The organism is Pseudomonas sp. MD330_10 (genome assembly GCF_042610415.1).
GTDB classification, from domain to species: Bacteria; Pseudomonadota; Gammaproteobacteria; order Pseudomonadales; family Pseudomonadaceae; genus Aquipseudomonas; species Aquipseudomonas rhodesiae.
The window spans coordinates 1-55,671 of the sequence record NZ_JBHGZU010000018.1; the positions used below are offsets into that span (position 1 = coordinate 1).

51 protein-coding genes and 1 pseudogene (1 of these 52 only partly in view) are annotated in these 55,671 nt (G+C 61.2%); 30 read left to right on the top strand and 22 right to left on the bottom strand.

Features of this window, described 5'->3' with window-relative positions; translation table 11 throughout:
• The first annotated feature begins 165 nt into the window (after positions 1-165).
• The 6 genes from recC to ACFZPT_RS21925 all read left to right on the top strand — a co-directional run bounded on the left by recC (position 166) and on the right by ACFZPT_RS21925 (position 11,829).
• A complete protein-coding gene (gene recC / locus ACFZPT_RS21900) occupies positions 166-3,618 on the top strand; it encodes an exodeoxyribonuclease V subunit gamma (RefSeq protein WP_034115086.1) in 3,453 nt (1,150 codons plus the stop codon).
• Positions 3,615-7,289 (top strand): exodeoxyribonuclease V subunit beta, encoded by a 3,675-nt coding sequence (gene recB / locus ACFZPT_RS21905; RefSeq protein WP_034115085.1) that lies wholly within the window; start codon positions 3,615-3,617, stop codon positions 7,287-7,289. The genes recC and recB overlap by 4 nt, the downstream gene beginning before the upstream one ends.
• Complete coding sequence (gene recD / locus ACFZPT_RS21910; RefSeq protein ID WP_034115084.1) at positions 7,286-9,343, top strand: exodeoxyribonuclease V subunit alpha; 2,058 nt, start codon at positions 7,286-7,288, stop codon at positions 9,341-9,343. The genes recB and recD overlap by 4 nt, the downstream gene beginning before the upstream one ends.
• Before the next feature lie 155 nt (positions 9,344-9,498).
• The gene (locus ACFZPT_RS21915; protein ID WP_034115083.1) at positions 9,499-10,074 is read left to right on the top strand and encodes a YfiR family protein; all 576 of its coding nucleotides are present in this window, start codon (positions 9,499-9,501) and stop codon (positions 10,072-10,074) included.
• A complete protein-coding gene (locus ACFZPT_RS21920) occupies positions 10,071-11,333 on the top strand; it encodes a diguanylate cyclase domain-containing protein (protein ID WP_034115082.1) in 1,263 nt (420 codons plus the stop codon). The genes ACFZPT_RS21915 and ACFZPT_RS21920 overlap by 4 nt, the downstream gene beginning before the upstream one ends.
• Positions 11,334-11,337: 4 nt before the next feature.
• On the top strand, positions 11,338-11,829 hold the full coding sequence (locus tag ACFZPT_RS21925) for an OmpA family protein (protein WP_034115081.1): 492 nt from the start codon (positions 11,338-11,340) through the stop codon (positions 11,827-11,829).
• Positions 11,830-12,077: 248 nt separating this feature from the next.
• On the opposite strand, the gene ACFZPT_RS21930 is transcribed toward ACFZPT_RS21925, so the two are convergent.
• Positions 12,078-13,025, bottom strand: coding sequence for a LysR family transcriptional regulator (locus tag ACFZPT_RS21930; protein WP_034115080.1), 948 nt, complete (start codon positions 13,023-13,025; stop codon positions 12,078-12,080).
• A 132-nt stretch (positions 13,026-13,157) separates the two neighbouring features.
• Between ACFZPT_RS21930 and ACFZPT_RS21935 the strand changes: the two genes are divergently transcribed.
• Entirely contained in the window at positions 13,158-14,675 is a 1,518-nt protein-coding gene (locus tag ACFZPT_RS21935; protein ID WP_034100588.1) for a CoA-acylating methylmalonate-semialdehyde dehydrogenase, read from the top strand.
• A gap of 15 nt (positions 14,676-14,690) precedes the next feature.
• On the top strand, positions 14,691-15,578 hold the full coding sequence (gene mmsB / locus ACFZPT_RS21940; protein ID WP_034100586.1) for a 3-hydroxyisobutyrate dehydrogenase: 888 nt from the start codon (positions 14,691-14,693) through the stop codon (positions 15,576-15,578).
• An 85-nt stretch (positions 15,579-15,663) separates the two neighbouring features.
• Here mmsB and ACFZPT_RS21945 read toward each other — a convergent pair whose 3' ends face one another.
• On the bottom strand, positions 15,664-16,008 hold the full coding sequence (locus ACFZPT_RS21945) for a cupin domain-containing protein (protein WP_003230905.1): 345 nt from the start codon (positions 16,006-16,008) through the stop codon (positions 15,664-15,666).
• A 356-nt stretch (positions 16,009-16,364) separates the two neighbouring features.
• Between ACFZPT_RS21945 and kynB the strand changes: the two genes are divergently transcribed.
• Positions 16,365-17,015: an arylformamidase gene (gene kynB / locus ACFZPT_RS21950; RefSeq protein ID WP_034115079.1), complete on the top strand. Its 651-nt coding sequence runs from the start codon at positions 16,365-16,367 to the stop codon at positions 17,013-17,015.
• Entirely contained in the window at positions 17,012-17,869 is an 858-nt protein-coding gene (gene kynA / locus ACFZPT_RS21955; protein WP_034115078.1) for a tryptophan 2,3-dioxygenase, read from the top strand. The genes kynB and kynA overlap by 4 nt, the downstream gene beginning before the upstream one ends.
• Positions 17,870-17,908: 39 nt before the next feature.
• Here kynA and ACFZPT_RS21960 read toward each other — a convergent pair whose 3' ends face one another.
• Together ACFZPT_RS21960 and ACFZPT_RS21965 are read right to left on the bottom strand one after the other, a co-directional pair.
• A complete protein-coding gene (locus ACFZPT_RS21960) occupies positions 17,909-19,312 on the bottom strand; it encodes an amino acid permease (protein WP_034100579.1) in 1,404 nt (467 codons plus the stop codon).
• A gap of 222 nt (positions 19,313-19,534) precedes the next feature.
• The gene (locus tag ACFZPT_RS21965) at positions 19,535-20,008 is read right to left on the bottom strand and encodes an Lrp/AsnC family transcriptional regulator (RefSeq protein ID WP_034100577.1); all 474 of its coding nucleotides are present in this window, start codon (positions 20,006-20,008) and stop codon (positions 19,535-19,537) included.
• A 144-nt stretch (positions 20,009-20,152) separates the two neighbouring features.
• Between ACFZPT_RS21965 and kynU the strand changes: the two genes are divergently transcribed.
• A complete protein-coding gene (kynU, locus tag ACFZPT_RS21970; RefSeq protein WP_034115077.1) occupies positions 20,153-21,403 on the top strand; it encodes a kynureninase in 1,251 nt (416 codons plus the stop codon).
• A gap of 38 nt (positions 21,404-21,441) precedes the next feature.
• Here the strand turns inward: kynU and ACFZPT_RS21975 are convergent, their stop codons facing one another.
• The gene (locus ACFZPT_RS21975; RefSeq protein WP_052229599.1) at positions 21,442-22,362 is read right to left on the bottom strand and encodes a LysR family transcriptional regulator; all 921 of its coding nucleotides are present in this window, start codon (positions 22,360-22,362) and stop codon (positions 21,442-21,444) included.
• Between the two features lie 152 nt (positions 22,363-22,514).
• Here ACFZPT_RS21975 and ACFZPT_RS21980 point away from each other — a divergent pair, with 152 nt between their 5' ends.
• From ACFZPT_RS21980 to ACFZPT_RS21995, 4 genes are all read left to right on the top strand, one after another.
• On the top strand, positions 22,515-23,279 hold the full coding sequence (locus ACFZPT_RS21980) for a sulfite exporter TauE/SafE family protein (RefSeq protein ID WP_034100572.1): 765 nt from the start codon (positions 22,515-22,517) through the stop codon (positions 23,277-23,279).
• A gap of 115 nt (positions 23,280-23,394) precedes the next feature.
• Positions 23,395-23,985, top strand: coding sequence for an NAD(P)H-dependent oxidoreductase (locus ACFZPT_RS21985; RefSeq protein ID WP_034100571.1), 591 nt, complete (start codon positions 23,395-23,397; stop codon positions 23,983-23,985).
• A 30-nt stretch (positions 23,986-24,015) separates the two neighbouring features.
• Positions 24,016-24,912 (top strand): LysR family transcriptional regulator, encoded by an 897-nt coding sequence (locus ACFZPT_RS21990; RefSeq protein WP_034100570.1) that lies wholly within the window; start codon positions 24,016-24,018, stop codon positions 24,910-24,912.
• A gap of 128 nt (positions 24,913-25,040) precedes the next feature.
• Positions 25,041-26,486 (top strand): SulP family inorganic anion transporter, encoded by a 1,446-nt coding sequence (locus ACFZPT_RS21995; RefSeq protein WP_034115076.1) that lies wholly within the window; start codon positions 25,041-25,043, stop codon positions 26,484-26,486.
• Positions 26,487-26,507: 21 nt separating this feature from the next.
• On the opposite strand, the gene ACFZPT_RS22000 is transcribed toward ACFZPT_RS21995, so the two are convergent.
• Complete coding sequence (locus tag ACFZPT_RS22000; protein ID WP_034115089.1) at positions 26,508-26,888, bottom strand: lysozyme inhibitor LprI family protein; 381 nt, start codon at positions 26,886-26,888, stop codon at positions 26,508-26,510.
• Between the two features lie 248 nt (positions 26,889-27,136).
• Between ACFZPT_RS22000 and ACFZPT_RS22005 the strand changes: the two genes are divergently transcribed.
• From ACFZPT_RS22005 to ACFZPT_RS22020, 4 genes are read left to right on the top strand one after another with little or no spacing between them, the layout of a single operon-like run.
• Positions 27,137-28,486, top strand: coding sequence for a gluconate:H+ symporter (locus ACFZPT_RS22005; RefSeq protein ID WP_236238723.1), 1,350 nt, complete (start codon positions 27,137-27,139; stop codon positions 28,484-28,486).
• A 12-nt stretch (positions 28,487-28,498) separates the two neighbouring features.
• Positions 28,499-29,359 (top strand): MurR/RpiR family transcriptional regulator, encoded by an 861-nt coding sequence (locus tag ACFZPT_RS22010; protein WP_034115074.1) that lies wholly within the window; start codon positions 28,499-28,501, stop codon positions 29,357-29,359.
• Position 29,360: 1 nt separating this feature from the next.
• Complete coding sequence (locus tag ACFZPT_RS22015) at positions 29,361-30,824, top strand: amidohydrolase family protein (protein WP_034115073.1); 1,464 nt, start codon at positions 29,361-29,363, stop codon at positions 30,822-30,824.
• A 29-nt stretch (positions 30,825-30,853) separates the two neighbouring features.
• Positions 30,854-31,222, top strand: a complete 369-nt coding sequence (locus ACFZPT_RS22020) for a glyoxalase superfamily protein (RefSeq protein ID WP_034115072.1) — start codon at positions 30,854-30,856, stop codon at positions 31,220-31,222.
• Between the two features lie 615 nt (positions 31,223-31,837).
• Here ACFZPT_RS22020 and ACFZPT_RS22025 read toward each other — a convergent pair.
• The 5 genes and pseudogenes from ACFZPT_RS22025 to ACFZPT_RS22045 all read right to left on the bottom strand — a co-directional run bounded on the left by ACFZPT_RS22025 (position 31,838) and on the right by ACFZPT_RS22045 (position 38,218).
• Positions 31,838-32,701, bottom strand: coding sequence for a methyl-accepting chemotaxis protein (locus ACFZPT_RS22025; protein ID WP_371918507.1), 864 nt, complete (start codon positions 32,699-32,701; stop codon positions 31,838-31,840).
• Positions 32,693-33,757, bottom strand: a pseudogene (locus ACFZPT_RS22030) (methyl-accepting chemotaxis protein); the annotation flags it as partial. The pseudogene ACFZPT_RS22030 and the gene ACFZPT_RS22025, both read right to left, overlap by 9 nt.
• Positions 33,758-33,920: 163 nt before the next feature.
• On the bottom strand, positions 33,921-35,750 hold the full coding sequence (locus ACFZPT_RS22035; RefSeq protein WP_034115071.1) for a CocE/NonD family hydrolase: 1,830 nt from the start codon (positions 35,748-35,750) through the stop codon (positions 33,921-33,923).
• Positions 35,751-35,784: 34 nt separating this feature from the next.
• Positions 35,785-37,212 carry a YfcC family protein gene (locus tag ACFZPT_RS22040; RefSeq protein ID WP_034115070.1) on the bottom strand — a complete coding sequence of 476 codons (1,428 nt, stop codon included), beginning with the start codon at positions 37,210-37,212 and terminating at the stop codon, positions 35,785-35,787.
• A gap of 109 nt (positions 37,213-37,321) precedes the next feature.
• Positions 37,322-38,218 (bottom strand): LysR substrate-binding domain-containing protein, encoded by an 897-nt coding sequence (locus ACFZPT_RS22045; RefSeq protein WP_034100624.1) that lies wholly within the window; start codon positions 38,216-38,218, stop codon positions 37,322-37,324.
• A gap of 184 nt (positions 38,219-38,402) precedes the next feature.
• Between ACFZPT_RS22045 and ACFZPT_RS22050 the strand changes: the two genes are divergently transcribed.
• Positions 38,403-39,626 (top strand): OprD family porin, encoded by a 1,224-nt coding sequence (locus tag ACFZPT_RS22050; protein WP_034100561.1) that lies wholly within the window; start codon positions 38,403-38,405, stop codon positions 39,624-39,626.
• Between the two features lie 113 nt (positions 39,627-39,739).
• Complete coding sequence (locus tag ACFZPT_RS22055) at positions 39,740-40,357, top strand: FKBP-type peptidyl-prolyl cis-trans isomerase (RefSeq protein WP_034100560.1); 618 nt, start codon at positions 39,740-39,742, stop codon at positions 40,355-40,357.
• A 63-nt stretch (positions 40,358-40,420) separates the two neighbouring features.
• Here the strand turns inward: ACFZPT_RS22055 and ACFZPT_RS22060 are convergent, their stop codons facing one another.
• From ACFZPT_RS22060 to ACFZPT_RS22070, 3 genes are all read right to left on the bottom strand, one after another.
• The gene (locus ACFZPT_RS22060) at positions 40,421-40,678 is read right to left on the bottom strand and encodes a hypothetical protein (protein WP_024077374.1); all 258 of its coding nucleotides are present in this window, start codon (positions 40,676-40,678) and stop codon (positions 40,421-40,423) included.
• 160 nt (positions 40,679-40,838) lie between these two features.
• Complete coding sequence (locus ACFZPT_RS22065) at positions 40,839-41,180, bottom strand: zinc ribbon domain-containing protein YjdM (protein ID WP_034100559.1); 342 nt, start codon at positions 41,178-41,180, stop codon at positions 40,839-40,841.
• Between the two features lie 118 nt (positions 41,181-41,298).
• Positions 41,299-42,267 carry a polyprenyl synthetase family protein gene (locus ACFZPT_RS22070; protein WP_034115069.1) on the bottom strand — a complete coding sequence of 323 codons (969 nt, stop codon included), beginning with the start codon at positions 42,265-42,267 and terminating at the stop codon, positions 41,299-41,301.
• 239 nt (positions 42,268-42,506) lie between these two features.
• Here ACFZPT_RS22070 and rplU point away from each other — a divergent pair, with 239 nt between their 5' ends.
• The 7 genes from rplU to ACFZPT_RS22105 all read left to right on the top strand — a co-directional run bounded on the left by rplU (position 42,507) and on the right by ACFZPT_RS22105 (position 48,093).
• Positions 42,507-42,821 (top strand): 50S ribosomal protein L21, encoded by a 315-nt coding sequence (gene rplU, locus ACFZPT_RS22075; RefSeq protein WP_003176051.1) that lies wholly within the window; start codon positions 42,507-42,509, stop codon positions 42,819-42,821.
• Between the two features lie 34 nt (positions 42,822-42,855).
• Positions 42,856-43,113 (top strand): 50S ribosomal protein L27, encoded by a 258-nt coding sequence (gene rpmA, locus ACFZPT_RS22080; RefSeq protein ID WP_003176049.1) that lies wholly within the window; start codon positions 42,856-42,858, stop codon positions 43,111-43,113.
• 194 nt (positions 43,114-43,307) lie between these two features.
• Positions 43,308-44,531, top strand: coding sequence for an Obg family GTPase CgtA (gene cgtA, locus ACFZPT_RS22085; protein ID WP_024077369.1), 1,224 nt, complete (start codon positions 43,308-43,310; stop codon positions 44,529-44,531).
• A 127-nt stretch (positions 44,532-44,658) separates the two neighbouring features.
• Entirely contained in the window at positions 44,659-45,777 is a 1,119-nt protein-coding gene (proB, locus tag ACFZPT_RS22090) for a glutamate 5-kinase (protein WP_034100557.1), read from the top strand.
• Positions 45,778-45,792: 15 nt separating this feature from the next.
• Positions 45,793-46,257 carry a CreA family protein gene (locus ACFZPT_RS22095; protein WP_034115068.1) on the top strand — a complete coding sequence of 155 codons (465 nt, stop codon included), beginning with the start codon at positions 45,793-45,795 and terminating at the stop codon, positions 46,255-46,257.
• A gap of 101 nt (positions 46,258-46,358) precedes the next feature.
• Complete coding sequence (locus ACFZPT_RS22100; protein WP_034115067.1) at positions 46,359-46,841, top strand: glutathione peroxidase; 483 nt, start codon at positions 46,359-46,361, stop codon at positions 46,839-46,841.
• Positions 46,842-46,989: 148 nt separating this feature from the next.
• Entirely contained in the window at positions 46,990-48,093 is a 1,104-nt protein-coding gene (locus ACFZPT_RS22105; RefSeq protein WP_034100554.1) for an NADH:flavin oxidoreductase, read from the top strand.
• Here ACFZPT_RS22105 and ACFZPT_RS22110 read toward each other — a convergent pair.
• Both ACFZPT_RS22110 and cysZ read right to left on the bottom strand, forming a co-directional pair.
• A complete protein-coding gene (locus ACFZPT_RS22110) occupies positions 48,062-49,264 on the bottom strand; it encodes a glycosyltransferase family 1 protein (RefSeq protein WP_034115066.1) in 1,203 nt (400 codons plus the stop codon). The genes ACFZPT_RS22105 and ACFZPT_RS22110 overlap by 32 nt on opposite strands.
• A 37-nt stretch (positions 49,265-49,301) precedes the next feature.
• A complete protein-coding gene (cysZ, locus tag ACFZPT_RS22115; protein WP_379555660.1) occupies positions 49,302-50,087 on the bottom strand; it encodes a sulfate transporter CysZ in 786 nt (261 codons plus the stop codon).
• Positions 50,088-50,380: 293 nt separating this feature from the next.
• Between cysZ and trxB the strand changes: the two genes are divergently transcribed.
• Complete coding sequence (gene trxB, locus ACFZPT_RS22120) at positions 50,381-51,343, top strand: thioredoxin-disulfide reductase (protein WP_034115064.1); 963 nt, start codon at positions 50,381-50,383, stop codon at positions 51,341-51,343.
• Between the two features lie 229 nt (positions 51,344-51,572).
• Here the strand turns inward: trxB and ACFZPT_RS22125 are convergent, their stop codons facing one another.
• The 6 genes from ACFZPT_RS22125 to ACFZPT_RS22150 form a co-directional block, all read right to left on the bottom strand.
• Complete coding sequence (locus tag ACFZPT_RS22125) at positions 51,573-51,914, bottom strand: HopJ type III effector protein (RefSeq protein WP_034100550.1); 342 nt, start codon at positions 51,912-51,914, stop codon at positions 51,573-51,575.
• A complete protein-coding gene (locus ACFZPT_RS22130) occupies positions 51,907-52,203 on the bottom strand; it encodes a DUF1244 domain-containing protein (protein WP_034100549.1) in 297 nt (98 codons plus the stop codon). The genes ACFZPT_RS22125 and ACFZPT_RS22130 overlap by 8 nt, the downstream gene beginning before the upstream one ends.
• 85 nt (positions 52,204-52,288) lie before the next feature.
• A complete protein-coding gene (gene folX / locus ACFZPT_RS22135) occupies positions 52,289-52,660 on the bottom strand; it encodes a dihydroneopterin triphosphate 2'-epimerase (RefSeq protein WP_034100548.1) in 372 nt (123 codons plus the stop codon).
• A gap of 2 nt (positions 52,661-52,662) precedes the next feature.
• A complete protein-coding gene (folE, locus tag ACFZPT_RS22140) occupies positions 52,663-53,223 on the bottom strand; it encodes a GTP cyclohydrolase I FolE (RefSeq protein WP_034115063.1) in 561 nt (186 codons plus the stop codon).
• Between the two features lie 19 nt (positions 53,224-53,242).
• Entirely contained in the window at positions 53,243-53,953 is a 711-nt protein-coding gene (gene folM, locus ACFZPT_RS22145; protein WP_034115062.1) for a dihydromonapterin reductase, read from the bottom strand.
• 57 nt (positions 53,954-54,010) lie between these two features.
• Positions 54,011-54,571: an antibiotic biosynthesis monooxygenase gene (locus ACFZPT_RS22150; RefSeq protein WP_034100545.1), complete on the bottom strand. Its 561-nt coding sequence runs from the start codon at positions 54,569-54,571 to the stop codon at positions 54,011-54,013.
• Positions 54,572-54,783: 212 nt separating this feature from the next.
• On the opposite strand from ACFZPT_RS22150, the gene ACFZPT_RS22155 reads away from it, so the two are divergent.
• A protein-coding gene (locus tag ACFZPT_RS22155; RefSeq protein WP_034115061.1) for a MerR family transcriptional regulator crosses the window boundary here: on the top strand, positions 54,784-55,671 show its 5' portion. Its footprint extends 72 nt past the window's final position; 888 of the gene's 960 nt are visible here — the first part of the coding sequence; its start codon is at positions 54,784-54,786; its stop codon lies off the right edge, out of view.

A 55,671-nucleotide genomic window follows, 5' to 3' on the forward strand; every position in this document is an offset into this window, starting at 1 on the left:
TTTCCCCATGTGAGAGTAGGTCATCGTCAAGATTAAATTCCGAAACCCCAATTGCGAAAGCAGTTGGGGTTTTGTTTTGCGCGCTCGAAAAGCCGTGGGCATCATCAGCGCCGACTTCGGTGCTAAAGTCCATACCCCCGATTTTGCTTTCCCAAGGAAGCTGTTATGCCGGATGCGATGTCCCTCAGCGCTGGATTCATGGTGGTTCACGGTAACCGCTTGGATGAGTTGCGCAGCCTGGTGGTTAGCTGGATGCGCCGGTATCCCCTAGCGCCCCTGGAAAATGAAATTGCATTGGTACAAAGCAACGGTATTGCCCAGTGGCTCAAGCTGGCATTGGCTGAAGATCCGGAAGACGATGACATGGGCGGCTGCGGCATCGCTGCTGCCATCGACGTACAACTCCCCGGCAGTTTTATGTGGCAGCTCTATCGCATGGTCCTGGGGCGTGACGAAATCCCCCCCAAATCCTTGCTCGATAAAGCCCCACTCACTTGGCGGTTGATGCGCCTACTGCCCGAGCTCATTGACCAACCGCACTTCGAGCCGCTGCAGCGCTTCCTAACCCACGACACCGACCTGCGCAAACGCTACCAATTGGCCGAACGCTTGGCCGACCTGTTCGACCAATATCAGGTCTACCGCGCCGACTGGCTTGAAGATTGGGCCGCCGGTCGGCATCAACTGCGCAATGGACGAGGTGAGGCCAAGCCCCTCAGTCCGGCGAACTGCTGGCAAGCCGAGTTATGGCGTGCGCTGCTGCTGGATGTCGGTGAGGAGGGCATGGCCGAAAGCCGTGCCGGCGTGCATCAGCGCTTTATCGAACGCATCAATACCCTCGAGGAAGCTCCACCCGACCTCCCTTCACGGGTCATCGTGTTCGGTATTTCGTCATTGCCCGCCCAGGCTCTCGAAGCACTCGCCGGTCTGGCTCGTTTCAGTCAAGTTCTGTTATGCGTACACAACCCCTGTCGCCACCATTGGTCCGACATCGTCGCCGACAAAGACCTGCTTCGAAACGAATACAAACGCCAAGCACGTAAAGCCGGCATGCCGATCAGTATCGACCCGCAAACCCTGCACCAGCATGCCCATCCGCTGTTGGCTGCTTGGGGCAAACAGGGGCGCGACTACATCAGCCTGCTGGACAGTTACGACGATCCCAATAGCTACCGCGCCGCATTCCGCGATGGACGCATCGATCTGTTCAGCGAGAGCACCCCGACCACACTGCTCAATCAGTTGCAGGACGATATCCTCGAACTGCGCCCACTCAATGAAACCCGCGATCTATGGCCCGCTGTCGACTTGGAGCATGATTCGTCTATCCGTTTCCACATCGCCCACAGCGCGCAACGTGAAGTCGAAGTGCTGCACGACCAACTCCTGCAGCGCTTCAGTGCCGATCCCACGCTGCGTCCTCGTGACATCATCGTTATGGTCCCGGATGTCGACAGCTACGCGCCGCATATCCGTGCTGTGTTCGGTCAGCTTGAGCGCAACGATCCGCGCTTTATCCCGTTCACCCTGACGGACCAGGGCCAACGCGGCCGCGATCCGTTGCTGATCGCAGTCGAGCATCTACTTAAACTCCCCGACAGCCGCTTCCCCGTCAGCGAAATCCTCGATCTGCTCGACGTTCCCGCCCTGCGCGAACGCTTTGCAATCAAGGAACGCGACCTGCCGACGCTGCATCGCTGGATCGAAGGCGCCGGTATCCGCTGGGGGCTCGACGCGCAACAACGTGCCGGCCTGGGCCTGCCTGCTGAGCTTGAACAGAACAGCTGGCGATTCGGCCTGCGCCGCATGTTGCTGGGGTATGCGGTGGGCAGTGGCGCGGCCTGCGAAGGTATCGAACCTTACGACGAAATTGGCGGCCTCGACGCGGCGCTGATTGGCCCGCTGGTTGCCTTGCTCGATGCGCTGAGTGACGCTCATCAGGCCTTGTCCGAGCCAGCAGCGCCGCAGCAATGGGGCGAGCGCTTGCAAGACTTGATGCAGCGGTTCTTCCTGGCCAGTAGTGAACACGATGACTATCTGCTGAGCCAACTGGAACAGCTGCGAGAAACCTGGTTGGAAACCTGTGAGTCCGTCGGCCTGCAGGACGAGTTACCGCTCACCGTGGTCCGCGAAGCCTGGCTCGCCGGTCTGGATCAAGGCCGATTGTCCCAGCGTTTCCTCGCCGGAGCTGTCAATTTCTGCACCCTGATGCCCATGCGTGCCATTCCCTTCAAGCTCGTCTGCCTGCTGGGTATGAACGACGGCGATTACCCTCGCGCCCAGCCACCGCTGGACTTCGACCTGATGGGCAGCGACTACCGCCCAGGCGACCGGTCCCGTCGCGAAGACGACCGTTACTTGTTGCTCGAAGCCCTGCTCTCTGCCCGAGACCAGCTCTACATCAGTTGGGTCGGCCGCAGCATCCGCGACAACAGCGAGCGTCCGGCTTCGGTGCTGATCGGCCAGTTGCGCGATCATCTCGCCAGCGGCTGGAAACACGCGGCAAACGACGCCCCCCTCATTGACGCGCTGACCCAGGAACACCCATTGCAGCCGTTCAGCGCCCGCTACTTCCACGCAGGCGATCCGCTGTTCAGCTACGCCCGCGAATGGCAGGTATTGCACGAGGACGCGCCCGTCACCGGCACGGAGCCGGAATTGGCGCAGCATCAGCAAGAAGAACCTCTAAGTCTCGGTCAGTTGCAGGATTTCCTACGCAACCCGGTTAAACATTTCTTCAGCCAGCGTCTGAAAGTGTTCTTTGAAGCCGCCGAAGTACCTCTGGCCGATGAAGAACCCTTCGTTCTTGATGCTCTGCAACGCTACAGCCTGAGCGACAGCCTGCTCAATGCCGCGCTGAGCCAACCGGAGCACCTCGACCAGGCGCTCAAGGCGCAGGCCCAGCGCCTACAAGGCAGTGGCCTGCTGCCCATGGTTGGTTTCGGCGAATGTCTGCGCAACGAACTGATCGAGCCTTTGCCCGGCCTGCTGCAACGCTACCAGCAACTACTGGCCCTATGGCCAATCCCGCATACCGCGACGGAACCGGTCAGTTTTGAGCATCAGGGGATCAGGTTGGAAGGCTGGATCAGTGGGCTGCATCGGCGCAGTGATGGCGGGTTGCTCAGCGTCAGCACCATTCCTAATAGCATCGGCTCGATCAAGACACGCAAGTGGCATCGTCTGATCCGCCCGTGGGTCAATCATCTGGTGGCCTGCGCTTGCGGGCTGCCGTTGAGTACCGGCCTAGTGGCCAGTGATGACACCTTGCTGCTGGCCCCGCTGGACCCAGCGCTCGCCCAGGATATCCTCGGCCACCTGCTCCTGGCCTGGCACAGTGGCATGCGCAAGCCGCTGCCGGTGGCGGTCAAGACCGCATTCGCCTGGTTGGGCCAGACCGATCCGGCCAAAGCCCATGCCGCGGCGAGCAAAGCCTACGAAGGCGACGGGCTGACCACCGACGGCGAACGCCGGGAAACCCCCGCACTCACGCGCCAATTTCCGGATTACGCAGCCTTGGTGGCCAGCGAAGAATTCGAAGGTTGGTGCGAAACACTGTACCGACCCATGCTTGATGCGCCGTGGCGATCACTTACTGGCGAGGAGGCCCGCGCATGAGCAGCACACCTTTGGCCCTGGCCTTCCCACTCAAAGGTAGCCAGCTGATTGAAGCCAGCGCCGGCACCGGCAAGACCTTCACAATTTCCGCCTTGTACCTGCGCCTGGTGCTTGGCCACGGCGGCGATGCGTGGGGGTTTGGTCGTGAATTGCTGCCGCCGCAGATCCTGGTGGTGACCTTCACCGACGCCGCCACCAAGGAGCTGCGTGAGCGTATCCGCATTCGCCTGGCTGAGGCCGCGCGGTTTTTCCGCGATGAGATCCCGTCGCCCGACGCTCTGATCGCCGACCTGCGTGTGCACTATGCGCCTGAGCAGTGGCCCGCCTGCGCTAACCGCCTGGACATCGCTGCCCAGTGGATGGACGAAGCGGCTGTGTCCACCATCCACAGTTGGTGTCAGCGCATGCTGCGCGAACATGCGTTCGACAGCGGCAGCCTGTTTACCCAGACATTGGAAACCGATCACAGCGACCTGCTCGGCGAAGTACTGCGCGATTACTGGCGGCTGTTCTGCTACCCGATGCACGACGATGCCCTCAACTGGGTGCGCACTCATTGGGGCGGCCCCGCTGCGCTGATGCCGCGCGTGCGCGCGCTGTTCGGCAGCGAGCGTCCCAGCGACGAAACCCGCGATCCCGCCGAGTTGATCAACGCCTGTTTGCAGGAGCGCCGCGAAGCGCTGGTCGCCCTCAAAGCGCCCTGGCAGCAATGGGCCGCCGAACTGCGCGATCTTTGCCTGCAGGCCGTGGCTGCCAAAGCCGTCGACGGTCGCAAGATGCAAGCGCGCTATTTCGAGCCCTGGTTCGAAAAAATCAGTGCCTGGGCAAGCGACGAAACCCAGGAGCAACTGGACATCGGCACCGGCTTCACACGCCTTACGCCCGAGGGCATGGCCGAAGCTTGGAAAGGCGAGCCGCCCCGGCATCCCGGTATCGATGCCATGGCCAACCTCAAAGCCAGCCTTGACGCGTTGCCCACCCCGGACGCCGCCGTGTTGCAACACGCCGCCGCCTGGGTGGGTAAACGCTTCGAAGAGGAAAAACGCCGACGCGCCGAAATGGGCTTCGATGACATGCTGATCCGCCTCAACGCGGCCCTTCAAGCAGAGGGCGGCGAGCGCCTGGCCAGCGTGATCCGCGAGCAATTCCCGGTCGCGTTGATTGATGAGTTCCAGGACACCGACCCGGTGCAGTACAGCATCTTCGACAGCATCTATCGCATCGAAGAAAACCACCTGGATAGCGGCCTGTTCCTGATCGGTGACCCCAAGCAAGCGATCTACGCTTTCCGTGGCGCCGACATTTACACCTACCTGCGCGCACGTAAATCCACACTCGGCCGCCATCACACCCTGGGCACCAACTTCCGCTCCAGCCATGCCATGGTCGACGCAGTGAATCATGTGTTCCAGCGTGCGGAGTCCGGGCGCGGTGCGTTTCTGTTCCGCGAGCCGAATGGCGATAACCCGGTGCCGTTCCAGCCGGTATTGTCCCAAGGCCGCAAAGAGACCTTGCTGGTCGACGGCCAGCCTGTGCCGGCGATGAACCTCTGGCACTTGGCAACCGACCAGCCGATTTCCAACGCGGTGTACCGCCAGCAGCTGGCTGCTGCTTGTGCTACGCAGATTGTTGAGCTGCTCAATGCCGGGCAGCAAGGCAAGGCCGGTTTCCTACAGCCGGACGCCAGCTTCAAAGGTGTATTGCCGTCGGATATCGCCATCCTGGTCCGCGACGGCAAGGAGGCCCAAGCCGTGCGTGCGGAATTGGCCGCTCGGGGTGTGCGAAGCGTGTACCTGTCCGATAAGGACTCGGTGTTTGCCGCCCAGGAAGCCCATGACCTGTTGGCCTGGCTCAAGGCCTGCGCCGAGCCGGATATGGAGCGCCCCCTGCGTGCCGCCCTGGCGTGTGTCACGTTGAATCTGTCGCTGCCCGAACTGGAGCGTCTGAATCAGGACGAATTGGCGTGGGAAAGCCGCGTTATGCAGTTTCGCGGTTACCGTGCGATTTGGCGCACCCAAGGCGTGCTACCGATGCTGCGGCGTTTGCTGCACGACTTCAAATTGCCGCAAACCCTGATCGCCCGCAGCGACGGCGAACGTGTGTTGACCAACCTGTTGCACTTGAGCGAACTGCTGCAACAGGCCGCCTCGGAGCTGGACGGCGAACAAGCGTTGATCCGCCACCTGGCCGAGCATCTGGCGCTCTCGGGTCAAGCCGGTGAAGAGCAGATCCTACGCCTGGAAAGCGATGAGCAATTGGTCAAAGTGGTCACCATCCACAAATCCAAAGGTCTGGAATACGACCTGGTGTTTCTGCCGTTTATTTGTTCGACCAAACCCGTGGACGGCAGCCGCCTGCCGCTGCACTACCACGATGAACATGGCAAATCCCAGGTCAGCCTGCGCCCGACCGCCGAGCTGATTGCCCAGGCTGACGACGAGCGGCTGGCCGAAGACCTGCGCTTGTTTTATGTCGCCCTGACCCGCGCCAAGCACGCGTGCTGGCTGGGCATCGCCGACCTCAAGCGCGGCAACAGCAGTAGTTCGGTCCTGCACTTGTGTGCGCTGGGCTATTTGCTTGGCGGCGGCAATGTGCTGCGCGAGTCGGCGGGCCTGGCCCGTTGGCTGCTGGATTTGCAGGACGGTTGCCCAGCCATCCATTACGCCCAAGTGCCTGAGGCGCAAGAGGTGCTGTTCCACCCGCCGCGCAACCAGGCCACGCTGCTCGCGCCGTTGTTGCCCAGCCGCAAGGCGGCGGAAAACTGGTGGATTGCTTCCTACAGCGCGCTGCGTATTGGCGACAGCCTGAGCAGCCCGACCCTCGAAGCGCCCGAAAACCCACAAGCGCAAAAGCTGTTCGATGACGAGCGCCTGGACCCGGATGCACCGCGTGAAGTGGCAGCGTCTGGTGGCGACATTCACCGTTTCCCACGCGGCCCCAACCCCGGTACCTTCCTGCACGGTTTGCTGGAATGGGCGGGTGAAGAAGGCTTCAACGTGACGCCGCAGGCCATCGAACAAGCCGTCGGCGCGCGTTGCAATCGGCGCAACTGGGAGGGGTGGATCGTTACCCTCAGTGCCTGGCTGGGCCATCTGCTGCACACGCCACTGCCTGTGGATAACGGTCGCGTGGCCTTGAGCGGCTTGCGGCACTATCAGATCGAGATGGAGTTCTGGTTCGCCAGTCATAAGGTCGATGTGCTCGCCCTGGATAAACTGGTGTGTCAGTACACCCATGACGGCGTCGCCCGGGTGGCTGCCGAACCAGTGCTGCTCAACGGCATGTTCAAGGGGTTTATCGACCTGACGTTCGAACACGATGGCCGCTACTACGTGGCCGACTACAAATCCAACTGGCTCGGGCCTGACGATTCGGCCTACACCCCGCAAGCCATGGAACAGTCGATCCTTGAGCATCGGTATGACCTGCAATATGTCCTCTACCTACTGGCCCTGCATCGCCAGCTCAAGGCACGGTTGCCCGACTACGATTACGACCGCCACATTGGCGGCGCACTGTATCTGTTCCTGCGCGGCACCCAGTCTTCCAGCCAAGGCGCGTATTTCACCCGGCCGCCACGGGCGCTGATCGAAGGCCTGGACCTGTTGTTCCAAGGCAAACCGCTGCCACCCAAAACTGAGCCGGCCTGGGAACAAGGAGTGCTGTTATGAGCCTGTCGCCATTACCGCTGGAGGCACTAGCGCCGCTGGAACGCTCCGCCGATCTGGTGCAATTACTGGAACGCTGGGTCGAGCGCGGCTGGTTGCGGGCGCTGGATAAGGCTTTCGTTGGCTTCCTGCACGAACTCGATCCCCAGGCCGATCCTCTAGTGTTGCTCGCGGCGGCGTTGACCAGCCACCAATTGGGTCACGGGCACGTCTGCCTTGATCTGTTCGAAACCCTAAAGGCGCCGGATTTTGCCCTGTCCCTACCGCCCGAAGGCGACCTGCAGACCGGCGCGATGTTGCTTCCGTCGCAGTTGCTCGATGGCCTCGATGGCGCCCATTGGTGCCATGCACTGGCCGCCAGCTCGTTGGTCGCCCTTGCACTCGACGGCAGTGAAGCGGCACAAAGCCGGCCTCTGGTGCTGTCGGGGAAACGTCTGTACCTGCGGCGCTACTGGACCTACGAGCGACGCATCGATTCCGCATTGCGCCAGCGCCTGGCGACACAGGAAAACTTCACCGCCGATTTGCCCGAGCGGCTCAATGGCCTGTTCGCTCAACCCGCGCCCGACGGCGTAGTGGACTGGCAGAAACTCGCCTGCGCCCTGGCTACCCGAGGGGCGTTCAGCATCGTTACCGGCGGCCCCGGCACCGGCAAGACCACCACTGTGGTGCGCCTGCTCGCGCTGTTGCAGGCGCCGGCCGTGGAATCCGGCAGCCCGCTGCGCATTCGCCTGGCCGCTCCCACTGGCAAAGCGGCGGCGCGCCTGACCGAATCCATCAGCCAGCAAGTGCTGTCGCTGAGTGTTCCCGATACGGTGCGGGAAAAGATCCCGACCCAAGTCACCACCGTCCACCGTTTGCTGGGCAGTCGCCCTGGCACTCGGCATTTCCGTCACCATGCGGGCAACTTGCTGCCCCTGGATGTACTGGTGGTGGATGAAGCCTCGATGATCGACCTGGAGATGATGGCCAATCTGCTGGACGCGCTGCCGCCTCACGCCCGTCTGGTATTGCTGGGCGACAAGGATCAACTGGCCTCGGTGGAAGCCGGTGCCGTGCTCGGCGATTTATGCCGCGACGCCGAAGCCGGTTGGTACAGCCCCGACACGCGCCAGTGGCTACAAGCCGTCAGCGGTGAAGACCTCAGCACCAGCGGCCTGAGCGAAGACCTGGACCACAGCCACCCCCTGGCGCAACAAGTGGTGATGCTGCGCTATTCGCGGCGGTTCGGCGAAGGTAGCGGCATCGGCCAACTGGCGCGCTGGGTCAACCAGCAAAAAGCCGAAGAGGCCCGCAAGCTGCTGGCCGCGCGCAGCCACAGCGACCTGTTCTGCGTCAGCCTCAAGGGCGAACACGACCACGCGCTTGAGCGCCTGGTGCTGGACGGGCAGGGCGGCGGTGCCGAGGGCTATCGCTATTACCTGAACCTGCTGCAATCGGCGCGTCCGTCACCCGCCACCCCCCGTGACGACCACGCCTGGACGGCCTGGGCGCAGCAATTGTTGCAGGCCTTCGACGCGTTCCAATTGCTCTGCGCCGTGCGCAAAGGTCCGTGGGGTGTGGAGGGGTTGAATCTGCGAATCACCGCGGCGCTGCGTAAAGTGCGGCTGATCGAGGGTGACGAGCAATGGTACGAAGGTCGCCCGGTGCTGATGACGCGCAACGACTACGGCCTGGGCCTGATGAATGGCGATATCGGCATCGCCCTCAAACTGCCCGAAAGCGACGGTGGCCCTCAGGTGCTACGGGTGGCTTTCCCACGTAATGACGGCCAGGGCGGCGTGCGATTCGTGCTGCCCAGCCGCCTGAACGATGTGGAAACCGTGTACGCCATGACCGTGCACAAATCCCAAGGCTCGGAATTCACCCACACTGCGCTGATCCTGCCCGACGCCCTGAACCCGGTGTTGACCAAAGAATTGATATACACCGGCATCACCCGCGCCAAGCGCTGGTTCAGCCTGATCGAGCCGCGCGGCGGTGTGTTTGAGGAAGCGGTGCGGCGCAAGGTCAAGCGCTTGAGTGGGTTGATGCTGGAGTTGGATCAAGGCGCCTAAAAAATTGACTGATAGGTCATCTAATATTTCTGATTCTACTGCCTGAATTTTCTGAAAAAATAGCGGACCTCGCGAAGGCACTGCCTCGCGGGGTTTTCCGCCGCTGTGCTATCGTTGCGGCATCACCCCACGAAAACACCTGAGAGAATCGCAGCATGAACGTGGCTGTCTCGCCCACAGAGTGCCGTTGGAGCTGGAGACGCCTGCTGCTGATGGCGCTGCTGTGTGCGCTGGCGCCATACGGGTTTGCGGACGTCCCGGCCACCGAGGGTATGGCCGCGCAGCGTGCCCAGGCGGTCACTCAGGTGGTACTCGGTATTCTCAGTTACGCGCGCTGGCCGGTGGAGCCAGCGCAATTGCGCCTGTGTATCGTCGGGCCCACCCAATACACCGATGACCTGATCAAAGGCACCACCCAGGCGACCGGCCGTCCGGTGGTGGTGCAGCGCCTGTTGGTCAACCATCCCGATATCGTCAACGCCTGCGACGCGGTGTACATCGGCAAGCTTACCGCCGATGAGCGCAGCCAATTGTTTGCCTCGTTGATCGGCCACCCGGTGCTCAGCATCAGCGAAGGCGGCGACCAGTGCACCGTCGGCAGCTTGTTTTGCCTGCGCGTAAGCGATGAACAAGTGTCGTTCGAGGTCAACCTCGACTCGGTGGCACGCAGCGGCGTGCGCATTCACCCCAGCGTGCTGCAACTGTCCCGCCGCCGGGCGCCTGCTCCATGACCCATGTGAAAGTGCGACCTAGCCTGCGCTCGGTTATCGGCCGTGGTCATTTGATCCTGGCTCTGGTGGCGGTAACCCTGGCCAGTGTGTCCCTGACCCTGCTCGGCGTGCTGGCGCTGCGCGTCTATGCCGAACACAACTTGCACCTTATCGCACGCTCCATCACTTACACCGTGGAAGCGGCGGTGGTGTTCAACGACCGCGCCGCAGCCACCGAGGCACTGAGCCTGATTGCGTCCACCGAAGAGGTGGCCGATGCCGACGTTTTCGACGCCAATGGCAAGTTACTGGCCCACTGGGCACGCCCCGAAACCGGCATGCTCTCGCGGGTGGAACTGGCACTGGCGCATGCCCTGCTTGAACAGCCGATCAACCAACCGATCCTGCACCAAGGCCGTACCGTCGGCAGTATCCACCTGACCGGCCACGGCGGCAGCCTGCTGCGCTTTCTGCTCAGTGGTCTGGCCGGGATTCTGATCTGCACCGCCCTCAGCGCCTGGGTCGCATTACACCTGGCCCGGCGACTGCTGCGCGGGATCACCGTGCCGTTGCAAAGCCTGGCCGCCGTGGCTCACGCCGCTCGCAGCGAGCGGGATTTTGATCGACGTGTACCGCCCGCGCGCATCGCCGAACTCGACAGCCTGGGCAGTGACTTCAATGCCTTGCTCGGCGAAATGGAAGCTTGGCAAAGCCACCTGCAAAGCGAAAACGAAACCCTGGCCCACCAGGCCAACCACGACAGCCTGACCGGCCTGCCCAACCGCGCGTTCTTCGAAGGTCGGCTGATTCGAGCCCTGCGCGGCGCGGCCAAGCTCGACGAGCGGGTCGCGGTATTGTTCCTCGACAGCGATCGCTTCAAAGACATCAACGACAACTTCGGCCACGCCGCCGGCGACGCGGTGCTGGTGGCTGTCGCTGCCCGTGTGCGCGCGCAACTGCGTGACGGTGACCTGGTGGCGCGCCTGGGCGGTGACGAGTTCGCCATCCTGCTTGCGCCGTTGCACAAGGCCGAGGACGCGCAACGCATCGCTGACAAGATCATCGCCAGCATGGACATGCCGATTGACGTGCCGGGTGGCTCTCAAGTGCTGACGTCGCTCAGCATCGGCATTGCCATTTACCCCGAGCATGGCGCCACGCCCGGCACCTTGCTCAATGCCGCCGACGCGGCTATGTACCAGGCCAAACGCCTGACCCAGGGCGGCCAGCACACGGCAGAGTCGGAGCACTCTGCTGTTAACGTTCAACACAGGAGTTGATCCCTTGTTCTCGACTGCACGCGTTCTGTTTCTTACTGTGCTGGTGGCCTTGTTGGCCCTCGGCGGCTGTCAGACACAACCACCTAAAGGCCTGACCCCGGCGCAAGTCGCGGTACTCAAACAACAGGGCTTTGAACTCACGGATGACGGCTGGGCATTCGGTCTGTCGGGCAAAGTGCTGTTCGGCAGCGACATCGAAACCCTCAACCCGCCGAGCACCGCGATCGTCCAACGCATCGGCAAAGCCCTGCTCGGCGTGGGCATAGAGCGCGTACGCGTGGACGGCCATACCGACGCCTCCGGCAAAGAAGCCTACAACGAGCAACTCTCCCTGCGCCGCGCCAAAAGCGTGGCCACGGTGCTGACGAGCGTGGGTATGAAAGAAGAAAACATCCAACTGCGCGGCTTGGGCAGCAGCCAGCCCGTGGCATCCAACGATACAGCCGCAGGGCGCACCGAAAATCGGCGGGTGGCGATTGTGGTGATTGCCGACTGAGCGGTTTCGGGTGCTTCAACCTGAATGCCGATCAAGTATGAGCTTGCTCCCGGTAGCGGTGGGTCAGCAACACAGGTATCGACTGAGCAGGCCCCATCGGGGGCAAGCCCCCTCCCACCTCGAATGCATTGCAGGTTGAATACCTGGCTGACGAAACCAGATCAAATGTGGGAGGGGGCTTGAACCCGATGGCGGCGTGGCTGACCCACGGCTAGTCCCTGCCCACCGGTTGGTCTGGTTTCGGCCGATTAATCCGCAAATCGCATCTCCCGCGTTTCCCCCATCAACAACCCCCGGTTCTGCTCGGTCACTTCCCGGATGTAGTCCCACAACAACGTAATCCGCTTCAGCTTCCTTAAGTCCTCCCGGCAATACATCCAAAACTGGCGCGTGATCGTGATTTGCTCCCCCAGCACCGGCAACAAGCGTGGGTCTTGTGCCGCCAGGAAGCACGGCAGTATCGCCATCGAGCGGCCCTGTTGTGCCGCGACGTACTGGGCAATCACGCTGGTGCTGCGCAGGCTGGCGCTGGCGCCGGGGACTACGTTGGCCAGGTAGAGCAGCTCGGAGCTGAAGGCCAGGTCATCGACGTAACTTATAAACGGGTGGGTGGCCAGGTCCGCCGGGCGTTGGATCGGCGGATGTTGGTCGAGGTAATCCTGGGTGGCGTACAACTGCAGGGTGTAATCGCACAGTTTGCAGCACACGTACGGCCCGTGTTCCGGGCGTTCCAGGGCGATGACGATGTCGGCTTCGCGCTTGGACAGGCTGATGAAATGGGGCAGGGGCAGGATGTCGACGGAGATCGCCGGGTAGGTGTCGACAAAGTGGCTCAATTGCGGCGTGACGAAGAAGCTGCCGAAGCCTTCGGTGCAGCCCATGCGCACATGCCCGGACAGTGCGACACCGGAGCCGGACACCTGCTCGCAGGCCATGTGCAGGGTGCTTTCAATGGACTCGGCGTAGCCCAGCAATCGTTGGCCTTCGGGGGTGAGTACAAAGCCGTTGGTGCGGGATTTTTCGAACAGCAGCGTGCCCAATGACACTTCCAGCGAACTGATGCGCCGCGACACCGTGGTGTAGTCCACCGCCAGGCGCTTGGCGGCGACGCTGGCCTTGCGGGTGCGGGCCACTTCGAGGAAAAACTTCAGGTCATCCCAGTTCAGGGAGCCCAGCGACGTGATGTTTTTTTGCATATTGGTCCGGCTTTTATGTGCGTTCTTATTAGAGATTTGCACATCTATACTCCAAAAACAGTCCGAACGCCTCATTCTTCAAGGCGGTTCAACGCCTTGGTTCTCTGCATATAAATAAGAATTGGAGACCACATGAACGCATCTGCCGAAATTTCCGTACAACCGGTCAAGTTGCTGATCAACGGTGAGTGGGTCGAGTCCAAGACCACCCAATGGCAAGACATCGTCAACCCCGCCACTCAGCAAGTGCTGGCCAAAGTCCCGTTTGCCACCGCCGATGAAGTCAACGCCGCCATCGATGCCGCCCATCGCGCCTTCCAGACCTGGAAGCTGACGCCGATCGGCGCGCGCATGCGCATCATGCTCAAACTGCAGGCGTTGATTCGCGAACATTCCAAACGCATCGCCGTCGTCCTCAGCGCCGAGCAGGGTAAGACTATTGCCGATGCCGAGGGCGATATTTTCCGTGGCTTGGAAGTGGTGGAGCACGCCTGTTCCATCGGTACCCTGCAAATGGGCGAGTTCGCCGAGAACGTCGCCGGTGGCGTCGATACCTACACCCTGCGCCAGCCCATCGGCGTGTGTGCGGGCATTACCCCGTTCAACTTCCCGGCGATGATTCCGCTATGGATGTTCCCGATGGCCATCGCCTGCGGTAACACCTTCGTCCTCAAACCGTCCGAACAGGACCCACTATCGACCATGCTGCTGGTGGAGCTGGCGCTGGAAGCCGGCGTACCGGCCGGTGTGCTCAACGTGGTGCATGGCGGCAAGGACGTGGTAGATGCACTGTGCACCCATAAGGACATCAAGGCGGTGTCCTTCGTCGGCTCCACCGCCGTCGGCACCCATGTGTATGACCTGGCCGGCAAGCACGGCAAGCGCGTGCAATCGATGATGGGCGCCAAGAACCACGCCGTCGTGCTGCCGGATGCCAACCGCGAACACACCCTCAATGCCTTGGTCGGCGCCGGTTTCGGTGCGGCAGGCCAGCGCTGCATGGCCACCTCCGTGGTGGTGCTGGTGGGGGCGTCCAAGCAATGGCTGCCGGACCTGAAGGCGCTGGCACAGAAGCTCAAGGTCAACGCCGGCAGCGAAGCCGGCACCGATGTCGGCCCGGTGATTTCCAAGCGCGCCAAGGCACGCATCCTGGAATTGATCGAAAGCGGTGTACAGCAAGGCGCCAAGCTCGAATTGGACGGTCGCGACATCCAGGTACCGGGTTTCGAGCAGGGCAACTTTGTCGGCCCGACCCTGTTCTCGGGCGTGACCACGGACATGCGCATCTACACCGAAGAAATCTTCGGCCCGGTGCTGGTGGTGATCGAAGTCGACACCCTTGATGAGGCCATCGCCCTGGTCAACGCCAACCCATTCGGCAATGGCACCGGCCTGTTTACCCAGAGTGGGGCGGCGGCGCGTAAATTCCAGAGCGAAATCGACGTGGGCCAGGTGGGTATCAACATCCCGATCCCAGTGCCGGTGCCGTTCTTCAGCTTCACCGGTTCCCGTGGTTCCAAGCTCGGTGACCTCGGCCCCTACGGTAAGCAAGTGGTGCAGTTCTACACCCAGACTAAAACCGTCACGAGCCGCTGGTTCGACGACGACACGGTCAACGATGGCGTCAACACCACCATCAACCTGCGCTGATTCCGGGAGACCCTCATGAAGATTGCATTTATCGGTTTGGGCAACATGGGCGCGCCCATGGCCCGCAACTTGATCAAGGCCGGCCACGCGCTGAACCTGTTCGACCTCAACCAGACCGTGCTCAAGGAACTCGCCGAACTGGGCGGTACCATTAGCGACTCGCCACGCCATGCGGCCCAGGGCGCGGAGCTGGTGATTACCATGCTGCCCGCCGCCGCCCATGTGCGCAGCGTGTGGCTGAATGACGATGGCGTACTCGCCGGTATCGGTAGCGGCGTGCCGGCGGTGGATTGCAGCACCATCGACCCGCAGACTGCTCGCGACGTGGCCGCAGCGGCAGCCAAACACGGCGTGGCGATGGCCGACGCGCCCGTCTCCGGCGGCACCGGCGGCGCCCAGGCGGGTACGCTGACCTTTATGGTCGGTGCCACCCCGGAACTGTTCGCTACCCTGCAACCGGTGCTGGGGCAAATGGGCCGCAACATCGTGCATTGCGGTGAAGTAGGTACTGGTCAGATCGCCAAGATCTGCAACAACCTGTTGCTGGGCATCAGCATGGTGGGCGTCAGCGAAGCCATGGCTTTAGGCGATGCGCTGGGGATCGACACCCAGGTGCTTGCGGGCATTATCAACAGCTCCACCGGGCGCTGCTGGAGTTCCGACACTTACAACCCGTGGCCAGGCGTGATCGAAACTGCCCCGGCGTCTCGCGGCTATACCGGCGGTTTCGGCGCGGACCTGATGCTCAAGGACTTGGGTTTGGCCACCGAAGCTGCCCGCCAGGCCAAGCAACCGGTGATTCTGGGCGCTGTGGCCCAACAGTTGTATCAATCCATGAGCCAGCGCGGGGAGGGCGGCAAGGACTTCTCGGCGATTGTTAACAGCTATCGCAAGCCTAAGTAGATCCTACGCAAAGGAAACTGCGTGGTGAGCAGGACCAGCCCGCTCACCACCAACCTGCCCAATCCCCCCATAAGCGGGTGATTACTCAGGCGAACACAAAATACTTACGCACCGTCTCGACCACTTCCCACGTTCCCTTCATTCCTGGCTCCACCACAAAGATATCCCCAGCCCGCAAGTGAATCGGCTCCATCCCCTCAGGCGTGATCACGCAGTAGCCTTCCTGGAAGTGGCAGTACTCCCACTTCACGTATTCCACGTACCACTTGCCTGGGGTGCAGATCCAAGTGCCCATGATCTTGCTGCCGTCTTCGCTGGTGTAGGCGTTAAGGTTGACGGTGTGCGGGTCGCCTTCGAGCTTCTCCCATTTGCAGGCATCCAGGACCGGCAAGGGATGGGTGTCGCGCAGTACGGTAATGGGCTTGGACATGATGACTCCGAGGCAAGGAAACGAGAGTCGAACCCTATAGCGTCGCCAGCACCCTCAGTGGTCTGAACTCGACATCGGGATGTCCAGAAGCGCAGATGAATAGGGTGTTATTGGCACGGCGAGGTCAGTGTGGGAGGGGCTTGCCCCCGTTGGCGGCGTCACAACGGGCACCTGGATCAACTGGCTCGCTGAGTCGGGGGCAAGCCCCCTCCCACATTAGGCGACATATTCGAGCGTGAATACGCCTGTTTCTCGCAGTAAGTGCGAAAGAACTCCCTTCTTACGCCAGATTTTGCAAGAAAATTCACAGCAGGCCCTCGTATCATTCACCCCAGTAACGACCGAGAGCCTTGAGCATGAACCCAATAAAAACGTGGTGGGACATCAGCCCGCCCTTGAGCGCGGCCACGCCCACCTGGCCGGGCGATACGCCGTTTCAGGAAGAACGCGTATGGCAGTTCGGCCCGGAGTGTCCGGTGAATGTCGGGCGCGTGACCTTGTCGCCGCATACCGGCGCCCATGTGGATGCACCGCTGCACTACAGCGCCGACGGCGCGCCGATTGGCGAGGTGTCGCTGGATGTGTACATGGGCCCTTGCCGAGTGCTGCATTGCCTGGACAGTGGCGCGCTGGTGCAGCCTCATCAGCTCGACGGTCGTGTGGATAACTTGCCCGAGCGCGTATTGCTGCGTACTTATCCACAAGCGCCGCTGACCGAGTGGGATGAGAATTTCACCGCCATCGCCGCGCAAACCATCGAGCGGCTTGCCAGCCTGGGGGTGCGGCTGATCGGTATCGACACCCCGTCCCTGGACCCGCAACAGTCCAAGACCATGGACTCTCACAACGCCGTGGCCCGGCATGGCATGGCGATTCTCGAAGGCATCGTGCTCGACGACGTGCCGGAGGGCGACTACGAGCTGATCGCCTTGCCGCTGCGCTTTGCCCACCTCGACGCCAGCCCGGTCCGCGCAATCCTGCGCCCGCTCAAGGAGCCCACGCGATGAGCCAATGTCCCTTTTCTGCCGACTACCAAGCTCCGGAAGAATGGCATAACGCCGAGCTGAATTTTTCCGAGTCCATGAGCTACGGCGACTACCTGGACCTGGGCAACGTGCTCAGCGCCCAGCACCCGCTGTCGCCGGACCACAACGAAATGCTGTTTATCATCCAGCACCAGACCTCCGAGCTGTGGATGAAGCTGATGCTCCATGAACTCAAGGCCGCCCGCGAACACGTGCGCCTGGGCGAGTTGCCGCCGGCGTTCAAGATGCTGGCGCGGGTGTCGCGAATCTTCGACCAACTGGTGCATGCCTGGGCCGTGCTGGCGACCATGACACCTTCGGAATACAAGGCCATTCGCCCGTTCCTGGGGCAGTCGTCGGGGTTCCAGTCGTTTCAGTACCGTGAGATCGAATTTATTCTCGGCAACAAGAGCCCAGCGTTGTTGCGACCCCATGCCCATCGACCGGAATTGTTGCAGCAACTGCAAGTGGCGATTGCCACGCCGTCGCTGTATGACGAGGCGATCAATTTGATGGTCAAGGCCGGTTTGGCGATTGACCCGCAACGCGCCGAACGCGACCCAACGGCCGCGACCGTACACGATGACTCGGTGGAGGCGGCATGGCGCGAGGTGTATCGCGATCCGAGCCGTTACTGGGACCTGTACCAGTTGGCCGAAAAGTTTATCGACCTGGAGGACTCGTTCCGCCAGTGGCGCTTCCGCCATGTGACCACGGTGGAGCGCATCATCGGCTTCCAACCGGGCACCGGGGGAACCGAAGGCGTGGGTTACCTGCGCAAGATGCTCGACACGGTGTTGTTCCCCGAGCTGTGGCGAGTGCGTTCCACGCTGTAAACAAATATGGGAGGGGGCAACCCCCCTCCCATATGGCTATCACTGCGCAGCGGCGACCGCTTTCGCCTTACTCATTCGCAACCGGTAGGCCACATAGATCACCCCCACCCACACCGGCATCGCAAACACCGACTCGCGAATCCCCGGAATGGCCAGCATCACGCTGACGATCATCAGCATGAACGCCAGGCACAGGTAGTTGCTGAACGGGAACCAGAAGGTCTTGAACGACGGCTCCACGCCTTGTTGGCCCATGGCCTTGCGGAACTTGATATGGGTGATGCTGATCAGCGCCCAGTTGATCATCAACGAGGCAACCACCAGGGCGAACAGCAACTCCAGCGCGCTCTGCGGCGCGACGTAGTTGACCACCACGCACAGCATCGTCACCAGCGCCGAGATCGCCAGGGCTCGCAGCGGCACGCCTTGCTTGTTGAGCTTCATCAGCGCTTTGGGCGCATCGCCTTGCTCGGCCAGGCCGAACAACATGCGGCTGTTGCAGTACACGCCGCTGTTGTACACCGACAGCGCCGCGGTCAGGACCACGAAGTTGAGGATGTGCGCAGCGGTGTCGTTACCGATCAGCGAGAAGATCTGCACGAACGGGCTGCCGCTGTAGGCGTCGCCCGACGCGCCGAGGGTTTGCAGCAATTGGTCCCATGGATACAACGACAGCAGCACGGTCAGCGCACCCACGTAGAAAATCAGGATGCGGTACACCACCTGATTGATCGCCTTGGGGATCACCTTGCGCGGTTCGCTGGCCTCGGCGGCGGTGATGCCCACCAGCTCCAGGCCACCGAAGGAGAACATGATGAACGCCATGGACATCAACAGCCCCATGCCGCCATTGGGGAAGAACCCGCCGTGGCTCCACAGATTGTCGATGGAGGCCTGGGGGCCGCCGCTGCCGCTGAACAGCAAGTAGCAGCCGAGCACGATCATGCCGACAATCGCCACCACCTTGATGATCGCGAACCAGAACTCGGCCTCACCGAAGAACTTCACGTTCAGCGTATTGATCAAGTTCACCGCGACGAAGAACACCAACGCACTGACCCAGGTCGGAATCTCCGGCCACCAGAACTGGATGTATTTGCCCACCGCCGTCAGTTCGGCCATGCCCACCAGCACATACAGCACCCAGTAGTTCCAGCCCGCCAGGAAGCCCGCGTAACCGCCCCAGTATTTGTGCGCGAAGTGGCTGAAAGAGCCGGCCACCGGCTCTTCGACGATCATTTCGCCGAGCTGGCGCATGATCAGGAAGGCGATGAAACCGGCGATCGCGTAGCCGAGGATCATCGACGGCCCGGCAGACTTGAGCACCCCGGCCGAGCCGAGGAACAACCCCGTACCGATGGCGCCGCCCAAAGCGATCAGCTGAATATGCCGGTTCTTCAAGCCACGCTTGAGGCCTACCGGGTTAACCATGTCATCCGCCATTAACGTTCCCTTCTACTTGTTTTTCTTAAGGGGGAGTGCAGGCCGCATCAGCCCCTCAGAAGTGCTGGGGTCAGATATTACTCTGCGTGAACTGTTCGTAATACAGCTGAACGCCATCAAGTGCCTGATCCAACAGCCATTGTTGGGCGGATTCCACCATTGTTGAGGTCGCCGTGCTTGCCGGGTCAACTCCCTCTCACATTTGAATGGGGGCGTGGCTGACTATTTACGCACGACCAGATCCAACACCTCATCCCTATCCTTGATTTTCTGCAGCACGATCTCCGAGCGAATATCCGTCACCCCTGCCGTGCGGTTCAGGTGGTTCACGATAAAGTCCGAAAAATGCTTGAGGTTGCGCGCCTGTACCCGCAGCACATAGTTGCTGGCGCCGGTGATCACATAGGCGCTGGCCACTTCCGGCCAGCCTTGCACTTTCTTGATGAACGTCTCGTGCCAATCCTCCACGTCCTGGCGCAAAGACAGGTGAACGATGGCCTCCAATTCGATCCCCAGTTGCTCGGCATTCAGCACCGCCCGGTAGCCGCTGATCACGCCTTCGCTCTCCAGCAGGCGTAAGCGGCGCAGGCAGGCTGAGGGCGACAGGGCGACTTTTTCCGCCAGTTCCTGGTTGCTGATACGGCCATCCTGTTGCAGGAAATGCAGGAGGCGCAAGTCGGTGGGGTCGAGAATCATGCTTAGAATAATTCCGCGTATTTAGAGGTTTAATTCGAATTTCCTACAGCTTAATTAGCTTGTTGCCCACCACTTTGCACGAAAATTCTCTAAAGCTTCGTTAATAATTTGGCTCATCTTCTCTTATAAAAACCAGGATCGCCCATGCCCCTTCGAAGCCATTGCCAAACCCTTGATGCCCAGGACCCATTGGCGCCTTTGCGTGAGCAGTTCGCTCTGCCCCACGGCATGATCTATCTGGATGGCAACTCCCTGGGCGCCCGCCCCGTGGCATCGCTGGCACGGGCGCAACAGGTGATTGCCCAGGAGTGGGGCGACGGTTTGATCCGCAGTTGGAACAGCGCGGGCTGGGCGGACCTGTCCCTGCGCCTGGGCGACCGGTTGGCCCCGCTGATCGGCGCACGCGATGGCGAAGTGGCGATCACCGATACCACCTCGATCAACCTGTTCAAAGTGCTCAGTGCCGCGTTGAGTGTGCAGCGCCAGCGGGCGCCGGCGCGCAAGGTGATCGTCAGCGAGGCCGGCAACTTTCCCACCGACCTGTACATCGCCGAAGGCCTGGCCGAGTTGCTGCAACAGGGTTATTCGCTGCGCTTGGTGAACAGCCCCGACGAGCTGACCCAGGCCATCGACGCCGACGTGGCCGTGGTAATGCTCACCCACGTCAACTACAAGACCGGCTACCTATACGACATGCAGGGCGTGACCACCCTGAGCCACGAGTGCGGTGCGCTGACGATCTGGGACCTGGCGCACTCGGCGGGCGCGGTGCCGGTGGACCTGCATCGGGCCGGCGCCGATTACGCGATTGGCTGCACCTACAAATACCTCAACGGTGGCCCCGGTTCCCAGGCGTTCGTGTGGGTCAACCCGGCGCTGGTGGACCTGGTGCGCCAGCCGTTGTCGGGCTGGTTCGGGCATACGCGGCAGTTCGCTATGGAGTCCAGCTATGCGCCGAGCGCCGGCATCGCTCGTTACCTGTGCGGCACCCAGCCGATCACGTCGCTGGCGATGGTGGAATGCGGTCTGGAGATTTTTGAACAGACCGACATGGCCAGCCTGCGCCGCAAATCCCTGGCGTTGACCGATCTGTTTATCGACTTGGTGGAGGCTCGCTGCGCGGCCCATCACCTCGTGCTGATTACCCCGCGTGAACACGCCCGGCGTGGCAGCCATGTGAGCTTCGAGCATCCTGAAGGCTACGCGGTGATCCAGGCCCTGATCGCCCGTGGCGTGATCGGCGATTACCGCGAACCGCGCATCATGCGTTTTGGGTTTACCCCGTTGTACACAACCTTCACCGAAGTCTTCGATGCCGTGGAAATCCTCGGTGAGATTCTCGATAACCGCACCTGGGACCAGCCGCAATTCAAGGTCCGCCACAGTGTCACCTGAAATGTGACGGGGGGCCGATAGGTCGGTTAGCCCATCTGTCACTGACGTACCGTCTTCGGGGGCAAGCCCCCTCCCACAGGGGATCTGGCCAGCGCATCGAACAAGGCCTTGGCGTAACCCGGCAGTTGTTCGAACGAGCGCGCGCATAACAGCAGTCGCCGACAGGCCCAGTCCTCGCGCAGGGGCTGGGCTTTAAAGTGATGCTCCCCCGGCCAGCGGTCCAACGCGGCCTGGGGCACGATCCCCAGGCCGGCGCCGCGGGCGACCATGCGCATCACCCCGTCAAAGCTCTCGGCGCGGATGCGCGCGTGCAGGCGGAAGCCGGCGTGCAGCGCCTGTTCTTCCAGGTACACCGCCAGCGCACTGTGGGCGGCCAGGCCGACGAAATCGTGTTGCAGGCTGTCGACAAAACTGACCGGGCCTGACGCCAACGTATGCTCCGTCGGCATGATCAGCACCAGTGGGTCGTCGCGAAAGGGCAGGGTCTGCAAGCCGTGGGTGTCGACGGCGTCGGAGATAATCCCCAAATCGGCAGTGCCCTGGCGTAACGCCTGGGTGATGCGCAGGCTGGGCAGCTCCTGCACATCGATATCCAGGTTGGGATGTTCGCGCAGTACATCCGCCAGCAGTTCAGGCAGGTATTCACTCAGTGCGGTGGTATTGCAGAGCAAGCGCACCTGGCCCTTGACGCCGTTGGCGTAGGCGGCCAGGTCCTGTCGCAAGTGATCGGCCTGTTGCAATAACAGCCGCGCGTGGCGAGCCAGGGCTTTGCCGGCGGGCGTCGGGCTGACGCCGCGGCGACCGCGTTGCAGCAGCTCGATGCCCAGCGACGCTTCCATTGCCCGGATGCGCGCGCTGGCGGCGGCCAGGGATAAATGGCTGCGGGATGCGCCAGCGGTGATATTGCCGGCGTCCAGGGTGTGTAAGTAGAGACGCAGGTCGATCAGGTCAAAGTGCATGACTGGTTTCTCGGGTGGCTCAGCGGGCCTAATCGGGGGCAAGCCCCCTCCCACATTGGAGTTTCGAGGGGCGCTAAGCCTCAAGCTAAACAAGAGGCTGACTCAGTATATGGCGAATTTTCGAGCCCATCGGAAAACGTCACTATTGACCAATGACGACTTTCCTTACGTTTTACCAAAATATCGGCCTGGCCTTGTCTTTGCTGGTGATCGGCACCTTTATGCTGGCGGGCACCGTCAAAGGGGTGATCGGCCTGGGCTTGCCCACCGTGGCCATGGGCCTGCTCGGCCTGGCTATGTTACCGGCGCAGGCTGCGGCGTTGCTGATCATTCCTTCAACCGTTACCAACCTCTGGCAATTGGCGTTCGGCGGCCATCTGAGTGCTCTGTTCAAGCGCTTGTGGCCGATGCTGCTGCTGATTTTTCTCGGCACCGGGCTCGGTACTGCGTGGCTGGGCATGGACGGCGGCGGCTGGATGGTGCACGCCTTGGGCGCAGCGTTGCTGATGTATGCATTGAGCGGGTTGTTCTTGCCCACATTCAACGTCGGCTCGGCGACGGAACGCTGGCTGGGCCCGTTATGCGGATTGCTCACCGGCATCGTTACCGCCGCCACCGGAGTGTTTGTGATCCCCGCCGTGCCGTATCTGCAGGCGCTGGGGTTACAGCGCGATCAACTGGTGCAGGCGTTGGGGCTGTCGTTCAGCGTGTCTACCCTGGCTTTGGCTGCCGGGCTGGCCTGGCGCGGCGGGCTGGGCGGCGCCGAACTGAATGCCTCGCTGCTGGCGCTGGTGCCGGCGTTGTTGGGCATGTGGCTGGGTCAGTGGGTACGCCAGCGCATCAGTGCCGTGGTGTTCAAACGGGTATTTTTTGTTGGTATGGCTTTTTTGGGCGGGCATCTGCTGATCAGCGGTTAACAATGGCCGCGTATTCGTGCCTTTAGGTCAAATGTATTTTGCCGGTTTGTGGCTTATTCAAGGGGAGCCAGATGGATAGTCTGCGTCCAGACCTTTCAACCTTCTGGAATCTCCCATGAAAAAAGTCCTATTGCTCAACGGCGGTAAACAATTCGCCCACTCCGATGGCCGCTACAACGCCACCCTGCATGACACCGCAGCGGCGGTGCTGGACCGTGCCGGTATCGACGTCAAGGTCACCCATATCGACGCCGGCTATGACGTGGCCGAAGAGGTCGCCAAGTTCCTATGGGCCGACGTGATCATCTATCAGATGCCCGGTTGGTGGATGGGCGCGCCATGGATCGTCAAGAAGTACATCGACGAAGTCTTCACCGAAGGCCACGGCAGCCTGTATGCCAGCGATGGTCGCACCCGTTCCGATGCGTCGCAGAAATACGGCAGCGGCGGCCTGATCCAGGGCAAGCAGTACATGTTGTCGCTGACCTGGAACGCACCGCAGCAAGCCTTCGACGACCCCAGCGATTTTTTCGAAGCCAAGGGCGTGGACGCGGTGTACTTCCCATTCCACAAGGCCAATCAGTTCCTCGGCATGACCGGCCTGCCGACTTTCCTCTGCGTGGACGTGATGAAACGTCCAGCCATCGAGGCGGATGTGGCGCGCTATGAGCAGCATCTGGCGCAGGTGTTCAACCTCTCGGTGTAAGCTGCCCCTCAAGATGAGAGAGGAGCGCCCGTGAAAGCCCGGTCCGATGAACTACAGATCTTTGTCAGCGTGATCGAGTGCGGTTCGATTTCCGCGGCGGCGGAGCAGGCCGGGCAGACGCCGTCGGCGGTCAGCCGTACCTTGTCGCGCCTGGAAGCCAAGCTCGACACCACGCTGATCAACCGCACCACGCGACGCATGGACCTGACCGAAGAGGGCAAATACTTCTTCGAGCAGGCCAAGGTGATCCTGGCGCAGATGGATGAGCTGGAAGAACGCTTGTCCTCGCGCCAGCAAACTCCGGCCGGGCGCTTGCGCATCAACGCGGCGGTGCCGTTCATGCTGCACGGGATCATTCCGTACATCGCCGAATTCCGCCGCCTGTACCCGCAGATCCAGCTGGAGCTCAACAGCGATGACCTGATCATCGACCTGCTGGAACAGAGCACCGACATTGCGATTCGCATCGGTGCATTGGCCGATTCGAGCCTGCATGCGCGTTCCTTGGGCTGCACGCCGTTGCATATCCTCGCCAGCCCCGACTATTTGGAACGCCACGGCACCCCGCGCACGGTCGCTGAACTGGCGAGCCACACCTTGCTGGGCTTCACCCAGACCGAAACCCTCAACCACTGGCCGTTGCGCCACGCGGCAGGCGACCGCTGGTTGATTCAGCCGAGCATCGCCGCCTCCAGTGGCGAGACCCTGCGTCACCTGGCATTGGAGGGGCAGGGCATTGCGTGCCTGTCGAACTTCATGACCTTCGACGATATCGACGCCGGGCGCCTGGTGCCGCTGCTGGAAACGTTCTACAGCGGCTACCGCCAACCGATCCACGCGGTGTTCTATCGCAACTCCCAGTTGGCGTTGCGCATCCAGTGCTTCCTGGACTTTATCCAGGCCAAGCTGGCGCGGTATGCCTGCTGATTCGACTCCCACAGTGATGTGGGAGGGGGCTTGCCCCCGATGAGCCCCACTCGGCCTTCAAGACTAGCCCCACCCCGCTCAATTCCGTACCATTCCCGGCCTTATTCCCCGCAATACCTTGGTACTTCATGAACCTCACCCGTCTGCGCGCCGATACCCTGGCCGGCCTCACCACGTCCTTTGCGTTGCTGCCCGAGTGCATCGCCTTCGCTCTGGTCGCTCACCTCAACCCGCTGATGGGCCTGTACGGCGCTTTTATCATCTGCACCCTCACGGCGCTGTTCGGCGGGCGGCCGGGGATGGTGTCGGGGGCGGCCGGTTCGATGGCCGTGGTGATCGTCGCGCTGGTGGTGCAGCACGGCGTGGAATATTTGCTCGCCACCGTGCTGCTGGGCGGGCTGATCATGGTTGCCTTCGGCCTGTTGCGCCTGGGCAAACTGGTGCGCATGGTGCCGCACCCGGTGATGCTGGGGTTCGTCAACGGCCTGGCGATCATCATTGCCTTGGCGCAGTTGGAACACTTCAAGAACGGTGAAGCCTGGCTCAGCGGTACGCCGTTGTATGTGATGACCGGCCTGGTGCTGGTGACCATGGCGATTGTCTATATGTTGCCGCGCATCACCCGCGCAGTTCCACCTGCGCTGGTGGCGATCCTCGGCGTGGGCCTGGCGGTGTACCTGCTGGGTTTGCCGACGCGCACCCTGGGCGACATGGCCCACATCGCCGGCGGCTTGCCGAGCTTTGCGCTGCCGCAGGTTCCCTGGACCCTGGAAACCCTGGGCATCATCGCGCCCTACGCGTTCCTGATGGCCATGGTCGGTCTGCTGGAAACCCTGCTGACCCTCAACCTCACCGACGAAATCACCGAAACCCGTGGCTACCCCGACCGCGAAAGCGTGGCCCTGGGCGCGGCGAATATGGTCTCGGGTCTGTTCGGCGGCATGGGCGGTTGCGCGATGATCGGGCAAACCGTGATCAACCTCAGCTCCGGCGGGCGCGGGCGTTTTTCCGGGGTGTTTGCCGGGGTGATGATTCTGTTGTTCATTCTGTTTCTGTCACCGCTGATCGAGCGGATCCCGTTGGCGGCGCTGGTGGGGGTGATGTTCGTGGTGTCGCAGCAGACCTTCGCCTGGGCGTCGCTGCGGGTAATCAATAAAGTGCCGCTCAACGATGTACTGGTGATTATCGCGGTGACGGTGATCACCGTGTTCACCGACCTGGCCACCGCCGTACTGTGCGGGATCGTGATTGCGGCGCTGAATTTCGCCTGGCAACAGGCCCGCGAGTTGTATGCCGATGAACACCTGGAAGCCGACGGCAGCAAGCTCTATCGCCTGCACGGCACCTTGTTCTTCGCCTCGACCACGCCGTTTCTGAACCAATTCGACCCGGCCAACGACCCGGCCCAAGTGACGCTGGATTGTCGCCACCTGAGCTTCGTCGATTATTCCGCGATTGCCGCGTTGATGACCTTGCGCGAGCGCTACAGCAAGGCCGGCAAGCACCTGCGGGTGCTGCATTTGTCCGAGCGCTGCAAGAAACTGCTCAAGCGCGCGCGGGTGCATCATGACTGACCTTCGACTCTGATCGAGGGGTTATGGCCCGACCAGGTCTTCGAGTTCCTGGGCGCGGGTCTGGGTCATGTCCAGCACGCAGCCGGAGCCGTTGACCCGATCGATGGAACCACCGGTTGCCGAACCGGCGAAGGCGCAATTAGCGTCGCGATACTTTATCCACAGGCGCTGCACGTCCTGCAGTTGCTGTTTACGCGGGCCTTCCTGAGCGGCGAGGGCGGTTTTGTAGGCGCGGTTCAGGCGCTCGTCCTGAACCTTGGCAGCTTTGGTGTTGCAGGTGACCATGTCGAACGTGGTGGTGGCGCTGTCCATGCATTTTTCCAGCGCCGCGTTATCGGCAGCCGATGCGTGGCCGCACAAAGCCAGAAGCACGGCGCCGGTGGCGAAAGAGCTACGAATCATCATCGATTTTCCTGGGCATGAGTGGATGCGCATTCTAAGACCCAGCGGCGCGGTTTGAGTTTCCGGCAGCGTCCGATCCTCATGTAAGAACACCCCCCTGATTTTCATCCGATGGCGCCGGGCATGCCCGATGGCGACAGCGCTTATCCGTGGGCGAAAGTTACTTTCATGCAGTTTGAAAATGCCGTGCGGAAATGATTTATGACTTTCACAACCAATTCGACGTGACCCTTTCCGAGGAGTACCGCATGGCCGCATCACCGGGCTTCGGGCTGTTGGCATACGCTGCCATCGCCATCATTGCTTTGATCGTGCTGATTGCACGTTACCGACTCAACCCGTTCATCGTTATCACTCTGGTGTCCATCGGCCTAGCGCTGATGGCCGGGATGCCGGCGGATACCATCATGGGGTCCTATGAAGCGGGCGTCGGCAAAACCCTGGGGCACATCGCCCTAGTGGTGGCACTGGGCACCATGCTTGGCAAGATGATGGCCGAGTCCGGCGGCGCCGAGCAGGTGGCGCGCACGTTGATCCATCGTTTCGGCGAGCGCAACGCGCATTGGGCCATGGTGTGTATCGCGTTCCTGGTGGGGCTGCCGCTGTTTTTCGAGGTGGGCTTTGTGTTGTTGGTGCCCATCGCCTTTACCGTGGCGCGGCGCGTGGGGGTGTCGATCCTCATGGTCGGTTTGCCGATGGTGGCCGGGTTGTCGGTGGTGCACGCGCTGGTGCCGCCGCACCCGGCGGCGATGATGGCGGTGCTGGCGTACAACGCGTCGGTGGGGCAGACCGTGCTGTATGCGATTCTGATCGGCATTCCGACGGCGATCATTGCCGGTCCCGTCTACGCCAAGTACATCGTCCCGCGTATCCACCTGCCAGCGGAAAACCCGTTGGAGCGCCAGTTTATCGAGCGCGAACCGCGTAGCCGTCTCCCGAGTTTTACCCTGACCATGGCCACCATCCTATTGCCGGTGGTACTGATGATGATCGGCGGTTGGGCCAACGTGATTTCCACGCCGGGCACGGGGTTCAACCAGTTCCTGTTGTTTATCGGTAACTCGGTGATCGCGCTGCTGGTGGCGACCCTGGTGAGTTTCTGGACCCTGGGCCTGGCTCAAGGCTTCAATCGCGAGTCGATCCTCAAATTCACCAACGAATGCCTGGCGCCGACCGCCAGCATTACGCTGCTGGTGGGTGCGGGTGGCGGTTTGAATCGCATCCTGGTGGATGCCGGCGTGACCAACGAGATTCTTGGCCTGGCCCATGCCTTCCACCTGTCGCCGTTGGTGATGGGCTGGTTGTTCGCCGCATTGATGCGCATCGCCACTGGCTCGGCGACGGTGGCCATGACCACTGCCTCCGGTGTAGTGGCGCCGGTGGCCCTGGGCCTGGGTTATCCACACCCGGAATTATTGGTGCTGGCCACCGGCGCCGGTTCGGTGATCTTTTCCCACGTCAATGACGGCGGCTTCTGGCTGATCAAGGAATACTTCAATATGACGGTGATCCAGACCTTCAAGACCTGGACCGTGCTGGAGACCCTGATTTCGGTGGTTGCCTTCGGTCTGACCTATGGTCTGTCCTGCCTGCTGTAATTCGGAGACGCCATGGACATCCTCTACCAGATCCTCGCCCGCCAGGCGTCCTTCAGCGCCGGCGAAGGGCGCATCGCCCGGCTGATGCTGGAAGACGTGGGGTTTGCTGCGTCGGCCAGCCTGGAAGCGTTGTCCCAACGGGCGGAGGTCAGCACCGCCACCTTGTCGCGCTTTGCCCGCAGTGTGGGGTGTCGCGACCTGCGTGATCTGCGCCTGCAATTGGCCCAGGCCAGCGGCGTCGGCAGTCGCTTCCTGGACCCGGCGGGTACGCCGGAGCAATCGGCGTTTCACCGGCAGATCCTGGGGGATATCGAAACCACTCTGCGTCAGCACCTGTCGGGCTTCGATCAGGCAGGTTTCGCTGATGCCGTCAGCCTGTTGAGCCGGGCGCGCATGGTGCACGCGTTTGGCATGGGCGGGCCGTCGAGCCTGTGCAGCCACGAGTTGCAAGTACGCCTGGTGCGCCTGGGTTTTCCGATTGCGGCCTGTCATGACCCGGTGATGATGCGCGTCACCGCCGCCACGCTGGGCCCGCAGCATGTATTGATCGTCTGCTCGCTGACCGGCCTGACGCCCGAGTTGCTCGATGTGGTGGAACTGGCGCGCAACTACGACGCACGCGTTATCGCCATCACCCTCGCCGACTCTCCTTTGGCGCGCCTGGCCGACGTCGTGCTGCCGCTGCAACCGGCCGAAACCAGTTTTATCTACAAACCCACGGCGGCGCGCTACGGCATGCTGTTGGCCATTGACCTGCTCGCCACCGAGCTGGCGCTGGCCATGCCAGACGATAACCAGGAGCGCTTGCGCCGCATCAAGCTGGCCCTGGACGACTACCGCGGCGGCCCCGATGCCTTACCGCTTGGAGATTGAAATGAAGTACGACACGTTGATCCGCCAGGCGCTGATTATCGATGGCAGCAACACCCCGGGATATGTCGCCGATGTAGGACTGTTGGCCGGGCGCATCGAATCGATCGGTGACCTGTCGGCTGCCGTGGCCGAGCATCACATCGAGGCTGCCGGCCGCGTGCTGGCACCAGGGTTTATCGACGTGCACACCCATGACGACACTGTGGTGATCCGCCAACCGCAGATGCTGCCCAAACTCAGCCAGGGCGTGACCACGGTGATCGTCGGTAATTGTGGCATCAGCGCCGCGCCGGTCAGCCTGCGCGGCGATCCGCCGGACCCGATGAATCTGCTGGGTCGGCGCGACGCCTTTGCCTACCCGCGCTTTGCCGACTATCGCCAGGCGGTGGAAAACGCCCACCCGGCGGTTAACGTCGCGGCGCTGATCGGCCACACGGCGCTGCGCAGCAACCATTTGGATGACCTGTACCGCACGGCCAGCCCGGCGGAAATCGCGGCCATGCGCGCGCAGTTGAAGGAAAGCCTTGAGGCGGGCGCTCTGGGTTTGTCCACCGGTCTGGCCTACGCCAGCGCGTTCAACGCCGAGACCGATGAGGTGCTGCAATTGAGCGAAGAACTCACCGCCTTCGGCGCGGTGTACACCACTCATTTGCGCAGCGAATTCGAACCGGTGCTGGAGGCCATGGACGAGGCGTTCCTGATCGGTCGGCATGCCCAGGCGCCGGTGATCATTTCCCACCTCAAATGTGCCGGCGCGGGTAACTGGGGGCGTAGTCCGCAGTTGCTGGCGTCCTTGGAACACGCCGCGAAAACCCATCCGGTGGGCTGCGATTGCTACCCCTACGCCGCCAGTTCCTCGACCCTGGACCTCAAGCAAGTCACCGATGCTTTCCCCATCACCATCACCTGGTCGACGCCGCACCCGTCCATGGGCGGGCGCGACTTGCAGGACATTGCCGCCGAGTGGGGCGTTTCGCTGCTCGACGCAGCACGTCGCCTGCAACCGGCGGGGGCGGTGTACTACGGCATGGACGAGACAGATGTGCGGCGCATCCTCGCGCATCCGTTGTCGATGGTGGGCTCTGACGGTTTGCCGGAAGACCCGTTCCCCCATCCGCGCCTGTGGGGTGCGTTCCCACGAGTGCTCGGGCACTTCAGCCGGGATGTGGGGCTGTTCCCACTGCATACGGCGGTTCACAAAATGACGGGCTTGTCGGCGGCGCGGTTTGGTTTGTCGGAGCGCGGGCAAATTCGTGAAGGGCACTGGGCAGATCTGGTGTTGTTCGATCCTCTGCGGGTGCGCGACGTGGCCGATTTCAAAGCGCCGCAGCGGGCGGCAGAAGGCATCGAAGGGGTGTGGGTCAATGGCGTTTTGAGCTACCACCATGGGCAGGCCAACGGTCAACGACCGGGTCGCTTCCTGGCGCGCAGCGGGGATTTGCGCGGTGGCTTTTCGTCTTTATAGTGGGCGCCTTCATACACGGAGCGAGCGCCATGCACTTAGGAAAAGTCACCCCCATCCTGCGGATTTTCGACGAGGCCAAGGCCTTGGAATTCTACGTCGACTTCCTGGGTTTCAAGGTGGATTGGCAGCACCGTTTCGAGGCCAATTATCCGTTGTACCTGCAAGTGTCACTGGGCGAGTGTGTGCTGCATTTGTCCGAGCACCATGGCGATGCCTCGCCTGGCGCCGCTGTGCGTATCCAGGCACAAGGCGTGGACGGTTATCAGCAGCAATTGTTGGCCAAGGATTATTGCTACGCTAAGCCGCAGGTCGAGGAAACGCCATGGGGCTCGCGGGAGATGAGCATCAAGGACCCGTTCGGCAATCGGCTGGTGTTTGTGGAGGAGAGCGAGGGCTGAGCGGTAAATCGCAGGCAATAAAAAACCGTCTTGGTTAAGACGGTTTTTTTTGCAATCCCGGTTTGCGGCCAGGGCTGCGGCTCACAGGAGCACTGACGTGCTGGCGATACTACTGCGGCTTCAAGGCTTTATGCAACACCTTTTGAGGATGCCGTAGACGCCAGTTTTCCGCGTTCATATCTGCAAAAAACGGCAACAACTTTTAAGGGTAAATGGCGGTTTCTCGTCACACCTTGGCGCGGTGGGGTGAGCTAGTATCGCCCCCGTTCTGCATCATCGTGAAGAGGTTGGCTGGGTTCGCGCGCAGATATTTGGACCGACTGCCACGAGCTTGCAACCCGTGCCGGATTCACGCACGAGGACCTTAAACCTGGCCGCCTCACAGGAGCACTGACGTGCATCCGAAGGCCCACATGTTCCGGTAAGTGCGCTGGAGGTAAGGCCCAACTCACGGAGGGCCGAGTATGTCTAAGTTTGCACGACGTATGTGGAACCTCGTAGTGAACTGCCTGCGTGCTTATCACGTATGGAAGTTCCTGCGAGACAGCTTCGATGACCGCTAAGGTCTGAAAAGCGGAGCCGCCTCGGTGTATGCCGAGGCGGCTTTTTGGTTTCTTATACCCGGAAGTGACTCACCATCTGCTGCAACTGGCTGCCCAGTCGGGCCAGTTCCACACTGGATTTGGCGGTCTCCTCACTGGCGGTGGCGGTCTGCTCCGATACATCACGTACGTTGACGATGCTGCGGCTGATCTCTTCGGCCACGGCGCTCTGTTCTTCGGCGGCAGCCGCGATCTGCTGATTCATCGATTGAATGTTGGACACCGTCCGCGTGATGTTCTCCAGCGACACCCCGGCTTTGCGGGTCAGTTCCACGCTGCTGTCGGTGAGGCTGCGGCTGTTGTTCATCACCGTGGCCACTTGCTGGGTGCCGTTCTGTAAACCGGCCACCAGACCTTCGATTTCTTCAGTGGATTTCTGTGTGCGCTGGGCCAGGCCACGTACTTCGTCCGCGACCACGGCAAACCCGCGACCGGCTTCACCGGCACGCGCTGCTTCGATGGCGGCGTTGAGAGCCAGCAGGTTGGTCTGTTCGGCCACGGCCTTGATCACGTCCATGACGCTGCCGATCTTGTTGCTCTCTTGCTGCAGGTGCGTCATGGCGTCGGTGGAGCGTGCCACTTCGGCGGCCAGTCGCTCGATCTGGGCGATCGCCTCGGCCACCACCTTGTCGCCTTCACGGGCCTGGCCATCGGCATCGGACGCTGCTTGGGAGGCCTGCTCGGCGTTGCGCGCCACTTCCTGCACGGTGGCGGTCATTTCGTGCATCGCGGTGGCGACCTGGTCGGTCTCGATTTTCTGGCTGTTCACGCCGGCGCTGGTTTGCTCGGTCACGGCCGACAACTCTTCGGCGGCGCTGGCGATTTGCGTGACGCCGTCACGAATCCCGCTGATCAGTTCACGCAAGGTCGTGCCCATGCGCTGGATGCCTTGTTGCAGCACGCCCAGTTCGTCGCGACGGGTGACCTGGATGTTATGGCTCAGATCGCCGGAGGCAATACGTTCCACTACGGCCAGGGTGTCCTGGATCGGGCGGGTGATCTGGCGGGTAATCACCAGCGCGGCGATGATGCCAACCAGCAGTGCCAGCAAGGTGCTGATCAATTGCAGGCTGCGGGCCTGGGCGCTTTCGGCGTCGCGGCGCTCAAGCTGAATATCGTAGAGCTTGTCGCTGATGGTGACGATATCGGCACCCTGGGTGGTCATCTCGGCCCGGGCGGCGACGATGTTGGCGTTGGCGGCCTTGTAGTTCTGCACGGCACTGCGATAGGCGCTCAGTGCGGTTTCCAGCGCGGTCAATGCGCTTTGCTGGCTGCTGCCGAACACCGCGCTCAAGCCTTTCAAGCCGTTGATGGCTTTCTCGATTTGCGCCGCAGCGCGGGCTTCGGTGTCGGGGTTGACGTTATTGGTGTAGCCGCGCACTTCGTAGCGCGCCAGCTGAAATTCTTGCTTGGCATTGGTCAGCGCCTGGAACTGCGTGAAGCGTTCCGGGCTGTCCGGCATCTGCTGCACATTGGTGTCCAGTGCTTCGATCTGAGCGTTGGCAATGTCGGCCTTGTCGCCCATGACCTGGCGTGAAGCGTTGCCGTTGCGGTAAGCCTCGCGCATTTTGTTCAGGGACTGCTGATAGGCGGTGATCACGGCCTTCTGGTCGGTCAGCAGCTTGACGTTTTCCGGGCTCTTGAAGCTGTCCAGCAGCTTCTGTTGTTGCGCGGCGAACGCATCCAGGCTGGTCTGCACATTCTGCGCAACGGCTTCGTCGCCGTTGGCCAGCATGTACTGCAAACGCACGATGCGCAGTTTGGTCAGCGACGAGTTGAGCTGAGTGATATCGCTCATCCAGTTACTGCGGTCGATCAGGCTGCCGAGGCTGGTCCAGCCGGTGAGGGCCAGGATCGAGGTGAGAACCAGCACCAGGCCGAAGCCCAGGCCGAGTTTGAGGTTGACGCTGATGTTACCGAACCAGCTGTTCATCGAATGCTCCGCAAAAGTGATTTGTCTGCTGGACGGTGTTGTTGTTTGAGCCAGCCAAGTTGAGAAGGAATGTATCGGCGGCAAAAGACGATTCTGTAGTGCTTTTATTGCGCGGGACGACGAAGGGTCACCATCGCCAGGCAGCGATGGCGCCCTTGTGCGTTTACGCGGTGGTGACGGTGGACACGATGGTCAGCCTCAGGCAGGACGCGGCGTCGCGACTCAGGTGCAGGGTATTGCGCGCTACCCGTGGGTGGTTAGCCTGGCCGCAGGGTTCGCCGCTATTGGGGTTGACGTCGAAGCGCGGGAAGTTACTGCTGGCAATGTCCAGGCGAAGTCGGTGGCCACGCTTGAACAGGTTGCAGGTAGCGAAAGGCTCGATCAGCACCTTGACCCGCTCGCCCGCTGTGAGTGGCTTCGGTTGGGTCCACGAATCGCGATAGCGACAACGCCGGATGCCGTCGGTGATGTTCATCGCGAAGCCCTCGGGGTAATCGGCGCTGGGCGGGTATACATCGATCAACTTGGCGGTGAAGTCAGTGTCAGGGGCGTCGCTGTCGATCCACAGCTCAATCTGTACGTCACCGGCGACGATCAGGTCTTCCTCCAGAGGCTCGGTCTGGAAACTCAGCACATCGTCGCGTTCGTTCAAGGGGCGGTCGTTACCACAGGTGCCGAAGAAGTCCGCGCGTTCACGTTGGTCGAAAGCCCCGCCCACGAACACCGGAGCGCCGGAGGTCAGCGCGCCGCCGATGGTCGGGACCGGGTGCGCCGGGTCGGCAAGGTAGCTCAGGCTCGCGCTGTCGGCCTCGGGTGCTGTGTGGCTCAACTGCCCGTGGGCATTGAGGTATAAGGTCAGCACCTGGCTGTCCGGCAGTGGCCATTGCGTCGATTGCAGCCAGCGCCCGCCATGCTCCAGGCGGCCGTTGCGGTCGCGATGACCACTGCCACCGCCCATCAAAAATACCTGCACGCGGGTCTGCGCTGCTTGGGCCGAGGCGTTGAGGGTTTGCTCGAACCATGCCAGGCGGCAGCTCAGCCAGTCCTGCTCGATCTGCCCGTCAAATACTGCGGTGGGTCCGAATTCCACGTCGCCGCTGTGGCTGATGTTGCGATCACCATGTAGCCACGGTCCCATGACCAGTCGGGACTTTGCCGTGCCGTTTTGCACGAAAGCACGGTAGTTGGCCAGGGTCGAACTGACGTAGGCGTCGTACCAACTGGACATGAATAGCACCGGAATATCAGGCAGCCGGCCATAGTGGCCTTCGGCATAGAGACCGTTCTTGCGCCAATATTCGCTGAAGCTGCCTTGGGCCCACTGGTCCAGTAAGTACGTCTCGTATTCCGGCACATGGCGCAAGGGCGATTGGCCGGGTTGCCACGGCATGCGTGTGAACCACTGAAGAATGTCTTCCTGCTCCAAGGCCTGGCGAATTTGCGGATCGGCCAGTGCCGTGGGGCTTTCCTTGGCCTGGCGAAAGGCCCAAGTGGCTTGCTTGAGTTCGAACGCGCCACCCTGGCGTATCCCGCACTGATAGGCGTTGGCGAAGCCGCCGCTGTCGAGCGCCATGCTGCTCAAGCCGGGCGGATGCAGGCACGCCATCGCCAGTTGGGTATGGGCCGCGTAAGAAAGACCCATGCTGCCAATCTTTCCGTTGCACCAGGGCTGCCGGACGATCCAGGCCAGGCTGTCGAAACCGTCTTGGCCCTCGGCGGTGTATTTGGTGAACACCCCTTGCGAGGCATAGCGGCCACGGCAGTCCTGAAAGATCGCGACAAAGCCTTGATCGGTAAAGCGCGCGGCCATTTGCTCGCGGGAGATGTGTTGGCCGTCGAGCTGTTTTTCCGAGCGCGAGGGTTTGCTCTTGTCGTAAGGCGTACGTTCGATGACTACCGGAAAAGGCCCCTCGCCCTGTGCGGGCAAGTAGATGTCGGTGGCCAGGCAAATGCCGTCGCGCATCGGGATCATCTGGTTAAGCAGGGTTTGCATGGGGGAAATACGTCCTCGCAAAGCAGTCATTGACTCAGTACCCACTCGTGACCGCGATGGCCAGCAGCACCATCGCCAGCACGGCGTAGATCAGGAACAGCGGCAGGATGTAGCGCGCCCATTGGCCCCAGCCGACATTGGCCGTGGCCAGCAGCACCAGCAAGCCGCTGGAGGTCGGGGTGATCATGTTGGTCAGGCCGTTGCCCATCAAGAACGCGAACACCGTGGTTTGTGGACTAACGCCGGACAGTTGGCCCAACGGGCCGAAGATCGGCATGGTGACGGCGGCCTGGCCTGACGTGGAGGGGATCAACACATCCAGTCCCAGTTGTGCGAAGAACATGCCGTAGGCCGACACAATCGGGCCGTGGTCACCCACCAGATTGGCCAGGCTGTTGACGATGGTGTCCAGTACCTGGCCGGTACTCAGGATGATTTCCACGGCGGTGGCCAGGCCAATCAGTACGCCGGCGATCAGGACTTTTTTCATGCCATCGACGAAGGCGCTGGCGGCGACGCTTGCCCCCAGCCCAGCGACAACGCTGAACACCACCGTCAGGAGCAGATAAAACGCCGACAGTTCGTGGTATTTCCAGGCCCAGCGGTTGGAGGCATACACCAGGAAACCGATGCCCGCCATCAAGACGATCAGGTTGATCAGGTGGCGTATGGGCAGGGGTTTGCGTTCGAACGTGATTTGCGCGCTCGCATCGAAACCGTGCTTGCGAATACTCCACAGCACGAAGGCGATCCCCACCAGCAGGAAGCTACAGTAGGCGAGCACGCGCATGCTCAGCCCGCTGAATATCGCCAGCCCGACCATTGGCTGGGCGACGGACAACGCCACCGGGTTGGAGATCGACGCGAGGTAACCGATCTTCACCGAGATCGCGACGATTGCCAGGCCGATCAGGTTCGACAGTCCCAGACGATTGGCCATGGCGACCATCAGCGGCACGATCAGAATGAATTCCTTGGCCAGCCCCATGAACGTGCTGCCGGCGGAAAACACCAGCATCAGGCTCGGCACCAGCACGTAGATATTGCCTCGAGTCAGCCCCAGCAGGCGCTCCAGCCCGGCGTCGATCACCCCGGCTTTGTTGAGCACGCCGAACATGCCGCCGATGAACAACACCATGAAGATCAGCGCCGCACGTTTCTCGATGCCCTGGGGAATCGCCATGAAACCTTCCACCAGCGACACCGGACGGGCCACTGGATCACCGGCCTTGCGCGGCTCCAGTGAAAACAGTTGGCCCAACGCATCGTGTTTTTCCAGCACTTGGTAGGACCCCGGTACCACCAGGCCGTTCTGGCGCTCGAACTTGCCCGCGTTCACCGCGTAGGTAAAAGCGACCGCTAGCAAGACGATGCATAGGAGGATGATGGTCGGGTTGATCTGTTTGCGCAGTGTCGGTTTTTCTACCCCTGCTTGAGGGGAGGTGATCTGTGGTTCGCTCATGCTGGCTGCCCCGGCGTTCGCCGTTTTTGTTATGGGGGAGTGACGTGTGTTGGGCGGACACTAGGGCAAAGTTTTTGCGCCGACAACGTTATGCGCAGGGTGGGTTGGGCTATGCGTTTTGTGGCGCCAGGCGCTGTTTGAGATGCTCGGCGAACGCGGTCACCACTCGTGAGCGGGGTTCGTTGACGCGGTAGGCCAGGCCGAATGCGTAGGGCAGCGCCGGCCGAAAAGGTCGTGTGACAATCGGCAAATGCAGGAAGTGGCTGGCCAGCAGACCATTGACGATGGACACCCCCAGACCTTCGGCGACAAAGCTGCACGCCGCGCCTACGGAATGCACTTCGACACGCACTTGGGGGGTGAGGTTGGCGGCGCGGAACACCTGGTTCAGTTGCGCCCGTAAAGCGCGTTGCCGGCCCAGCATCACCAGCGGCACATTGCGCAGGTGCTGCACTTCGATGCAGGCGTGACGAGTCAGAGGGTGGTCGGCCGGCATCACGCAGACGCCTTCGGTTTGCAGCACCGGTTCGATGTCGAAATCGGGCATTTCCGTCGGCAGGCGTACGAAGCCCAGGTCGGCGGAACGGTCGAGTACGGCGCGCTCGATGGTGTCGTAGGAACCAGTCAGCAGCTCCACGACGATGTCCTCATGGTCTTTGAGAAACTCCGCAACGATAGGTGGCAACAGCTCCTGGGTCATGCTGGTGGGCACCCCGACCTTGAGCAGGCTCTTGCGCGAGCGACCTACGCGCATTTCGTCGGCCAGGCGCTGAATACGCTGCATGCCGTCCACCAGGCCGGTGACCTCCATCAGCATCTCTTCTGCTTCCGGGGTGGCTATCAGGCGGCCTTTCTTGCGTAGAAACAACACGAACCCCAAGGCTTCTTCCAGTTGGCTCAGCAGACGGCTGACCGCAGATTGCGACAGGCCCATGCGCGTTGCGGCGCCGATGGTCGAGCCGGTGGACATGATCGCCTTGAAGGCTTCGAGTTGCTTGAGATTCACCATGGTTTTCCTGGCGGTTGCGAGCGGCAATTGCTGCTTTGCGCATAGCCTGATGCGCATCTCGCATAACGTTGTAGGGCTTTCGACGAGCCGTTAGTGTCCGCTCCATCGCGACATTCCGTCCAGTGTGTCGCGCCATCGAACTGCCCATAAAAAACCATAAAAAGGCATTGAGGAAGCGGCCATGCGCAGACTGATCAACAGGGGAAAAATAGTCTCGGCGAGCCTGATGGCAAGCCTGTCACCGGCGCTTATGGCGCAAGGCTTCTGGGAGGATTCCCACGGGCGATTGACCTTGCGCAATTTCTATTTCAACGACGGTTACCGCGATGGCGGCGAAGATCGCAAAGAGTGGGCGCAGGGTTTTCTGCTCAACCTGCAGTCCGGCTATACCGAGGGCACCGTGGGGTTTGGCCTGGATGCACTCGGCCTTGCCGGGCTGCGCCTTGATTCCAGGCCCACCCATGCCGGAACCGGCCTGTTGCCGGTGCACGACGATGGCCACGCGGCCAGTGAATTCTCCAGCCTGGGCGTCACCGCGAAGCTGCGCTGGGGCGATGCGGTGGTGAAAAGTGGCACGTTATTGCCCAAGATCCCAGTGTTGGTGCACAACGATGGGCGCCTGTTGCCGCAAACGTTTCAGGGCACCCAGTTGGAATACACCGGCATTCCTGACCTGTACCTGCACACCGGGCATCTGGATCGGTTCAAGCAGCGCAACTCCACCGACAGCGTGGCTATTTATCCTCAGGGCTACACCGGCAACCGTGGCAGCGACTTCGACTTCGCCGGGGCCACCTATGCTTTGACGCCGAGCCTGAGCGCAACGTGGTATTACGGCGAGATGCGTGAGTTCTATCGCCAGCAATTCTTCGGCCTTGTCCATAAACAACCGGTTGGACGTGGCTCGCTGACTAGCGACGTGCGCTACTTCATCAGCGGCGAGGCGGGGGAGGCGCGTAATGGCAAGGTCGACAGTGACCTTTTCAGCGGGCTGTTCACTTACCGGCTGGGCGCACAAGCGTTCGGCGTCGGCTATCAGAAGGTGCGGGGCGATACTGCGTTGCCGTATGCCAGCGTATCGACGGTGTATTCCTTCAGTAATGCCGGTGTGGGCAAGTTCATCCAGGCGGGTGAGCAAACCTGGATGCTGCGCTACGACTACGATTTTGCCGACGTACTCCCCGGCCTGAGCTTTATGACCCGTTACTACAAGGGTGAGAACGGTGACTACAAGGGGCGTGAGGCCCGCGAATGGGAATCCGACACCAATCTGCGCTATGTGATCCAGGACAGCACTTTCAAAGGTCTTGGGGTGGAGGTGCGCAAGGCGACCTATCGTTCGACCTACGCCAGTGACCGGGACAATTATCGGCTCTATCTCACATACGACCTGGCACTCTGGTAGTCGGGGCGGGGGCTGATCACAGGGCTGTCTTGTGTGCTAGTCTGCTGGCCCTTTTAGTTTTGGGCGGTGCGGGAGACAGTGTTTTCAGTACCGTCCTACAGCGGAGCCTCTTCATGTCCGAAGTTAATCTGTCCACCGACGAAACCCGCGTCAGCTACGGTATCGGCCGTCAGTTGGGCGACCAACTGCGCGACAACCCGCCACCGGGCGTGAGCCTGGACGCGATCCTGGCCGGCCTGACCGACGCTTTCGCGGGCAAGCCAAGCCGTGTTGATCAGGAACAAATGGCTGCCAGCTTCAAGGTGATCCGCGAAGTCATGCAAGCTGAAGCAGCTGCCAAGGCTGAAGCGGCCGCCGGTGCCGGCCTGGCCTTCCTGGCTGAAAACGCCAAGCGCGAAGGCATCACCACCCTGGCTTCCGGCCTGCAATTTGAAGTGCTGACCCAGGGCGACGGCGCCAAGCCGACCCGTGAAGACCAAGTGCGTACCCACTACCACGGCACCCTGATCGACGGCACTGTGTTCGACAGCTCCTACGAGCGTGGCCAGCCAGCCGAATTCCCGGTCGGCGGCGTGATCGCCGGTTGGACCGAAGCTCTGCAACTGATGAATGCCGGCAGCAAATGGCGCCTGTACGTGCCGAGCGAGCTGGCTTACGGCGCTCAAGGCGTTGGCAGCATCCCGCCGCACAGCGTTCTGGTGTTTGACGTCGAGCTGCTCGACGTTCTGTAAGACTGTTGGCTGATCACCTGTAGGAGCGAGTTTGCTCGCTCCTACAGTGTTGGGTGGCGTAGCTCATGGATGAAACTTGCCATTGAGCTCAGTGGTCGGGCGCAAGGCTCGGGCATAGCAGAACAAAAACAGGTTACGCACCACCTCCTTGAGCACACCGGGTTCGCTCGAACTCAAGCCGTTTACGTCCAGGTCGCCCTGGTCTTGCAGTTCATTCAACGCTTCTTCTTCAAGCACCGCGCAGACTTCGCCGGTTTCCCGATGCAGGATCCGCAGGTAAGGGTGTGGGCGATCCAGCCAGGCGTCGATCAAATAAGTCATGGTCAATTCTCCTTGATGAGTTTCAATGAGAATAATTCTTATTCGCTGAATAGCAAGTGCCTATTGGCGATTTTCTGTTTTTTCTGGAAGGGCATTGCGTTCGGTCAACGCAGAGGGCGAAACGCCATCCCGCGGCGGGCGCGGGATGGAAGCAGCAGATTCAGACTTTGCGCACGAACTCGGACTTGAGTTTCATCGGGCCGATGCCGTCGATCTTGCAATCGATATCGTGGTCACCGTCGCACAGGCGAATGTTCTTCACCTTGGTGCCGACTTTTACTACCAGCGAGGTGCCCTTGACCTTGAGGTCTTTGATCACGGTGATGGTGTCGCCGTCCTGCAGCACGTTGCCCACGGAGTCCTTCTTAACGGTTTCATCGCCGGCTGCTTCGGTCTCGCCATTGGCGGACCACTCATGGGCGCATTCCGGGCAGATCAGTTGAGTGCCGTCTTCGTAGGTGAATTCGGAATTGCATTTCGGGCAGGGTGGCAAAGTGCTCACTTGCGCTCCTTAAAGGTCAGGATGGCTAAAGTCGCACATTGTATAGGGATTTATGGTCTTACAGGTTGAATGAAATCTAAATGTGGAAGGAGACAAGCTCCTCCCACATTGGAATGACCTAGTGCGTACGGGCTACCGCGAACTCACTCAGCTCAACCAGGGCGTCCCGGTATTCGCTGGCGGGCAGGGCGTCCAGGCACTGGATGGCACGGGCTACGTAGTCACGGGCCAGTTGCGCGGTGTATTCCAGCGAACCAGACGCCTCGACGGCCTCACGGATGCTTTCCAGGTCTTCGATCCCGCCTTTCTGGATGGCTTTGCGCACCAGGGCAGCCTGCTCCGGCGTACCTTCGCGCATGGTGTAGATCAGCGGCAGGGTGGGCTTGCCTTCGGCCAGGTCGTCGCCGACGTTCTTGCCCAGGGTTTCGGCGTCGCCACGGTAGTCGAGCAAATCGTCCACCAGCTGGAATGCCACGCCCAGATGATCGCCGAACTTACGCAAGGCTTCGGCCTGCTCGGCGGTCGCGCCGCACAAAGCGGCGGCGCTGTGGGTGGAGGCTTCGAAGAGCATCGCGGTTTTGCCGCGAATCACTTCCATGTAGGTTTCTTCGGTGGTGCTGGCGTCACGCACCTTGGACAGTTGCAGCACTTCGCCCTCGGCGATGATGCGCGTGGCCTGGGACAGGATTTTCATAACCGGCATTGAGCCCAGCTCGACCATCATTTCGAACGAGCGCGAATACAGGAAGTCACCCACCAGCACGCTGGGCGCGTTGCCCCACATGGAATTGGCGGTCTCGCGGCCACGGCGCATGCCGGACATGTCGACCACGTCGTCATGCAGCAGGGTGGCGGTGTGCAGGAATTCAATGGTGGCGGCCAGCAAGCGCAGGTCATCGCCTTCGCGGCCCAGGGCCTTGCCGCACAGCAACACTAATAAAGGACGCAGGCGTTTGCCGCCGGCCGACGTAATGTAGTCGCCAATTTTGGAGACCAGCGGCACTTTAGATGTCAGCTGCTGCTTGATGATGCCGTCGACGGCGCTAAAATCGTCCGCGACCGCGCGGTAGAAAGCTTGGGGTTGCATCAGCGACAGTCGCTCCAGAAGGGTTGCGCGGCATGCTAGGACCCAGGCCCCGCAGTGTCAAGGCGCGATGGACGGCCTCTTGCAACACCCATTTACCTTGCGTACAATCGCGCACCCTGAACTTCCTGGGCAGCACCTGCCTTACGCAATTGCATTCGGGACGTCCATCCCATGCAGCCATGCCAGCCAATACCTCTTCTTATAAAGCGCTGGGTGAGCAGGATTATCGGAGAAATACCATGTCGTACGCAGTAATTGTTACTGGTGGCAAGCAATACAAGGTCGCCCCAGGTGAATACCTGAAGATCGAAAAACTGGAAATCGCTACCGGCGAATCCGTGACTTTTGATCGCGTTCTGTTGGTCGCCAATGGCGATGACGTGAACATCGGCGCTCCAGTCGTTGCTGGCGCTACCGTTGTGGCTGAAGTGATCTCCCAAGGTCGTCACGATAAAGTCCGCATCATCAAGTTCCGTCGTCGTAAGCACCACATGAAGCGTATGGGCCACCGCCAGTGGTACACCGAGATCAAAATCACCGGTATTCAGGCTTAATTTCAGCCTAATTCCTCACTAGGAGAATTGACTCATGGCACACAAAAAAGCTGGTGGTAGTACCCGTAACGGTCGCGACTCAGAAGCCAAACGCCTTGGCGTGAAGATGTATGGCGGCCAGAAAATCATTCCGGGCAACATCATCGTGCGTCAGCGCGGCACCCAATTCCACGCTGGCTACGGCGTTGGCATGGGTAAAGATCACACCCTCTTCGCTAAAATCGAAGGCGTGATCAAGTTTGAAGTAAAAGGCGCGTTCAACCGCCGTTACGTGAGCGTTGTCGCAGCTTAATTGCGAGATCGCTGGAAAAGCCCTGTCTTGCGACGGGGCTTTTTCGTTTGTGGAGTGAGTCTCTTGCAAAGCTGTTTGTGATGGGCAAGAGCAGCGGATTTTGCGGATGTTGCTTGAGGTCGCTGCGCTCATTTTTGCAAGAGTCTTATGTCTTGGTTTCTTAAGCTCGTCCATGCGACGAGAGGCGTTTTGTTATGAAGTTCGTTGATGAAGTTTCCATCCGAGTAAAAGCAGGCGACGGCGGTAACGGTTGCATGAGTTTCCGTCGCGAAAAATTCATCGAAAACGGTGGCCCCAACGGCGGCGACGGCGGTGACGGCGGTTCCATCTACATGATGGCCGACGAAAACCTCAACACCCTGGTCGACTACCGTTACACCCGGCACTTCGATGCCGAGCGTGGCTCCAACGGCGGCAGCACCGACTGCACCGGTAAGAAGGGTGAAGACCTGGTCCTGCGCGTACCCGTAGGCACCACGATCATCGACTCGGCGACCCAGGAAGTGATCGGCGACCTGACCAAGGCCGGTCAGAAACTGATGGTGGTACAGGGCGGCTGGCACGGTTTGGGTAACACCCGATTCAAATCCAGTACCAACCGTGCGCCGCGCCAGACTACGCCGGGCAAGCCGGGCGAGCAGCGTGACCTCAAGCTGGAAATGAAAGTACTGGCGGACGTGGGCCTGCTGGGTCTGCCGAACGCTGGCAAGAGTACCTTTATCCGCTCGGTATCGGCCGCCAAGCCGAAAGTCGCCGACTACCCGTTCACCACCCTGGTACCTAACCTGGGCGTGGTCAGCGTTGACCGCTGGAAAAGCTTCGTGATCGCCGACATTCCCGGCTTGATCGAAGGCGCTTCCGACGGTGCTGGCTTGGGTATTCGCTTCCTCAAGCACTTGTCCCGCACCCGTTTGCTGCTGCACCTCGTCGACATGGCGCCGTTGGATGACACCAGCGCGCCGGACGCCGCCGAAGTGATCGTCAGCGAACTGACCAAGTTCAGCCCCTCCCTGGCCGAGCGTGATCGTTGGCTGGTGCTGAACAAGTGCGACCAGATCCTCGAAGAAGAACACGAGGAACGCGTCAAGGAAATCGTCGATCGCCTGGAATGGACCGGTCCGGTCTATGTGATCTCGGCCATCGCCAAAGAAGGCACCGAGCGCCTGACCCGTGACATCATGCGCTACCTGGAAGACCGCGCCGACCGCCTGGCGGCCGATCCAGTGTTCAAGGCCGAACTGGCCGAACTCGACCAGCGTATCGAAGACGAAGCCCGCGCCCAACTGCAGGCCCTGGATGACCAGCGTGCCCTGCGCCGTAGCGGCGTTAAGTCGGTCCACGACATCGGCGACGATGATTGGGACGAAGAAGATGTGGATGACGAAGACGGTCCGGAAATCATTTACGTGCGCGACTGATTCGTTGCAGTAAACTTAAGCGCCGCTCACTTGAGCGGCGTTTTGGTATCTGTAGTCTTTAAAGTAGCCACGAATAACGTTATGGGCCGCGCTGGGTCGCGCAGCCCTCACTCTAAGGTTGAAGATGATGCGGAGCAAAGTGACAGGCGCGCAGCGCTGGGTCGTAAAGATCGGCAGTGCGCTGCTGACGGCGGATGGCAAGGGGCTGGATCGCGCAGCCATGAGCGTCTGGGTCGAGCAGATGGTGGCCTTGCATGAGGCCGGTGTTGAATTGGTGCTGGTGTCGTCCGGGGCGGTTGCCGCCGGCATGAGCCGCCTCGGCTGGACCGCGCGACCCAGCGCGATGCACGAGCTGCAGGCAGCGGCCGCCATCGGCCAGATGGGCCTGGTGCAAGCCTGGGAATCCAGCTTTGCCGAGCACGGCCGTCACACCGCGCAGATCCTGCTGACCCACGACGACCTGTCCGACCGCAAGCGCTACCTGAACGCCCGCAGCACCTTGCGCGCCCTGGTGGAGCTCAAGGTGATCCCGGTGATCAACGAGAACGATACCGTGGTCACCGACGAAATCCGCTTCGGCGACAACGACACCCTGGCCGCCCTGGTGGCCAACCTGGTGGAAGCCGATCTGTTGGTGATCCTCACCGACCGCGACGGCATGTTCGACGCCGACCCGCGCAACAACCCCGATGCCCAGCTTATTTACGAAGCGCGCGCCGATGACCCGGCGCTCGATGCCGTGGCCGGCAGTGTCGGCGGTGCTTTGGGCCGTGGCGGTATGCAGACCAAGCTGCGCGCTGCGCGCCTGGCGGCGCGTTCCGGCGCGCACACCATTATCGTCGGTGGCCGCTTGGAGCGTGTGCTGGACCGTCTCAAGGCCGGCGAGCGCATCGGCACCTTGCTGTCGCCGGAGCGCGGCATGTTGGCGGCACGCAAGCAGTGGCTGGCGGGGCATTTGCAAACCCGTGGCACTCTGGTGCTGGACAACGGCGCTGTGGCGGCGTTGTCCCAAGGCAACAAAAGCCTGTTGCCGGTTGGCGTCAAGCAGGTTCAGGGCAGCTTCCGCCGTGGCGAGATGGTGGTCTGCGTGGCGCCGGACGGTCGTGAGATCGCCCGCGGCCTGGCCAACTACAGCGCTCTGGAAGCGCAAAAAATCATCGGGCAGCCGTCCGACGCGATTGTCGGTCTATTGGGTTACATGGCGGAGCCGGAACTGGTGCACCGCGATAACCTGATCCTGGTTTAACCAAAGGAATACACGATGCGCGTAATGAAAGGATTGCTCGGCCTGCTGTTGGCCATGCCGCTGCTGGCGTCTGCCGAGGAAGTTGGCCAGGTGTCGACGGTGTTCAAGTTCGTCGGCCCCAATGACCGGATTGTGGTCGAAGCGTTCGATGACCCCAAGGTCGAAGGCGTGACCTGCTACCTCTCGCGCGCCAAGACTGGCGGCGTGAAAGGCGGCCTTGGTCTGGCCGAAGACCGCGCCGAAGCCTCGATCGCCTGCCGTCAGGTCGGGCCGATCCGCTTCAAGGGCGAACTCATGGATGGCGACGAAGTGTTCAAGGAGCGCACGTCGCTGGTGTTCAAGACCATGCAGGTGGTGCGTTTCCTCGACAAGAAGCGCAATACCCTGGTGTACCTGGTCTACAGCGACCGCCTGATCGAGGGCAGCCCGCAGAATGCCGTCACGGCGATTCCTATTTTGCCGTGGCCGACCGCTCAGTAACCCGCAGGCGGGTTTTTTAATCGCCGTCTATGATTGCAGGCTTGCGGTCTGTACTCTCGAACAGCCGCATTGCATAGAACATGGGATATCTGGAGTTCGTCATGAGTGCTTTCCACGACCTGAAACTCAAAGCTTTAGACGGACAGGAGCTGCCGCTGGCGCCTTTCAAGGGGCAAGTTGTGCTGGTGGTCAACGTTGCGTCCAAATGCGGTTTGACCCCGCAATATGCGGCGTTGGAAAACCTCTACCAACAGTACAAAGGCCGCGGATTTACCGTGCTGGGCCTGCCGTGCAACCAGTTTGCCGGCCAGGAACCCGGCAGCGAGGAAGAAATCCGCGCGTTCTGCAGCCTGAACTACGGCGTGACCTTCCCCCTGGGTAGCAAACTCGACGTGAACGGCCCTGAGCGTCACCAGTTGTACCGCCTGCTGGCGGGCGAGGGTGCTGAGTTTCCTGGGGATATCACCTGGAACTTCGAAAAATTCCTGCTGGGTAAAGATGGCCGCGTGCTTGCGCGTTTCTCGCCGCGCACGGCGCCGGATGATCCGACGGTCATTCAGGCTATCGAAAAAGCCTTGTCCTGATCCCCCTCACCTGCAGGCGCAAGCATGTTCGCGCCTGCAGGTGTTCGACGTTTCTAAGCCTTAATCACTCAGATCAATAGTGCTACTCGGCACGCAGCGCTGGCCATATTATCCGCATCATAAATCCAGCCCTTCGTGGAGTGCTCCCATGCCTGCCCAAGCCTTGTTCAAACCGTTCCAGCTCGGTGCGCTGCACTTGCCGACCCGTGTGGTCATGGCGCCGATGACCCGTTCGTTCTCGCCCGGCGGCGTGCCCAATGCCAAGGTCGTCGAGTATTACCGCCGCCGTGCCGCCGCAGGCGTGGGCCTGATCATTACCGAAGGCACCGTGGTCGGGCACCAAGCCTCCAACGGCTACCCGAACGTCCCGCATTTCTATGGCGAAGCTGCTCTGGCCGGCTGGAAGAAAGTGGTGGACGCCGTGCACGCCGAGGGTGGCAAGATTGTCCCGCAGTTGTGGCATGTAGGCAGCGTACGCCGCATAGGCACCGAGCCAGACGCGAGCGTACCGGCCTACGGCCCGATGGAAAAACTCAAGGATGGCAACGTGGTCGTCCACGGTATGACCGCCCAGGATATCCAGGACGTCATCGCCGCCTTCGCACAAGCGGCTAAAGACGCGCAGCGTATCGGCATGGACGGCGTGGAAATCCACGGCGCCCACGGCTATCTGGTAGACCAGTTCTTCTGGGAAGGCAGCAACCAGCGCACCGACGAGTACGGCGGCAGCCTGGCCAACCGCTCGCGGTTCGCCATCGAGCTGATCCAAGCGACCCGCGCCGCTGTGGGCCCGGACTTTCCGATCATCTTCCGTTTCTCCCAGTGGAAACAACAGGACTACACCGCGCGTCTGGTACAAACCCCCGAAGCGCTGGGTGAGTTTCTCAAGCCGCTGTCTGAAGCAGGTGTGGATATCTTCCACTGCTCCACGCGGCGTTTCTGGGAGCCGGAGTTCGAAGGTTCCGACCTGAATTTGGCCGGCTGGACTCGCCAGCTCACCGGTAAACCCACCATCACCGTCGGCAGTGTCGGCCTGGATGGCGAGTTCCTGCAATTTATGGTCAACACCGATAAGGTCGCCCAACCGGCCAGCCTGGAAAAACTGCTGGAGCGTCTGAACAACGACGAGTTCGACTTGGTTGCCGTAGGCCGTGCGCTGCTGGTGGACCCGGATTGGGCCGTCAAGGTGCGCGAAGGCCGCGAAGCGGACATCCTGCCGTTCAGTCGTGAGGCGTTGACGACCCTGGTGTAAGCGGCGACAGGGCGGGTGCCAGGTGTCCGCTCTCGCAGACACCGCGCAATTGGCGCTCGAACTGTTCGATGATCGCCGGCCAGCCCTGGCGGCTCGCATGCTGGCGTGCATTCAAGCGTGCCCTGCGCAAACTTTCGCTTTCTTCGAGTAGCCAGTTGGCCGCATCGCAGAACGCGTCCTCATCTCCAGGCATCGCCAGCACACCGTTATAGCCATGGCGGATGTGCTGGGTTGCGGCGGCCTGATCGTACGCCACCACGCCCAATCCTGAGGCCATGGCTTCCAACACTACATTGCCGAAGGTTTCTGTGAGGCTGGGAAACAGGAACAGGTCCCCCGAGGCATAGTGCCTGGCCAGGGTCTCGCCGCGCTGGGTGCCGCAGAAGATTGCGTCCGGAAGGTCGCGCTCCAACTGAGGCCGCTGTGGGCCGTCGCCGACGATGATTAATTTCAGTCGGCGCTGTGGATAAGTGGTTTGCAAGGACTCGTAGCAACGTTTGAGCAACCCTAGGTTTTTTTCCTGGGCCAGTCGCCCGACATGCAGCACCGCCACGTCTTCGTTGCCCAACCCCCAACTGTCGCGCAGTGCATTGTCGCGTTTGGCCGGGTGGAAGAGTTGGCTGTCGACGCCGCGCGACAGCATGCCCAGGCGCTCGAAATGCCGGCGTTCCAGTTCCAGGCGTTGGCTGGCGCTGGGCACCAGCGTCAAACTGGAGCGGTTATGGAACCAGCGCAGATAGTGGGTGACCATCCGGCTTAACAGGCTCAGGCCATATTGGTTCGAGTACTGCTGGAAATTGGTGTGGAAACCACTGACCACGCTGATCCCCAAACGCCGCGCCGCCCGCAACGCCGACAACCCCAAGGGGCCTTCGGTGGCGATGTACAGCACATCTGGGCGCTGACGTGTCCAGCGTCGTAGCAACTTGTGCATCGACGATTGGCCCCATTGCAGCCCCGGATAACCTGGCAGCGGCCAGCCACGGCACAGTAGCAATTGGGCGTCGCTCGGGCGGCTCTGGTCTACGCCCTGGCGCGGGCGCACCAGTTCGACTTGATGGCCACGGGCGCGCAAACCATCGCACAAGCGGCCGAGGGTATTGGCCACCCCGTTGATCTCTGGCGGGAAGGTTTCGGTGATCAGGGTGATGTGAAGCGAAGCTGTCGTCATGACCCACAGTCTCACTGTGGGCCATGTCGTCAATGTGTCATCGGGATGATGGATTTATGACGGGTGTCGCTTTGTGTTGCTGCGCCATGGCCTCGGCCCCTTGTTCACGCACCCAGAACAGCGTCGCGCCGGCCACCGCCGCCGGCATCATCAACAGGTTGACCACCGGCACCAATAGCACCAGATAGACGACGCCGCCGAAGCTCATGCTCTGCCAGCGTTTCTGGCGCAGCCAGGCGAGCATTTCGTTCCAGCCCAGTTTGTGGTTGTCCGCCGGGTAGTCGATGTACTGGATCGCCATCATCCAAACACCGAACAGCAGCCACAGTGGTGCGGCGACCAGGTTGACCACCGGAATGAACGACAGGATAAACAGGCCGATGGCCCGTGGCAGGAAGTAACCCAGCTTGCGCATTTCCCGGGCCAGGGTGCGGGGAACCATGGCGATCAGTTCGCCCCAACTGAAGGGTGGGAAGTCATCGGTGCCCCGCACCACCACTTCGACCTTCTCCGCCAGGAAGCCATTGAACGGCGCCGCGATGATGTTGGCGAGCATAGTGAAGGTGAAAAACACCATCAGCACCACCAGCACCACAAACAGTGGCCACAGCAGATAATTGAGAAAAATCAGCCAACTGGGCAGGGTCGGCATCAAGTGATCGACCCACAGGCTGAACTGATGGCCGGCAAAATAGATCAGGCCGACGAACAAGATCAGGTTGATCGCCAGCGGCAGCAGCACAAACAAACGCAGGCCGGGGCTCAACACCAGTTTGAGGCCCTCGCGCAGGTATTGTGGGCCGGAAAGAACAGGGGCGGGCATGACGAACTCCGAGCAGAATGACGAACGCGCCGACCTTACCGGCTTTGTCTTCAGGGCGAAAGCGTGGTCAGCGCGACGACATCAAAGGTAACAAACGCGTCGATCAAGGGCGCCGACTGCATAGAGACCGCCTATGAGCTGGATTGTTAATCCGTATTTCCTTAATCTTGCCCCCCTCTATACGCTGCACCCATTATTTTTCAGGATCTGCGAGTTCAAGCCTTCCCCAAGTGCTTCGCGGTCCTTTTTTATTCCAGCCGTCTTGTGGTTCGGGCGGTCGATAGGAGCGAGTCATGTCTGATACCCGTCATTCGCGAGTGATTATTCTCGGTTCCGGCCCTGCCGGTTACAGCGCTGCCGTCTATGCGGCCCGCGCCAACCTCAAGCCGCTGCTGATCACCGGCATGCAGGCGGGCGGTCAACTGACCACCACCACCGAAGTCGACAACTGGCCGGGCGACGTCCACGGCCTGACCGGCCCGGCGCTGATGGAGCGTATGAAAGAACACGCCGAGCGCTTTGAGACCGAAATTGTTTTCGACCACATCAACCAGGTCGATTTCTCGAAGAAGCCTTACAGCCTGACCGGCGACAGCGGCGTGTACACCTGTGATGCCCTGATCATCGCCACCGGTGCCAGCGCTCGTTACCTGGGCCTGCCGTCGGAAGAAGCGTTTATGGGCAAGGGCGTGTCCGCCTGCGCCACCTGCGACGGTTTCTTCTACCGTAACAAGCCGGTCGCCGTGGTTGGTGGCGGCAACACTGCCGTGGAAGAGGCGCTGTACCTGGCCAACATCGCCAGCACCGTGACCCTGATCCACCGCCGTGAGACCTTCCGTGCCGAAAAGATCCTGATCGACAAGCTGCACGCCCGCGTCGCCGAAGGCAAAATCATCCTCAAGCTCAACGCCACCCTGGACGAAGTCCTGGGCGACAATATGGGCGTGACCGGTGCTCGCCTGAAAAACAACGACGGCAGCTTCGACGAGCTGAAAGTCGACGGTGTGTTCATCGCCATCGGCCACACCCCGAACACTTCGCTGTTCGAAGGCGTATTGGAAGCCAAAGACGGTTACCTGGTGGTACAGGGCGGCCGTGAAGGCAACGCCACCGCCACCAACATCGAAGGTATCTTCGCCGCCGGTGACGTGGCTGACCACGTATACCGTCAGGCCATCACCTCGGCCGGCGCCGGTTGCATGGCTGCCCTGGATGCCGAGCGTTACCTCGACGGTTTGAAGGATGCTTCGTTCTAAAGTGCCCATATAAAAAAACCGGCTGCGAGGCCGGTTTTTTTTGGACACCGCTATCGGGGGCAAGCCCCCTCCCACACTGAATCTGCGCTTGCCTTCAACTTGTCGCATTGTGGAGGCATGGACCCGATCAAAATTGTGGAAGGGGGCTTGCCCCCGATGCAGATGTACCCGCTGTTGAATAGTTGGCTGACCCGACACTATCTGGGCAAGCCTATTACCTGCATCTGACTCAGGACTTGCGCGTCAGGGGCTGTGCCGCAAATCTCACCCCGGCCAACCCATGGGCCATCAACGCGCGAATATTGCCATGGTCACTGCCCTCCGGCGTGGCCACCACCGCACGGTAGTGCTCCCCAAACGCCAGCAGCGCTTCCTGATCGCTCAAGCCTTCCAGCAGGGCCAATCCCAGGGTCTTGCACGAACCTTCGTTCTGCAAAGCGGCGTTTTCCACGTTGCCATTGGTGAACGCTTGGGGCTGGTAATCGTAACCGGCCGCGACAAACGCCAGGGTATCGGCAAAAGCGTGCTCGCCACTGTTAAGGCTGGCGCGCAGATTGTTCAGATCAGTCATGGGATTTTCCTTGGGCGAACGCGGCCTGTTGCTCGGCGCTGGCTTCTTTCTGGTATTGGGCTTTCCACTCGGCGTACGGCATGCCGTACACCACTTCACGGGCGTCATCGAGGCTCAGCTCGATCTGGCGCTCATCGGCCTCGGCCTTGTACCACTTGGACAGGCAATTACGGCAAAAGCCGGCGAGGTTCATCAGGTCGATATTCTGCACGTCCTTGCGGCTGTCCAGATGCGCTACCAGTCGGCGGAAGGCGGCGGCTTCGAGTTCGAGGCGTTGTTGATCGTTCATCGTGGGGCTCTTCGAGGCAGCTTCAAGCGGATGAGCTTCAAGCTGCAAGTTGGAATGGGGTTGGCCAATAGCTTGCAGCTTGTAGCTAGCGGCTTGCAGCTAACGTTATCGACACCGACTCGGCAAACCGCAGCGCGTGGGGCTTGTCCACTTCGACTTCGGCATACAGCACCGATGCGTTGCTCATCACCAGGTCCAACAGCTCCTGGGTCAGGCGCTCCAGCAGGGCAAAGCGGTTGCCCTCCACATGGGCAATGATGGCCTTGGTGATAGTGCGGTAGTTCAGCGCGTGGTCGATGTCGTTGTCGCGCACGGCTTCCTGGGCGGCATACAGGATGGTCAGGTTGATCAGCACGTCCTGCTTATTGAGGATTTCGTCCTCATTGATGCCGATATAGGTACGCAGGCACAGGTCCTTGACCCGGATGCGCGCCATGCCTGGTTGAAGTTGTGGCATTGCTACTTGCTCCGTCCAATCAGTTGCAGGAACTCCATGCGCGTGGTGTTCGACTCGCGAAACGCGCCGAGCATCACCGAGGTGTTCATGGTTGAATTCTGTTTCTCCACGCCGCGCATCATCATGCACATGTGCTGAGCCTCGATCACCACGGCCACGCCGGCGGCCTGGGTGACCTCCTGGATCGCATCGGCGATTTGCCGCGTGAGGTTTTCCTGGATCTGCAGGCGTCGGGCGAACATGTCGACGATGCGCGCCAGCTTCGACAGGCCCAGCACGCGGCCGGTCGGGATATACGCCACATGGGCTTTGCCGATAAAGGGCAGCAGGTGGTGCTCGCACAGCGAATACAGCTCGATGTCCTTGAGGATCACCATTTCGTCATTGTCGGAGGCGAACAGCGCGCCATTAACGATCTCTTCCAGCTTCTGCTCGTAGCCATGACACAGGTATTGCATGGCTTTGGCGGCGCGCTTGGGGGTATCGAGCAAGCCTTCGCGTTCCGGGTCTTCGCCCAGGCCCATGAGGATCTCGCGGTAATGGTGGGGCAGGGAAAAGGTCATACAACATCCTCAAAACGGCTTACTTGATATGCCGCCCGCCATTGACGGTCAGGGTGGTACCGGTGACATAAGGGTTATCCAACAGGTAACGCACGCTCTGGTAGATCACGTCGGGGCCGGGCTCGATGCCCAGTGCCGATTTGGCCAGGACTTTGGCGCGATAGGCCGCGTCATCACCCTCGTTGAACATCACCATGGCCGGCGCAATGCCGTTGACCTTGATCCGCGGCGCGAACTGCGCGGCGAACGACAGGGTCAGGCTGTCGAGCCCGGCCTTGGTGGCGCAATAGGCGATGTGCTGGCGGCTGCCCTTGCGCACCACGTCATCGCTGATATGCACGATATCGGCGGGTGAAGAGCGTTGCAGCAAAGGTGAACAATGCAGGTTGATCAGGTACGGCGCAAGCATGTGCACATTGAACATGTCGATAAACGCGCGGCTTTCATCACCCGGGGTTTCCGCGATCCAGGCCGAGGCGTTATGAATGATCGCGCGCAGACTTTGAGTGCGGGTGTGCACTTGCGCGATAAACGCCAGCACCCCGGCCTCGCTGGAGAAGTCAGCGAAAATGCCGATCGCGCCGCGTTCGCGCAAGGCCTGCACGCCGGGGCGTTCGCTGCGGTAACTGAAAATAACCGGTTGACCCTCGTCCAGCAGGCGATGGGCGCAATGCAGGCCGACACGCTGGCCGGCGCCGGTGATCAGGATCGGGGCGTTCGTTGCAGTCATGGGAGGCTCGCGTCGCTGGCAGGCTCGAATCATACCAGCGACACGCCGCCCCTGTACTCACGCCGCCGCTTCGGTGGCCTTGGGCGGTGGCTGGGTGGGGTGCAGCCAGTTCGCCAGCAGGTGGGTCGACAGCGGGATGAACAGGTAAACCATCAGTGGCGTCAGCGCCAGGGTACTGACCAGCACCCGAGGCACCAGCTCCAGCCCGTTGAGCAGCGGCCCCAACACAAAGTTGAACAGCAGCGACACCGGGAAAAAGGCCAGCCAGATCGCCACCGCCTGCTTCCAGCGCGGTGGACGCGCACCCACTGCGCCGAACCAGCCGTCGATGCCACGCACACGGTGCTCGGACGGGTCGGCAAACAAGTCGCTGCCCCGGCTCAGCCAGGCACTGCGCGACGCCGAAAACTCCCAGGCGTGCAGGGTCTGTTCATCGGCAAACCGGAAAATGATCTGGAACTCATCGTCGTTGGGCGGTGGCGCGAGTACGCCCGAACCCAGGTAACCGGGGAAGTCAGTGGCCAGTTGCTCGCCTTCGCGCAGCCAGGCCATCAGTTCTTCGTAGCGTCCCTTAGCCACACGGCGGGCGACCATCAGGGTGACGGGAGAGGTAGACATTGTGTATCTCCAAATAGACAGGTGCGCTTGACCGGGTAGGTGGCACACAGACGAGGCTGCGGGGTAATGCAGCGACGTGGAAAAAACAGGCAAGGATTATTCCTGAATTCAGCCAATACACCAGCACATTGGTCTGAAAAGCACAGGTCTTGAAATAGACAGCTTTAAAGGCGTTAAATGAGGCCCCGTTTACCGTTGGTTCTTGGTCTTAAATGCCTTTGATCATTGCCCCCGTTGATAGTATTTCGCATTCAGACTCGACGGATTCTCAAGAGCTGTTTCCGATCCGCGAAGTGTCCAGAATGACAGGCATCAACCCCGTCACCCTGCGTGCATGGGAGCGACGCTATGGTCTGATCCAACCGATGCGCACTGAAAGCGGGCATCGGTTGTACTCCCGGCACGATATTGAGACGGTCAATCGCATCCTCAGTTGGATCGAGCGTGGCGTGGCGGTCAGTAAAGTGGGCAAGATTCTCGCCCGGGATGCTCGCCAGGCTGCAGCGGTCCGCGCCGAAGGGGTTGCGCCGCAGGAGAATGAATGGCTGCAGTTACAGGCACGGCTGAGACAGGCCATCAGTGGTTTCGATGACCGCCAACTGGAGAGCCTGTACGGCCAGGTGCTTGCCACCTACCCCGTCAGCGTCGCATTCCAAGACGTCCTGATGCCGTTATGGAATGAGCTGCTGCGCCATCAAGGACGCTTCGGCCAGGCCAGTGAATGGTTGTTCTTCGACGCCTTCCTGCGCATGCAAGTATCGCAGCGTCTGCAACTGGCAAGCGCCGCAGCACCGCGTCGAGTTTTACTGGCGGCTCTGCCGGGCGAATGCCGTAAGTTGGAATTGCTGGTGGCGGGCTTGCTGATGGCGCGCGACGGCCTAGCCGTGAGGGTGCTCGGGATGGGCCAGCCTTTCGACGAGTTGACGCTGGTCTGCCAGAAGATCCAGCCCCAGGCGCTGGTGATCTTCTCCAATCATGCCCATAACCACGACCTGGCTGCGCGGTTGAACCGCCTGGTGCAAACCCTGGATTGCCCGCTATTTATCGCCGGGGATGCTTCAGACCTGGCCGAAAACGACCTGGCGGGTTCTTCCATCGGC

Excerpts from the sequence above, each read along its gene's own strand:
- recC (WP_034115086.1), top strand. The coding sequence starts at position 166 with ATGCCGGATGCGATGTCCCTCAGCGCTGGATTCATGGTGGTTCACGGT.
- folX (WP_034100548.1), bottom strand. The coding sequence starts at position 52,660 with ATGCCACAACTTCAACCAGGCATGGCGCGCATCCGGGTCAAGGACCTG.
- mmsB (WP_034100586.1), top strand. The coding sequence starts at position 14,691 with ATGAAGATTGCATTTATCGGTTTGGGCAACATGGGCGCGCCCATGGCC.
- ACFZPT_RS21930 (WP_034115080.1), bottom strand. The coding sequence starts at position 13,025 with ATGCAAAAAAACATCACGTCGCTGGGCTCCCTGAACTGGGATGACCTG.
- ACFZPT_RS21985 (WP_034100571.1), top strand. The coding sequence starts at position 23,395 with ATGAAAAAAGTCCTATTGCTCAACGGCGGTAAACAATTCGCCCACTCC.
- ACFZPT_RS22110 (WP_034115066.1), bottom strand. The coding sequence starts at position 49,264 with ATGACGACAGCTTCGCTTCACATCACCCTGATCACCGAAACCTTCCCG.
- ACFZPT_RS22130 (WP_034100549.1), bottom strand. The coding sequence starts at position 52,203 with ATGAACGATCAACAACGCCTCGAACTCGAAGCCGCCGCCTTCCGCCGA.
- ACFZPT_RS22060 (WP_024077374.1), bottom strand. The coding sequence starts at position 40,678 with ATGACTTATTTGATCGACGCCTGGCTGGATCGCCCACACCCTTACCTG.
- ACFZPT_RS21915 (WP_034115083.1), top strand. The coding sequence starts at position 9,499 with ATGAACGTGGCTGTCTCGCCCACAGAGTGCCGTTGGAGCTGGAGACGC.
- ACFZPT_RS22100 (WP_034115067.1), top strand. The coding sequence starts at position 46,359 with ATGAGTGCTTTCCACGACCTGAAACTCAAAGCTTTAGACGGACAGGAG.
- kynU (WP_034115077.1), top strand. The coding sequence starts at position 20,153 with ATGCCCCTTCGAAGCCATTGCCAAACCCTTGATGCCCAGGACCCATTG.
- ACFZPT_RS21960 (WP_034100579.1), bottom strand. The coding sequence starts at position 19,312 with ATGGCGGATGACATGGTTAACCCGGTAGGCCTCAAGCGTGGCTTGAAG.
- ACFZPT_RS22105 (WP_034100554.1), top strand. The coding sequence starts at position 46,990 with ATGCCTGCCCAAGCCTTGTTCAAACCGTTCCAGCTCGGTGCGCTGCAC.
- recB (WP_034115085.1), top strand. The coding sequence starts at position 3,615 with ATGAGCAGCACACCTTTGGCCCTGGCCTTCCCACTCAAAGGTAGCCAG.
- ACFZPT_RS21980 (WP_034100572.1), top strand. The coding sequence starts at position 22,515 with ATGACGACTTTCCTTACGTTTTACCAAAATATCGGCCTGGCCTTGTCT.
- ACFZPT_RS22055 (WP_034100560.1), top strand. The coding sequence starts at position 39,740 with ATGTCCGAAGTTAATCTGTCCACCGACGAAACCCGCGTCAGCTACGGT.
- kynB (WP_034115079.1), top strand. The coding sequence starts at position 16,365 with ATGAACCCAATAAAAACGTGGTGGGACATCAGCCCGCCCTTGAGCGCG.
- recD (WP_034115084.1), top strand. The coding sequence starts at position 7,286 with ATGAGCCTGTCGCCATTACCGCTGGAGGCACTAGCGCCGCTGGAACGC.
- ACFZPT_RS21965 (WP_034100577.1), bottom strand. The coding sequence starts at position 20,008 with ATGATTCTCGACCCCACCGACTTGCGCCTCCTGCATTTCCTGCAACAG.
- folM (WP_034115062.1), bottom strand. The coding sequence starts at position 53,953 with ATGACTGCAACGAACGCCCCGATCCTGATCACCGGCGCCGGCCAGCGT.
- ACFZPT_RS22125 (WP_034100550.1), bottom strand. The coding sequence starts at position 51,914 with ATGACTGATCTGAACAATCTGCGCGCCAGCCTTAACAGTGGCGAGCAC.
- ACFZPT_RS22035 (WP_034115071.1), bottom strand. The coding sequence starts at position 35,750 with ATGCAAACCCTGCTTAACCAGATGATCCCGATGCGCGACGGCATTTGC.
- ACFZPT_RS22050 (WP_034100561.1), top strand. The coding sequence starts at position 38,403 with ATGCGCAGACTGATCAACAGGGGAAAAATAGTCTCGGCGAGCCTGATG.
- cgtA (WP_024077369.1), top strand. The coding sequence starts at position 43,308 with ATGAAGTTCGTTGATGAAGTTTCCATCCGAGTAAAAGCAGGCGACGGC.
- rplU (WP_003176051.1), top strand. The coding sequence starts at position 42,507 with ATGTCGTACGCAGTAATTGTTACTGGTGGCAAGCAATACAAGGTCGCC.
- ACFZPT_RS22150 (WP_034100545.1), bottom strand. The coding sequence starts at position 54,571 with ATGTCTACCTCTCCCGTCACCCTGATGGTCGCCCGCCGTGTGGCTAAG.
- ACFZPT_RS21945 (WP_003230905.1), bottom strand. The coding sequence starts at position 16,008 with ATGTCCAAGCCCATTACCGTACTGCGCGACACCCATCCCTTGCCGGTC.
- ACFZPT_RS22015 (WP_034115073.1), top strand. The coding sequence starts at position 29,361 with ATGAAGTACGACACGTTGATCCGCCAGGCGCTGATTATCGATGGCAGC.
- ACFZPT_RS22040 (WP_034115070.1), bottom strand. The coding sequence starts at position 37,212 with ATGAGCGAACCACAGATCACCTCCCCTCAAGCAGGGGTAGAAAAACCG.
- ACFZPT_RS22000 (WP_034115089.1), bottom strand. The coding sequence starts at position 26,888 with ATGATTCGTAGCTCTTTCGCCACCGGCGCCGTGCTTCTGGCTTTGTGC.
- ACFZPT_RS21975 (WP_052229599.1), bottom strand. The coding sequence starts at position 22,362 with ATGCACTTTGACCTGATCGACCTGCGTCTCTACTTACACACCCTGGAC.
- ACFZPT_RS21995 (WP_034115076.1), top strand. The coding sequence starts at position 25,041 with ATGAACCTCACCCGTCTGCGCGCCGATACCCTGGCCGGCCTCACCACG.
- proB (WP_034100557.1), top strand. The coding sequence starts at position 44,659 with ATGCGGAGCAAAGTGACAGGCGCGCAGCGCTGGGTCGTAAAGATCGGC.
- kynA (WP_034115078.1), top strand. The coding sequence starts at position 17,012 with ATGAGCCAATGTCCCTTTTCTGCCGACTACCAAGCTCCGGAAGAATGG.
- ACFZPT_RS21920 (WP_034115082.1), top strand. The coding sequence starts at position 10,071 with ATGACCCATGTGAAAGTGCGACCTAGCCTGCGCTCGGTTATCGGCCGT.
- trxB (WP_034115064.1), top strand. The coding sequence starts at position 50,381 with ATGTCTGATACCCGTCATTCGCGAGTGATTATTCTCGGTTCCGGCCCT.
- ACFZPT_RS22095 (WP_034115068.1), top strand. The coding sequence starts at position 45,793 with ATGCGCGTAATGAAAGGATTGCTCGGCCTGCTGTTGGCCATGCCGCTG.
- ACFZPT_RS22010 (WP_034115074.1), top strand. The coding sequence starts at position 28,499 with ATGGACATCCTCTACCAGATCCTCGCCCGCCAGGCGTCCTTCAGCGCC.
- ACFZPT_RS22025 (WP_371918507.1), bottom strand. The coding sequence starts at position 32,701 with ATGGGCACGACCTTGCGTGAACTGATCAGCGGGATTCGTGACGGCGTC.
- ACFZPT_RS22070 (WP_034115069.1), bottom strand. The coding sequence starts at position 42,267 with ATGCAACCCCAAGCTTTCTACCGCGCGGTCGCGGACGATTTTAGCGCC.
- rpmA (WP_003176049.1), top strand. The coding sequence starts at position 42,856 with ATGGCACACAAAAAAGCTGGTGGTAGTACCCGTAACGGTCGCGACTCA.
- ACFZPT_RS21935 (WP_034100588.1), top strand. The coding sequence starts at position 13,158 with ATGAACGCATCTGCCGAAATTTCCGTACAACCGGTCAAGTTGCTGATC.
- ACFZPT_RS22020 (WP_034115072.1), top strand. The coding sequence starts at position 30,854 with ATGCACTTAGGAAAAGTCACCCCCATCCTGCGGATTTTCGACGAGGCC.
- cysZ (WP_379555660.1), bottom strand. The coding sequence starts at position 50,087 with ATGCCCGCCCCTGTTCTTTCCGGCCCACAATACCTGCGCGAGGGCCTC.
- ACFZPT_RS22005 (WP_236238723.1), top strand. The coding sequence starts at position 27,137 with ATGGCCGCATCACCGGGCTTCGGGCTGTTGGCATACGCTGCCATCGCC.
- folE (WP_034115063.1), bottom strand. The coding sequence starts at position 53,223 with ATGACCTTTTCCCTGCCCCACCATTACCGCGAGATCCTCATGGGCCTG.